Genomic DNA, 57,671 nt, shown 5'->3' on the forward strand with positions numbered 1-57,671 from the left:
CGCCGCACGGCGCCGGCGATGCTCTCGCGGTCGGGCGTGAGAATCAGCTCCGCCCCCAGGGCCTTGATGAGCTTCTTGCGCTCCTCGCTCATCCCCTCAGGCATCACGATGCGCACCCTGTAGCCCTTGAGGCGGCCCACCAGCGCCACCCCGATGCCCGTGTTGCCCGAGGTGGGCTCGACGATGATCGAGTTGCGCTTCAGCCGCCCGTCGCGCTCCGCCCCCTCGATCATCGCGCGCGCCACGCGGTCCTTGATGCTGCCCCCGGGGTTCAGATACTCCGCCTTCGCGAAGATTCGCTCCCCCTTCAGCCGCAGCAGCGGCGTGTTGCCAATCAGGTCCAGAATGTTATCCGTGAGCATGGCCCGGCCCTTCGTGCAATGCCCTGGTCATAGAGACAACGCCACGCCTATTCTCGCGCTCTCGGTCTCCCGGGTCAAGGCCCTGCTGGGCGGCGACATGCGAACCGACACCAGCCTCGGCGGCGGCGTCTGGCGAGGCATCCGGTGGGGCTTGCAGCTTCCCCCAACATGTTGACAGCTCGCACTTGCATGTTGATGGGGTGCAACGCGCCATAAGTATCTATTTATCAAATAGAAACGAACCGGCTCTGGCCATGCGAACGGCCGGACGCTGCCGGGCGTCAACATGAGCGAAGCGAGGCGACCAGGAGGCCGTCAAGTCCGAACGATCATTACTGCGTAAACCCTTGCGGAATAATAAGTAATGGCACTGCCAAATGCGGCTGACGACGGCTGGTAAAGTGGCATGCTATTTGCTTTCGTAAAGCTCGCTGTTGTAAGAACAAGGTTGCCACAGCGATGCATGTGCAGCCGGACGCCCCAGAAGGAGTAACAGCACCATGAGATCCTCTCGCCTCGTCGCTCTCGCCATTCTCTTCGCCATCGCGGTCCTCGGACCCTCCGCTCAGGCCGGACCCTACCCGGGTTGGGACCTGCGGATGATTGACGTGACGAGCAACCCGAACGCCCTGCCGGACACTGTGCCCTACGGCGACAGCGCCATTGGAGGGCCATATCCTGGCGGCCTCACCGTGACCTTTGACAACCGGGTCCATTACAGCAGCCCCGACTGGGGCACCGGCGGCAACTATGGCATCAACAGCCTCTATCCCAGCGGCACCAACTCCACCGACTCCTTCATGCTCAAGGCTTCGGCCGATGTCACAATCCCCGCAGGCACGTGGACCGTTGGCTGGGGCAGCGACGACGGCGGCATGCTCCGCATCAACGACCCCTCCGTAGTCTTCACCACCCGCTACGGCACCTACTATGACGCTGGCTGGCCGGCAGAGCCCGGCAACAACACGGTGAGCTCCAATCAGTGGCGTGGCCACACCTGGACGGGCGGTACGTTCACCCTCGCGGCCCCCCTCTCGACGACCATGGATGTTTTCATGTTCGAGGGCGGCGGCGGCGACTCCCTCGAGATCGGCATGGCTTCCGGCACCGTGACCGGTGTGCTGCCACTGCTGGTGAATGGCCTCAATGGCTGGTCCATCACGGGCAACGTCGCGCCCACCCAGCCTGTCACCTACCGAATCCAGGGCGGCTCCGCCTCGGGCAATGCCTCGGTCACCGGCTACCTGTCGAGCTCCCAGGCTGCCGCAGGCACCCAGTTCATGGGCCCGGTGGCGGGCAATCCCGCCACCGCCACCGGCGTGTTCAATATGCCCGAGAACACGCTGCAATACGTCCACATTGACGCCAGCGGCGTTCCGGGCGCCGGCAGCCCGCCGAACTCCCCGTGGCTCGAGGTCACCCTCACGGCCCCCGTGGGGTGGATCTTCACGCAAACGGGGAATCAGTACCTTACCACAAACGCCGCCACGTGGACGCCCCTGAGCGACCCGTGGGGGAACGTCCAGACCCTCACCCTCACCCCCTACAACATCGCCGCCCCCAGCCCCCCCTCCTCGGGCCACGCGCCCGGCGCTCAAGCCATCTGGGCGTGGGACGACCAGGGCAACGCCCTGACGCGCGAGTACTGGGAAGCCGCCGCCACCATCACCCAGGGGGCCTGGTCCGTCATCCAGCCGCCTGACCAAGGCGTGAATCAGCCCGCCGGCCTCTCCGCCCACATCGTGCGGGTGGACAGCAACCTCGACAATCTCAGCCAGGTGGACGCCGCCCTCAACCTGCGCAAGAACCAGCCCAACCACAGCGTCTCGCAGGCCTTCGTCGGCGCGAACGGACTCGCCCGCGCCGACTTCGACACCGAGGGCAACTTCGGCACCCCCGTGGGCTTCCTGCCCGGCGACCAGCACAGCGGCGGCGCCAATCCCGAAGACTACGCGATGCGCGTCACCGCCTACATCCAGACCACCTCCCCTAACGAGACCTGGACCTTCGCCGTCAGCGGCGACAACCGCTTCTACTTCAACGTCGGCGGCATCGAGTTCGCCCGCAGCGAATCCGTTGTCGGCGCCTCGCCCATCCTCGCCCCCATGATCTTCCCCACGCCCGGCTACTACCCCCTGTCGCTCGTCTGGGGCAACCGCGACGGCGCCGGCGGCTGGGAGATCAGCTACGCCCCAGGCATCCAGTCCACCTTCAGCACGGGCACCTTCAGCGTCCTCGGCACCGGCGCGCTGCCCGTCTTCCAAAACCCCGCCGCCCTGGGCAACATGGCCAACGTCGGCGCCAACGACCTCACCGGCGCCGTCTACACTGGCGCCATCACCCCGGCGGCCGACGGCTTCCGCGTGCAGCAGGCATTCCCTGGCGTCGCCATGGGCAATGTCAGCCAGTCCATCGCCTACTACGCCGACAAGATCATCCAGAACGGCAACACCACGCTCTACAACGTCGGCGGCGTCGCTGTGACGCCCATCACGGACTTCCACGATTCCGGCGGCACGGGCAACTTCAACTACAACAACCCCCTGCCCGCCAACACGGCCGCCGACGACGACAACTACGCCACCCGAATCAACGGCCTTGTCTACATCCCCGCCCCCGGCACCTACGGCGTGGCCGTGGGCACCGACGACAGCTTCTACCTCCGCGTGGGCAACCAGGTGCTGGGCCGCTTCGATGGCGGCCGCGGCCTGAACAGCGGCACGGCCAACTACATGTACGCCAGCTTCGCCCAGGCCGGCCTCTACCCCCTCGAATTCTACCATCACGAGGGCGGCGGCGGCTCGGGCATCGAAATCTCCTTCGGCGGCAACACCAGCCTCATCCTGCCCTCCACCCGTAACCCGGCAGGCAACGGCTACACCCCCGACTGGACAGGTTTCGCCTACGCCGTCACCCCTGTGGCCGAGCTCCAGGCGGAGGTCCTCACCATCAAAGGCAAGGCATTCGGCCTCGTCCCCGCCCTCGGCAACCTCACCGTCAACCCCGAAAAGTGGCAGCTCTTCAGGCAGCGCCAGGTGGACCAGGTGGTCCCCGGCCTCATGGGCATCAAGTACAACCGAACCAACGGCAACCCCTGGGACGACACCTGGCCCGTCATCGCCCAGGAGATGTTCTTCGTCCCGCCCTCGCCCTACACGGTCTTCAACATCCCCGACGGCGCGGGCTATGGCTTCCAGACGAACACCCAGGGCGACAACATCGGCGCCCGATGGATCGGCTACCTCAACTTCCCCAGCGCCGGCAACTGGAACTTCCGAATGGACACCGACGATATCTCGTGGATTTTCATAGATATTGACGGGGACTACGACATCCCCGGTCCTGGCTACCACATCTTCGAGCCCGGCGAGGCGGCCCCCGGGAACCAGGCCTGGACCGTGATCTGGAACGGCGTCAACATCCCCTCCCCGGGCCTCCGCCGCGTGGAGTTCCGCTCCGTCGAGGGCGGCGGCGGCGAGTGGACGCAGCTCCAGTGGCAGGGACCCACCGATCCCGGCCTGTCCTTCATCCCCGGCAGCGCCTTCTCCTGGATCTGGCCCGCCGGCACCTGGGAGCTCATCGCCAGCGGCGCGTTCGACGACATCGGCAACCTGCTGGCCTTCGAAGACATGATGACGTTTGACTTCGGCACCACCGAGACCCTGCGGCTCCAGGTGGACATTGCCGGCCTCACAGCGGTCTACGAAGGCACCTTCCTCTTCGTCCCCGAGCCGGGCACGATGCTGCTCCTGGCTGGGGGCCTGCTGGCCGCAGCCACACGCCGGCGGCGCAATCGTCGCTGAACCGCCGGCGCTGTTCCATCGAGCGGAAGGGGCGGGTGGTGTCGCCACTCGCCCCTTCGCCGTTCTGCCCCCGCGGCTGGGCGGGCTCTCCGCCACCGCTAGCGTCGCTCAGAGGCGGGCTCGGGCGGCCCGTGCACGGGCACAAACCTGTCCGTTACTGCAAACAGGAGTCAGGCAGCGCCGACAAGGCCCAGAAGGCGCAGATCCCGAAGCCGTCTAGCCATAAGCCGCACCCAGCAAAGGACTAACAGCGATTGCGTCGCACTGCGCGTGACGGCGAGGCCACCTCCGATGCTTCGGTCTGTCTGATAAAGCCGAAACCGAGCTATCCTGTATCCACGCACGGCGAACGTAAGTGCCAGATTTCCTAAGAGATAGAATTGCCCACGCCTATGGCATTAGCGGCACGGAAATTGCTAAACTAAGACTACCTGCGCGTTGCGAAGCCTGGGCTCCCCTGTTGCGAGCCGCTCCGCGGCGCTGCTAGCTGACCCCGATTGCTCTGGAAGGAGACCCCCGGATGCGCGGCCTGCGCAGCATGCTTCCAGTTCTCACCCTCCTTGCGCTTATCCTCCTGGCCACCCCTGCAAGTGCCAGCCTCGTGGCCTACTACAAGTTCGACGACTCAGGCAACCTGGGCCGCGACTATGGCCCCTGGGCCGCCTCGGGCTACTACACCGCCACCAACTCCGGCGTAGCCTACAACGCCGGCGGCTATACGGCCGGCGCGGGCGACTTCGATGGCGGCGACGACTACCTGCGCCTGCCCGTCACCGGCCGCCTCAACGCCCTCCAGGCCAACCCCTACACCATCATGGCCTGGATCAACCCCAACATGGTTCCGCCCGCAGGGGCCGCCGACGCCAACACGGCCCACTACGGCATCATCAACAAGGCGGGCTACCACTCGGGCCTCCGCTACCTGGGCGCCAACGCCGGCGCCAACGCCCAGAAGGTCCAGGGCGAAGGCTGGCTCGCCACCGGCCCCACCTCGTACGCCGCACAGTCCACCGGCACCGCCGCTCCCGCTGCCTGGACCCACACCGCCGCCGTCGTGAACCCCCAGGCGGGCACCATGACCATTTACGTGAACGGCGTGGCCGGCCCCACGGTGAACTGGACGCCTGGCGCCCCCTACAACTACGGCACGGGCACCTGGACCATCGGCAACGCGAACCCCGGCGCCGGCACCTATCGCTGGCCGATGAACGGGCGGATTGACGAGGCCGCCTTCTTCGACCACGCCCTCAGCCCCGCCGAGATCGCCAGCATCGCCGCCGGCGCATCGCCCACCACCATCGTCAGCGGGGCCATCACCCCCACCGGCCTGTGGCGCTTCGAGGGCGCCCACGGCACCCCCGTGGGCACCGTGGTCAACACCCTCAACCCCGGGTTCCTCGACGGCGTCGGCGAATCCAGCGCCAGCTACTCCAGCTACGTCCCCTCCCGCCGCATTTACGACCCCATCAGCGGCACCACCTACGTCAACACCTCCTCGCTCAACATGGCCCCCGGCGCCGTCCGTGTCCTCAGCGACCCCGCCCTCCAGGCCGGCAACTTCACCGTCGAGGCCTTCCTGCGCATCGGCGGCGACCAGGGCGGCTACCCGGCCTTCGTGAGCCACCGCAACGCCACGCCGCTGGGCTGGCAACTGGACATTGACCCGAACGAGGCCCTGCGCACGCGCTTCGACTCCGCGGCGGCGCAGAACCAGGTCGTGGGCGGCGGCGCCCTGGGCACCGGCGTGTGGAACCACACCGCCGTCACCTACGACAGCGCGACCAAGCAGATCCGCCTCTACCGCAACTACGTCAACGCCTACACCGGCACCCTCAACGGCAACTCGTCGGACGTCACGGCGATCGTGGCCGACTTCCTGATGGGCGCCGGCAGCGGCTGGCCGGCCGGCACCTACCTCGACGAGGTGCGCTTCACCCCCCAGGTGCTCGACCCGCCCCAGTTCCTCCAGCTCCTGGGCGTGCCCGTCACCTACCGCATCACCGCCGCCACGCAGACCGGCAACGCCAGCGTGGACGCCTACGTGGCCGAGCTCGACACGGTGGTCGGCAACCAGTTCGCCGGCACCGGCACCGGCAGCCCGTCCGTCACCGTCACCGGCAGCGTCACCCTGCGCGAGGGCGCGCTCGACTTCCTGCACATCAAAGCCGCCGGCACCGGCTCGGCCGCCGGCTCGGCCCCCTACATGGCCGCCACCTTCACCACCCCCATGGGCTACATCTTCCAGGAAACCGGCACCCAGTACCTCACCACCAACGCCGCCACCTGGAGCACCCTGAGCGACCCCTGGGGCAACATCCAGCAGGTCACCCTCGCCCCCTACAGCGTCGGCTCGCCGAACCCCGCCCTCACCGGCCACGCCCCCGGCACCCAGGCCATCTGGGGCCAGGACGAGAACACCGGCGACGCCTACACCCCCACCTACTTCAGCACCGGCGCCACCGTCATCCAGGGCGCCTGGTCCGTCATCGGCGGGCGGCTCGACAGCATTCAGCAGCCCCAGGGCCTCTCCGCCCACATCGTGCGCGTGAACGGCGACCTCAATAACCTCACCGACACCGACAACGCCCTCGCCCTCCTGCCCAACCAGAACAACCACAACGTCTCCCAGGTCACCGCCGTGAGCCGCGCCGACCTCGAGACCAGCAACACCACCGGCCGGGGCAACTATACCAACCCCGCCGGCTTCCTCCCCGGCGCGCACAACACCGCCGCCGACGCGCCCGGCGAGGACTACGCGGTTCGCCTCGCCGGCTACGTCTACGCGCCCAGCGACGGCTATGTCCGCACCTTCGCCGTCGGCGGCGACGACCGCTTCTACTTCAAGGTCGGCGACGTCGAGTTCGCCCGCTCCGAGGCCGTCGTCGGCGCCCCGCCCATGCTCGCCCAGATGACCTTCCCCCAGGCCGGCTACTACCCCATCGAACTCGTGTGGGCCAACCGCGGCGGCGCCGGCAACCTCGAAATCAGCTCGATGGACGGCTTCCAGACGACCTGGAGCGCCGCCACCTTCGCCATCCTGGGCACCGACCCCAACTACCCCGTCTACCAGCGGCCCAGCGGAGTGCCCAACCCCGCCTCGGCAGGGGCCAACACCGTCGGCGGCGCCGTCTACGCCGGCGGCGTCGAGGGCAGGCCCGACGGCTTCCGTGTCCACCAGGCCTACCCCGCCAGCCACGGCGGCGCCAACCCCGGCGACGCCGCGGCCGCCCTGGCCTTCTTCGCCGACAAGGCCATCGCCAACGGCGACCCCACCCAATACAACCTCGGCGGCGTCGTCGCCCTCCGCACCCGCCTCGACATGCACGACACCAACCAGGCCGCCGCCGGCAACTTCTCGCCCACCGACCCCTTCCCCATCGACAACTTCAACACCACCTACAACCCTGCCACCAACACCTACGGGTCGGCCAACGTGGCCAACAACAACTTCGTCACCCGCATCAACGGCCTCCTCTACATAGACGAGCCCGGCACCCGCGCCTTCACCGTGGGCACCGACGACGGCTTCTACCTGCGCATCGGCAACCAGGTCCTGGGGCGCATCACCGGCGGCCGCGGCATCCCCGCCGGCACCGCCAACTACGTCTACGGCTATTTCCCCGAAGCCGGCCTCTACCCCTTCGAGTTCTACCACTACCAGGGCACCGGCGGCGCCGGCCTCGAACTCGGCCAGGGCGGCACCACCAACCTGATCCTGCCCATCACACGCAACCCCGCCGATGCCTCCAACGGCTTCTCGACCGACTGGAGCGCCATCGCCTACAGCGTCGCGCCCGTCGCCAAACTTCAGGTCTACTCCACCACGCTCCAGGCCCAGGCCTTCGGCGACGTGCCCGGCCTCGGCGCGGCCGTGAACCCCGAGCAGTGGTTCCTCCTGCGCCAGACGCCCAACAGCGTGCCCGGCGCCGCCGGCCTGCCGATCCAGGGCCTCCGCGGCACCTACTACGACTTCGCGTTCAACCAGACCGTGGACAACACCTGGCCCCCCACCGACGCCCCGCCGATCCCCGTGCTGGGGTACCGCAACGACCTGAACGCCCCCGGCAGCGTCTTCAACTTCGCCGCCGGTTTCGCCAGCGCCTTCGTGGTCTCGCGGCCCGGCTCCCCCACCAACCCCGCCGGCGCCAACGACTACTTCGGCGTCCGCTGGCAGGGCTTCATCAACATCCCCCGCACCGGCAACTACAGCTTCCAGATGCAGGCCGACGACCGCGCCTGGATGTTCATAGACCTCAACGGCGACCTGGCCTTCGGCCCCGGCGAATCGCCCGCTGGCCAGCCCGTCGTCTGGTCGAACTGGATGCAATGGAACAACGTCTTCCTCACGGCGGGGCTGCACTGGGTCGAGTTCCGCTCGCGCGAGTGGAGCGGCGGCGAAACGGCCACGTTCCAGTGGATGATGCCGGAGGGCGGCGCCTTCGCCAACATCCCCGCCGAGTACTTCATCAACATCCAGGGCTGGGAAGTCCTTGCCTACGGCAGCGGCGCCGTGGGCGATCTGGCCAACTTCGCCGACCTGATGACGTTCGACTTCGGCTCGACCCAGACGCTGCGGCTGGTCACCCAGATCGCCGGCCTCACGGCCTACTACGAGGGCACGTTCACCTTTGTCCCCGAGCCGGGCACGCTGCTGCTCCTGGCCGGGGGCCTGCTGGGCGCCGCCACGCGCCGCCGGCGCAACCGCCGCTGAGCGCCAGTCCCCATCAAGCGGGCGGATGGGCCCCTCCCGTCCGCCCGCTCGCGTCCACCGTCTACATCCAGGCGATCAGGGTTTGGCGATCCCGACGCGGCAGCCGCTGGGGAGCGTGCGACGCGGGCTGCGGCGCCGGCGAAGCCTCGCCATAACCATATATGTATCAATGCCTTACGCCCACAGCCATTCCCGGCCCCATACTTGCTCATCCCGCAGATGAACAGGAATGGCCGGAACCGCGAAGATCGCCGATCCTCGCCCTTCTGTCCATACTTGCTCACTTCCCCCCTCACAGGGTTGAGCAAGTATGGGCAGTGTGCGCGCCCCAGACGCTCGGCAGTGCCCTCCCCAGGAACCCCCAGGTCAGCAACGAGAGGGCACGCCCACCCCCTGCACCGACAAGCCGAGGCAGGACCGCCAAACCACGAACAACCCACATCCGGCGCGCGTGGCTGGGGCGGGGCATCTGTGCTGTCTGATAGTTCGGACATCCGATACCCCGTTCCACCGATTCAGACGGGACGCCTGCGTTGCACCTTCCGCCCTGCATGTCCCACTGCCCCAAAGACAAGGGGCGAGCGTGCCCTGCCGGACGTATAGTTCTTGCTGTATGGGACAGCGGACTCCGAGCCTGGAGGCCGATCCGGGCAAGCTGACCGATAGAAATCGCAAGTGACCAGCAACGTGTTCGTTACGTGACGGCGAAATCTGGGTGAGTCCATCCGCTGCGGCTGGCACGCTCTTTGCTATGCAAACCTATGCCTGTTGCTCCCCATAGTGGCCGGATCGCTCTCGCCCACCCCCGGCGGGCAGAGGCACTGAACAGGGGAATCCCCAATGAGAGTCCGCCCATCAATCGCCTGTGTTGGCCTTCTCGCCATCACCGTGCTCCTGGCCTTCAGCGCCGCCCACGCCGGGCCCTATCCCGGCTGGGACCTGCGCATGATTGATACGACGGGAAACATAGACAACACCACCAACGCTCTCACACTCCTCAGCAGCCCCATCGGTGGCCCCTACGGCGCCTGGACGGCTACGCTCGATCGCACGCTCGGCTACACAACGCCCGACTGGGGCACGGGGGGGGGCTACGCCTTCAACCAGGTCTACCCCAGCAACGTGAACTCGACCGACACCTTCGCCCTGAGAGCCACCGCTGACCTTATCATCCCCGCTGGCACCTGGACCGTCGGCTTCGCGAGCGACGACGGGGGCCACCTCGTCATCCCCGGCATCACATTCACCAGCGTATACAACAACACCGGCGTCGGCGGCGTGGGCACCGACAACGTGCGGTTCGAGGCGGGCCGTGGGATCGCCTGGACGGGCGGCACCTTCACGCTCGGCGCCCCCCTGGCCACCACCATCGCCGTGTCGCAGTGGGAGAACGCCGGCGGCGACGGCCTCGAGATCGGCATGAGCCCCGGCACCGTCACCGGCACTCTCGGCCTCCTCACCGACGGCGTCTCCGGCTGGTCCGTGACCCGCTACACGGCGCCCATGCAATTCGTGAACTACAGGATCCAGGCCGGCTCGGCCTCGGGCAATGCCTCGGTGACCAGCTACCTCTCCTCCTCGCCCGGCGTGGCGGGCACCGTGTTCGCAGGCCCCACGGCCGCCAACCCGGCCACGCAGAGCGGCAGCATCCCAATGCTCGAGAACACCCTGCAATACATCCACATAGACGCCAGCGGCATCGTGGGCGCCGGAGCGCCCCCCAACTCGCCCTGGCTCGAAGCATCCTTCACGGCACCCCCCGGCTGGATCTTCTCGCAGACCGGCAACCAGTACCTCACCACCAACGCCGCCACGTGGACCATGCTCAGCGACCCCTGGGGCAACATCCAGTCGGTCAACGTCGCAGAATACAACGTCGGCGCCCCCAGCCCATCGCCCTCGGGCCACGCGCCCGGCGCCCAGGCCATCTGGGGCTGGAGCGAGGACGACGGCACGGTGCTCACCCGAGGCTACTTCCAGGGGGAGGCCACGCTGACCCAAGGTGTGTGGACAGTCTTCGGCACCCCCGTGGGCAGCATCCAGCAGCCCCAGGGCCTCTCCGCCCATATCGTGCGGGTGGACAACAACCTCGACAACCTCGGCCTGGTGGACACGGCGCTCACCCTGCGGCCCGGTCAAGCGAACCACAGCGTCTCCCAGGTCACGTCGCTTGGCACCGCTCACCTCGACACCGCGGGCAACTACGCGAACCCCGCCGGCTATCTCCCCGGCGACCAGCACAGCAACTCGAGCCCCAACCCCGAAGACTACGCCGTCCGGCTCGCCGGCTACGTCTACGCGCCGAGTGCGGGCTACCAGCGCACCTTCGCCCTGAGCGGCGACGACCGCTTCTACTTCAAGGTTGGCGACGTCGAGTTCGCCCGAACGGAGGCCGCCGTCGGCAACCCGCCTTACCTGGCCCAGATGACCTTCCCTCAGGCCGGCTACTACCCGATCGAACTGGTCTGGGCAAACCGCGGCGGCGCCGGTGGCCTCGAAATCAGCTCGGCCGCCGGGGCGCTCTACTCCTGGGATTCCACGACCTTCCAGATCCTCGGCAGCGACGTGAATTACCCCGTCTACCAGCGGCCCTCTGGTGTTCCAGCCCCCAGCGAGGCCGGGGCCAACCCGTCCGGGCTGGGCGTCTACACCGGCGCCATCCAGGGCGCGCCCGACGGTTTCCGCGTGCAGCAGGCCTACCCGACCAGCCACGGCGGAGCGAACCCGGCCAGTGCCGACAACTCGTACACCTTCTTCGCCGACAAGGTGGTCCAGAACGGCGTGGCCACGAACTTCAACGTCGGTGTGGTGGCCAACCGAACCAACATGGACATGGTGGACCCCCAAGGGGCCTTCGGCGGCAACTGGGGCACCAACACCGCATACCCGATCGACAACCGCGACGCCGCCTACAACCTCGTGGCGGCGAAGCCCGACGACAACTTCGTCACCCGCATCAACGGCCTCGTCTACATTGATGCGCCCGGCACGCGTGCGTTCACGGTGGGCAGCGACGACGGGTTCCATCTGCGCATCGGCAACCAGATCATCGTCCGCCGGCCCGGCAGCGGCGCCACCCCGGGCGGCACGGCGAACTACGGCTACGCCTACTTCCCGGCGGCCGGCCTGTACCCCTTCGAGTTCTACCAGTACGAGGGCACGGGCGGCTCGGGCGTCGAGATCGGCCGTGGCGGCACCACCAACCTCATTCTCTCGTCCACACGGAACCCGGCCGATGCGTCGAACGGCTTCACGGTGGACTGGGCGCCGGTCGCCTACAGCGTCACGCCCGTCGCGCAACTCCAGACCTACTCCACGACTCTCCAGGCCCAGGCCTTCGGCTCGGCTCCCGGGCTCGTGGGCGACCCGACCATCCAAGGAGCGGTCAACCCCGAATACTGGTTCCTCCTGCGCCAGACGGCCAACAGCGTGCCCGGCGCCGCCGGCCTGCCGATCATGGGGCTCCGCGGCACCTACTACGACTTCGCGAACACCCAGACCGTGAACAACACCTGGCCCCCGACCGACGCGCCCCCGATTCCCGAGCTTGGGCGCCGAAACGACCTGACAACCTTCGGCAGCGTCTTCAACTTCGCCGGCGGCTTCGCCAGCGCCCTCGTGCCCTCGCGGCCCGGCTCCCCCACCAACCCCGCCGGCGCCAACGACTACTTCGGCGTCCGCTGGCAGGGCTTCATCAACATCCCCCGCACCGGCAACTACAGCTTCCAGATGCAGGCCGACGACCGCGCCTGGATGTTCATAGACCTCAACGGCGACCTGGCCTTCGGCCCCGGCGAATCGCCCGCTGGCCAGCCCGTCGTCTGGTCGAACTGGATGCAATGGAACAACGTCTTCCTCACGGCGGGGCTGCACTGGGTCGAGTTCCGCTCGCGCGAGTGGAGCGGCGGCGAAACGGCCACGTTCCAGTGGATGATGCCGGAGGGCGGCGCCTTCGCCAACATCCCCGCCGAGTACTTCATCAACATCCAGGGCTGGGAAGTCCTTGCCTACGGCAGCGGCGCCGTGGGCGATCTGGCCAACTTCGCCGACCTGATGACGTTCGACTTCGGCTCGACCCAGACGCTGCGGCTGGTCACCCAGATCGCCGGCCTCACGGCCTACTACGAGGGCACGTTCACCTTTGTCCCCGAGCCGGGCACGCTGCTGCTCCTGGCCGGGGGCCTGCTGGGCGCCGCCACGCGCCGGCGGCGCAACCGCCGCTAGGCGGTACGCGCTGGGATACGATGCCTCGTCCTGTCTTGCTGACAGGCATCCGGAACCCTGTACGGAGGGGCCAAATCACCTAAGTCATTGCACGGCAAGTAGAAACGGCTCAGAACCCTCTGCATGGACGTGCATGGCGGCCCGATTCAGTCAGCCGGAGTGGAAAGTCTGCGCAACTGATCCGCACCGCACCCCCTACAGTCTGGGCGTGTAAATCAGATTATTTCTCGACTTGGGCGAAATCGGCAGCGGCCCTGTCGCCAGCGAGTGCATGGCATGTGATTTGCTTCACTGACCCATGTAGATGGGCGTGGTGCGCGCCCGGTGGCACTCAAAGCATTGCGGATGCTCAGGAAAGGGTGATGATGCGGTACCGCCATCTGAGTTGGCTTCCCCTGCTCTCCGCGCTTCTAACTTTGGGAATGGTCGCCGCGCCCGGCACGGCTCATGCCGGGCTGTGGAGATTCGAGGGAAACCCGGGCGACCCTGTAGGCGTCGTGCCCAACGCCACCCCAGCCGATGGCATGCCCAACGCCACTGGCAGCGGCACCGCCATCTACTCAGCCCTGATACCTGGCGCGCTGATCTTGGACCCCTTGACCGGCCTGATGTACGCAAACACATCCTCCCTTGCCATGGGCGCCGGGTCCGGCTTGGTCACTGCTCTGGATAATGCGGTCTTCGACGCAGCCACCAGCTTCACTATCGAGGCATTCGTTCGGCTTGGCTCCAGCCCCGGTGCCACGTACCCTGCGTACGTCGCCCGGCGGTACGATGCCGGCGGAGGCTCTTATCGCGGCTGGCAACTCGACAAGAGCAACACCCACGCCGGCCGCGCGCGGGTGGACACGTCATCGGCCCAGAACCAAGTGGTCACCGCCGGCACCATGGCGGCCGACAACTGGTATCACACGGCCCTCAGCTACGACGCTACTACCGGCCTGCTGAAGTACTACTTCAACTACACGACGATCGCCACGGCGACCCTCTCCGGCTATCCGGGGACCTCGAGCCAGCTCTCGAACATCGCCGCGGACCTGGTGATGGGCTCCGCCTCGGCCGACTGGGGCACGAACGCCGCGGTGGACGAGGTGCGCCTCACCCCCCTGGCGATTGCCAGCCAGGGCTTCCTGCGCACCACGGGTCTCTCGGGCAACTACCAGATGCAGGTCGGCTCGGCCTCGGGCAACGCCTCGCTGGCCGCTTACATCTCGCCCGACAATCTCTCGGTCGGCACGCCCCTGGTCGCCATGGGCACCGGCACCCCGACACGGCTCGCGACCGGCACCGTTGGCCTGTCGGTGGGCGTGACCAACTATCTCCAGGTTGTGGCAGGCGGCGGCTGGGATAGCCAGTACCCGCCGAACTCACAGGCCCCCTGGCTGGCGACCACCCTCACGGCCCCCCTGGGCTACGTCTTCGCCGAAACCGGCAACCAGTTCTTCAGCACCTCGACAGCCACCTGGTCGGCGCAGGACCTCCCGTGGGGCACATTCGGCGCCAGCGCCCTGGCCGTCTACGGCGTCCCCTCGCCGAACCCGGCGATGAGCGCCGGCTTTGCGCCGAACGCGCAGGCCATCTTCGCCCTCGACGAAAACCAGGGCAACGTGCTCAACCCCACCTACTTCAGCGCCCCGTTCACCCTCCAGCAGGGCGCGTGGACGGTGCTCGGCGCGCCCGAACAGAACCCGGGCACGCCGCAGGGCCTCTCCGCCCACATCGTGCGCGTGCGGGGCGACATCGTGGACCTGGCGGGCGCCGACGCCGCGCTCGCGTTGCGTCCCGGCGTGGGCATCCACGACGTCTCGCAGGTGCTCTCTATCGCCCGGGCCGACATTGACACCGGTGGCAACTACGCCAACCAGGTGGGCCTGCTGGCCGGCGCCTATCGCGGCGGCGGGTCGCCCGACGACTACGCCATGCGGGTCGCAGGCTACATCTACGCCGAGCAGGGCGAGACCCGCACGTTCGCCGTCCGCTCCGACGAGGCGTACTACTTCAAGATCGGCGGCACCGAGCTCCTGCGCTACAGCGGCGCTGCCGCCTACAACGACCCTACGGCGGTGGCCATCACCTTCCCCGCCGCCGGCTACTACCCCCTGGAGCTCGTGTGGACCAACTACAGCGGCGCCGGCTACGCCGAGATCAGTTCCAGCCCCGGCTATCGCGCCGCGTGGGACTCCACCAACTTCGTGGTGCTTGGCAACGACCCGAACTACCCTGTCTACCAGAATCCCGGCGCAATGCCGAACGACTTCACCGGCACGGTGGCCGAGAGCGCCGGCCCCGCGTTCGTGCCCGGCGCCATCCAAACGCCCACGGGCGACGGCTTTGTCTTCCGCGTCGTGCAGGACGCTGCCGCGGCGCCCCGCTACAACTGGTCGGGCCGGTACCTCATGGACAACTATGAGGGTGGCACCCCCGCGGCGCCCGTGGTGACGAAAATCGTGGACTACTACGATCCCCAGAGCGGCAGCACCGGCAACTTCAATGCCTCGCCCGTCACTGCCCCCTGGCCCCACAACACGGCGGCGGACGACAACGAGTTCGCCGCCCGCGCCTCGGGCCTCATCTACTTCGACCAGCCCGGCATCTACTCGTTCGCCACGGGCAGCGACGACAGCTTCCGCCTGCGCATCGGCAAACAGGTGATCGGCGAGCGCCTGAGCGGCACCGCCACGGGCGACGTGAACATGATGTACATCAATATCCCCCAGGCCGGCCTCTACCCCATCGAGCTCACGTACCACGAGGGCACGGGCGGCTCCAGCCTGGAGTTCTCGCACGGCGGCTTCGGCGTGGGCCGCATCCAGAGCCTGCTCGTCACCAGCCGCAACGCCAACACCGCCGGCTTCAACCGCGACTTCGGCGCCCAGGTCTACAGCGTCGAGCCGATCGCCGAACTGACCACCTACAGCACCACGCTCCAGGCCAAGGTCCTCACCAACGTGCCCGCCCTCAACGGCGGCACGCAGTTGCCCGTCGAGCGCTGGGCGCTTCAGCGCCTCGTGCGGCCCACCATTGACATCAACAACGACGGCATTCCCGACGCTCACCCCGGCCTGTGGGCCAGCTACTACATCAGCGGCAGCGACGTGGGCCGCGTGACCCTGCCCGACGGCTCCCTGAGGCCCAACAGCTTCACCGGCGCGCGGCAGGAACTCACCAGCGGCGTCTTCAACTACTCCACCGCCAGCAAGTTCGGCTACGGCCTGCCCATCAACCCCTTCGGCGACACCGTGGATTGCGAGAACTACTTCCACGGGCGCTGGACCGGCTACCTCTACATCCCCACGGCCGGCACCTGGAGCTTCCACACCAACGCCGACGACTACTCGTGGATTTACCTCGACATTGACGGCAACGGCGACTTCCTCGGCGCCAACGAGCAGCCGGTCATCAGCGGGCGCGACGCCCGCATCAACAATGTCGCTTTGGGCGTCGGCTGGTACAAGGCGGTCTTCATGTCGCGCGAGGAGGGCGGCGCCGAGGACATGAAGGCCTGGTGGTCCCTCAATGGCGCGGCGGAGAGCTACATCCCCGCCCAGTACTTCGCCTTCGTGGGCGACCTGTGGCAGACCATTGCCAGCAGCGCCTCGATGGGCCTCTACCAGATCGGCGACCTCGCCAGCTTCGGCGACGTGATGGCCTTCGACTTCGGCTCCACCGAAACCCTGCGTCTGTCGGTGGACATTGCGGGCGCCATCGCCATCTATGAGGCCACGTTCACCTTCGTGCCCGAGCCCGGCACCCTGGTGCTGCTGGCGGGCGGCCTGCTGGCCGCCGCCACGCGCCGGCGGCGCAGCCGCCGTTAGGCCACCCACGAGCGTTGATGCATCAAGCCAAGGGGGGCGAGTGGCACAGCCGCTCGTCCCTCTGCCGTTCTGATGGCACCCGCGGGTGCAAGCGGCCGTGCCAGGCGGCAGTCGGGTGAGACCTCCCCAGAGATGGCCTCGAACTCCTCGCATTCCTGCCGTCGTCTCGCGCTTGACTTCCGCTCTCCGCTGCGCCATTCTGGCCCCATTGCTTCATAACCCATTGATGAACGCTGACCAGACAGGAGCTTGGAATGAGGACATGGATTCTGCCGCTGGCCATCGTATCGCTGCCGTGGTGCGCGGGGGCGGCCGGCGAGCCGCCCGAGTCCAGGCAGGCCGCCGAGATCCTCAAGGCCACCGGCGTCCGTGGCGGCCTCATCGTTCATCTCGGTTGCGGCGACGGCAATCTCACGGCCGCATTGCGCGCGAGCGCAAGTTACCTCGTCCAGGGCCTCGACACTGACCCCGCGGCTGTCGGCAAGGCGCGCGAGCACATCCGATCCCTCGGCCTCTACGGCCCGGTCACGGCAGACCGCTGGGACGGCACGCGGCTGCCCTACGTGGACAACTCGGTGAATCTCCTCGTGGCCAGCGGCAAGGGCGAAGCGGCGGAGGATGAGCTTCTGCGGGTCCTCGCCCCCAACGGCGTAGCCTACCTCCGCGAAGGCGACGCCTGGAAGAAGATAGTCAAGCCGCGCCCGAAGGAAATGGACGACTGGACCCACTACCTCTACGATGCGAGCGGCAACGCCGTGTCGCACGACACCCTGGTGGGGCCGCCGCGTCGCCTCCAGTGGACGGGCAGCCCCCGCTGGTCGCGCCACCACGACCGCATGGCCAGCATGAGCTGCATGGTCTCCGCCAACGGCCGTTTCTTCTACATCATGGATCATGGCCCCATCGCCTCGGTGAACCTGCCGCCCGTCTGGGAGCTGGTGGCCCGCGACGCCTTCAACGGCGTGGTGCTCTGGCGGCGCCCCATCCCGCGCTGGAACACCCACCTGTGGCCGCTCAAGAGCGGGCCGGGACAAATCCCCCGGCGCCTTGTAGCTGTGGGCGAGCGCGTCTTCGTCACCCTCTCGCTTGACGCGCCTTGCTCGGCCCTCGATGCCGCAACCGGCGAGACCGTGCGCGACTACCCTGAATCGAAGAACTGCGAGGAGATCATCGCTTCCGACGGCACGCTCTTTCTCCTGGCCAGCGACAAGCCGAGCAGGTGGGCCGACTTCCGCCCCAAGGCAACCTATGTGTGGGACAACACGGGCCGCGCCAACCGCGAGTGGGCATGGGACGAGGAGCCGCGCCGCATCGTCGCCCTCGAGGCCGAGAGCGGCAAGCTCCTGTGGCAGAAAGACTCGCGCGTAGCCCCCCTCACGCTGGCGGCTGACAAGGAACACGTGGCCTTCCACGACGGCGAGAAGGTCGTCTGCCTCGACCGCCGCAGCGGCCAGCCGCTCTGGGCCTCCGACCCCGTCAGGCGCCGCCCCTCGCTCGCCGTCAGCTTCGGCCCCACCCTGGTGCTCCACCAGGATGTCGTGCTGTTCTCGGGCGGCGACCGCTCGATGACCGCGCTGGCCGCGAAGGATGGCAGGAAGCTCTGGACCGCGCCCCATCCCGCATCGGGCCATGCCTCACCCGAGGACCTGTTGGTCGTCGGCGGCCTTGTCTGGGCGGGCGCCATCGCCCAGGGCGGCGACAGCGGCGTCTTCACGGGCCGCGACCTCCACACCGGCGAAGTCAAGAGCGAGTTTCCGCCCGACCTCAAGACCTACTGGTTCCACCACCGCTGCTATCGCGCCAAGGCGACCGACAACTTCCTCATCCCCTCGCGCACCGGCATCGAATTCGTGGACTTCCGCGCGAAGCATTGGGATATCAATCACTGGGTCCGTAGCGGCTGCATCTACGGCATGCTGCCGTGCAACGGACTCGTGTACGCCTCGCCCCAGTCGTGCGGGTGCTACCTCGAGTCGAAGCTCTACGGCTTCACCGCGCTCGCTCCCGGCCCGAGAGTCAAGAGCCCAGAGTCGAAACTCGAAGAGGAGGGCCGCCTCGAGCGCGGCCCGGCGTACGAAGCCGTCGGCGGGAGGCCGTCGGCCGCCAGCCGTGAGGACGATTGGCCCACCTATCGGCACGACCCGGCCCGCAGCGGCGCAACGAAGGCCGCGGTGCCCGGCGAACTCAAGCAGGCGTGGGCGGCCGAGATCGGCGGCAAGCTCTCCTCGGTCGTCGTGGCCGAAGGCAAGCTCTTTGTCGCCTCGGTGGATGCTCACAGCATCCACGCCCTCGACGCGGCAACGGGCAAGGCCGCCTGGGCCTTCACGGCAGGCGGGCGGGTGGATTCGCCGCCCACCGTGTGGCAGGGCCGCGTGCTCTTCGGTTGCGCCGACGGATGGGTCTACTGCCTCCGCGCCGCCGACGGCGCGCTGGCTTGGCGCTTCCGCGCCGCCCCCCAGGACCTCCGCATCGGGGCCTTCGAGCAGCTCGAGTCCGTCTGGCCCGTCAGTGGCAGCGTCCTCGTCCAGAATGGCGTGGCCAGCTTCGTCGCGGGGCGTTCGATGTTCCTCGACGGCGGCCTGCGCCTCTTCCGCCTCGACGCGGCGACGGGCAGGAAGCTCTCCGAGGCCGTGCTCGACGACCGCGACCCCGAGTCGGGCGAGAACCTCCAGGTGCACGTGAAGGGCCTCGATATGCCCGTGGCCCTGCCCGACGTGCTCTCCAGCGACGGCAGGTTCCTCTACATGCGCTCGCAACGCTTCGATCTTGAGGGCAAGCGGCTCGAAATCCCACCGCGCCCCGCCACCGACCAGACGGGCGAAGGCGCCCACCTGTTCTCCTCCATCGGCTTCCTCGACGACACGTGGTTCCACCGCGGCTATTGGCTCTACGGCCGCAGCTTCACGTCGGGCTGGGGCGGCTGGTTCCGCGCCGCCCGCTACGCCCCCTATGGCCGCATCCTGGCCGTGGGCGACGAGGCGGTCTACGGCTACGGCCGCAAGCCCGAGTTCCTGGCGAACGCCGACGTGCTGGAGTACCGCCTCTTCGCCGCCAACAAGGCAGCAGACGATGCCGAGATGAAGCGCGTCTCGGCCGCGACGGGGCGCATAGACGCCACCTCGCCCCGGCGCAACGCCAGCGCGGCCGACTGGAAGTCGCGCAGCCGCTTCCCCGACGCCGAGCTGACCGCGCCGGCCACGAAATGGGCGCACAACCAGCCCTCCGTGATCGTTCGCGCGATGGTGCTGGCCGACAGCACGCTTTTCGTGGCCGGCCCGCCCGATGTGGTGGACGAGCGGCGGGCGATTCGGTTGCCCGACGAGAGGGACGTGCAAGAGGCCCTCGCCCGCCAGGCCGCCGCCCTCGAGGGCAAGCTCGGCGCGCGCCTGTGGGCCGTCTCGGCGGCGGATGGCAAGCCCATCGCGCGCTACAAGCTCGACTCGGCGCCCGTCCACGACGGCATGGCCGCGACGGGCGGCAAGCTCTTCATGGCGACGATTGACGGCAAGGTGGTGTGCCTCGCCGCCGACGGAGCGAAGGCCCTCGGCGCTGACGACGAGCCGCTCCAGACCATCGCCGACGAGCCGGCCCCGCCGCCCATCGTGACGAAGGAGAAGGACTTCGACCGCGTGGTGGGCTGCTCCGTGTTCGAATCGCCGCTCGGCTACCGTGTCCAGGGCCACGCCAAGGACGTAGCCGGCCTCGCCCTCAACAGGCTCAGGGCGCCGCTCAAGAAGAGAGCCGAGTTCAAGGCGAAGCTTAGAGCCGCGCCGGACGACGGCGGGCACCTGCTCAACGGCTTCATCGCATTCGGCGATGGCCCGCAGGACGCCAAGCTCGTCAAGTGCGGCGTCCGCATCATCGCCAAGAGCGCCCACATCGTCCAGGGGCCGATCAAGGGGTTCAAGGGCGTGGCCGAGAAGCTCGACATCAAGGGCGACGAGACCTTCGACCTGGCCGTAAGCGTGGACCTCGATGCCCAGAAGGTCGTCTTCAGGGTCCTCGACAAGACGCTGGAGGCCAAGCTCGCCCAGCCCCTGAAAGCCATCACCCACGTGGGCCTGTGCGTGGACAATGCGCTCGTGGACTTCAGCCCAGTCGCAGTGAGTGGGGAGTGACGAGGGATGAGACTGATAGGCCAGATAGGACCGATAGGACGCAGCCCAAGCAAGAGCGCCTTCGGTCCTATCCGTCCCATCTATGGCTTCGTTGTCGCAGGCTCGGCGGCCTTGAAGGCGGCGGCCACGTCGTGCGGAGGCATGGCGCGGCTGTAGACCTTGAGGCCCCGTATCTGGCCCGTGACCTGGAAGGCTGCCCCAGGCTCGGCGCTGTACTGACCGACGTGGAGGGGGCCGCTCCACTTGGCGAGGATGGCGGCGCCCGCCTTCTCGGCGATCAGGCGGCCGTCCTGGTAGAGGCGAGCCGTCTGCCCGTCGTACGTGCCGACCACGTGGAGCCACTTGCCAGGCTCGGGCCGGCCGCCATCGCAGTCAATGCCGCCCACGTGCCAGCGCCAGTGCCCGCCGATGCGCTGGAGGAACCAGCCCGCCTGGTTCCAGTGGCCGCAACTGACGGGGATGGGCATCTGCCCCGCCGCGGCCATGTTCACCCACAGCTCGACGGTGAGGCGCTGGCCGAGGTCGAACTCGGGGCGGTGGTCGAAGGTGGCGTAGCCGCCGCCCGACACATCGAGGGCGCCGTTGGCGACCTTGGCGCCGCCGTGGAGGGTCCCTTTGGCCGTGCCGCCGCCGAAGAGGGCCGCGTCCGCATTCTCCGCGAAGGCGGCGACAAAGAGCGGCTCCTTGGTCTCGGCCAGGGGCGCAGCGGTGGCGGTGGCCGAGGCGTCGCTCTCGGCGCCGCGAGCGCTCACGGCCCGGACGACATAGGCGTGCTGCACACCATCGGGGGCCGTGGTGTCGCTGTAGCGCAGTTCGGTCGTCGGTTCGGCCGTCAGCCGTTGGAACTCAGCGGCGCCGGCCTTGGCTCGATAGACGTTGTAGCGGGCGCGCCCGACCTCCTGCCAGGTGAGGTCCACGCGGCCGGGCGCGGGGGTGGCCTTGAGGCCGGCGGGCGCGGGCGGCGGGGGTGGGGCGGGCACGGTGATGGTGGTGCGAATGGCCTTGCTCTGCCGCTCAGGGTTGCTGAGGAAGAGGGCATAGTGTTGCGGGCCGGGCTCGGCGGCGGGGTCGTCGTGCTGGAAGAGGGCGGTTTCGGCGAGCAACGTGTCCTTGGTCGCCTCGAAGTCGGGGGTCTTGCCGCGGTGGAGTTCCGCGGTGAGGCCGATGGTGCGGGCGGAACGTTCCCAGGACAGATGAACGATGCAATCGGCGTCCACCGTCGCCTTCAGTTCGGGCAGCGGGTCGGGGAGAGGGGGGTAGAGGAACTGGCGGTGCATGCCGGGCAAGAGCTTGGCCCCCGGCATGTCGGCCCTTGGGGCGGCCAGGGCGGCGCGGCGGCCGTTCTGGATGATGGCCAGCATCGCCTGATAGTGCTTGTCCTCGGTCGAGGCGAACGAGATGACGGGCTTGCCGTCGTCCTCGGGCACCGGCGCGGGCGGCGGGGCTTTGAAGTTCTCGACGGGCGTCACGCCGTGGGCGTAGCCGGTGCGCAGCACGAAGATGCGCTGGCGCGTGGGGTCCACCTTCCAGTTGCGGCACATGGCCGTGCCGTAGCCCTCCTTGCCGGCGGCGAGCGGGGCGCGGAGGATGCGGCTGAACTCGGGGCGCTCGAGGTTGAACCAGTCTCCGTCGAAGTACGTGTGGCACTTGTTGCAGCCGGCCGCGCTCATCTCGGCCTGGAGCGCCTTCTGAACGCCGTTCCACGCCTTCACCGAGCAGCCGTGGGTCGTGTAGTCCCACGTGCCGTGGAAGAGGCCGTTGGTGTCAATCCAGGCCATGATCAGGTCGCGCTCGGTGCGGGTGAGGTTGGGGATGCGGCCCTGCTCCTTGTGGCGGCCGACAAGTTCCTGGGCAAGCGGCGCGGCGCCCGAGCCGTGGAAGCGCGGCGGGCGGATCGGCACGGAGAAGAGGGCGGTGCCGTTCATGCAGTCAATGCCTGCGATCAGGTGGGCCATCACCTGGGTTTCGCGGCGGCTGATGAGGTTCTCGTAGCTGTTGGTGAAGTACTCGGTCCAGCCGCCCGTGAGGTCGAGCCGACCCTCGAAGCCCTTCTCGCCGCCGTGGCAGCTTACGCAGTGCCGGTTGAAGATGGGCTGCACCATGCTCGGGTAGTCCACGTAGCCCGTGCCCCACGACTCGGGCTGGAGCTTGCTGGGTTCGCGTTTGAGGGCGAGGATCTCGCTGGAAATGATGGGCGTGGAGTACTTGTGCTCGTGGCAGCCGATGCAGGAGCGGGTGACGCCCGGGACGGCCTGGACGAAGGTGCGCATGGATTGGACGAGACGGCCGTCGGCGTCGAGGGCCTGGAGGTAGAGGGCGCGGCCCGAGGGGGCCTCGAAGCAGGCCGAGCCGTCGGGCTCGACCGGGACGACCCCGTGGAAGATCTTGGAGCTCCACGCGAGGACGCCGCTCATGAGGAACACCTGGTTCATGGCGCCGCCGGGCGTGGGGCTGACGCGCGAGGTTTCCTCGATGACGCGGAGTTGCTTCACCTCGCCGCGCCGCACGCCGTGCTCGGCGAGGCCCTGGTAGACGTCGAGGACGAGGAAGCGGCCGGCCGCCTTCTCACGCTCCTTGCTGCTGGCAAGGACGGGTGGGACGGGCCGCGGCTTGACCAGCATGGGCGTGAAGCAGCAGATGTCGGGGTCGGAGTAGATCACCTCGCGATTGCCTTCGCGGTCGATCATCATCAGAGCGTTGCGCTTGGCCCCCGGCGGCCGGCCGCTGTAGAGCAGCACATCCCGCGAGATCGGCCACGGCTCGCACGACAGGCCGCGGTCGTTCGTGGGGTCGTTTGGGGTCTCGAAGTTGTAGATGGCGTCGGGGCTGTTCTTGCTCACGTGGGTGTTGATGATGGCCACCGTGCCGGTGGGAGTCGAGTTGTGGGGAGCGAAGGTGGAGGCGATCAGGTGCGGCGCATCGGGGACGGGCCGCGCGTCGAGCGTGGCCTCGGGGTGCACCATGTTGTTGGCGAAGAGGGCCGTCTCGTTCGTGCCGTCGGGGAAGATGGTCCACAGGCTCTGCTGCGTGAGGGCATTCTTGTCCACGTACTCCCAGCGGCCATGGAGGATGCGGCCGTCGGGCATCACGCAGGGGTCGAACTCGTTGACGTTGTTGACGGAGATGGGATGGATGTCGGAGCCGTCGGCGTTCATCACGTGCAGAATGTTGACGCCGGAGTTGAAGCAGGGCACGAGTCCGGCGGGCCGCGTGGAGGTGAAGAGGATGCGGCCGTCGGGCAGGTAGCAGGGTGCGATGTCGTGCATGCCGCCCATGCTGCCCTTGTAGCTGGCGCACGTCGAACTCGGGTCGGTCACCCGTCGCAGGCCGGTGCCGTCCACGCCGATCTCGTAGATGCTTGTCGAGCCGTTCGGCTCGCCTTTGAAGCAGAAGAGCAGCCTTTTCGCGTCCCAGGAGAGCTCCGGGTGGGTGTAGACGCCAACGCCGAGGGTGCCCGGCGTGGTCGGGTCAATGACCGGGCGGATCCTCCACTCGGCGGCGGGAGCCGAGGGGTTCTCGCAAATGTAGATGCCACCGCCGCCTGGGGGCCACTTGTAGTAGGTGTCGTAGATGTGAATGCCTGTGTACGAGTGGCGCTTGGTGAAGAGCAGCGGCGCATCGAGCAGGCCGCGGAGCGATTTCTTGGCTGGCGCGGACGGCGCGTCGGCTCCCCACGACGGGTTCGCCGCGACGAGAAGGGCCAGAGAAGCTGCGAGAAGGCAGCGGAGAGGGATTCGCTGGCTCATGCTCACGTCTCCATGCACATCGAGTCCGAAACAGCGGCCCCAACGTCGCCATTCTACCGCGCGAGCGTGCGCGCTGCAAGGCGAATGCGTTTGCCTCAGGCCGCGCCACAGCGTATGATGGCGGCGGAAAGGAGGCTCCCATGTCTACCTGCCACCTGTGTGAGAGGCCGGGCTGTGTGGCGCGGCACAGCCGCCGCCGCTTCCTCGCCGCCGCAGGCGCGACCACGATGGCGGCCAGGCTGGGGCTGCTGGACTTCGCGTCGTCGCTCTTCGCCCAGGAGGCCGCAAAGCCCGCGGGCAAGCCGCTGGTCAAGGTGGTCTTCGTGCGCCCCGACCAGGAGCCGATCGTGAGCTGGCCGGGCGGCAACTGCGACGTGCCCGCGCAGCAGGCCCTCTTCACGAAGACGCTCGAGGATGCGGCGAGGAAACTCGACGTTCAACTCGACATCCGCCACGCGCCGCTGAACAAGGCCGACGACATCGCGGCCCTGCTCGGCGTCCTTCAGAAGACACCGCCCGATGGCCTCCTCGTGGTGGCGATGAGCCTGTTCTTCTGGCAACCCGTCAACGACATCGTCGAGAAGCGTGGCGACGTGCCCACCATCGTCTACAGCCACGTCAGCGGCTTCACGCAGAACCTTCAGGTCGGGCGCAAGACGCCCAAGACCTTTGTCGGCGCAACCCACGAGGTCGCGTGGCTGGCCACCGCCCTCCGCATGTTCGCCGCCACCTGGCGCATGAAGAACACCCGCATCCTCATGCTCCGAAAGGCCGGCGACGACCTCACGCTCAAGCCCTGGGGCACCGTGGTGCATCCCATTGACCGCCCGCGTTTCGTCGAAGAACTCAAGAAGGTCGAGGAGACTGACGAGGTGCGCGCCATGGCCGACCTCTATGCCAGGAACGCCGCGAAGATCGTCGAGCCGTCGAAGGACGAGATCCTCACCGCCGCGAAGAACTACTTCACCATCCGCCGGCTCATGCAGTCCGAGGGCTGCCAGGGCGTGACCATTGACTGCCTCGGCTGGAAGGACCCCGTGTGCATGGCCTTCTCGCGCCTGCTCGACGAAGGGGTGGTCGCAGGCTGCGAGTGCGACCTCAACGCCGTCGTGGGCGAGCTGCTGAGCATCCACCTGCTCGGTCGTCCGGGCTTCATCCAGGACCCCTCCCCGAATACGGTGAACAACACCTTGATCGGCGCGCACTGCACCTCGCCCACGAGGCTCGAGGGCATGGACGCTCCGTACCGCGCGCCCTACTGGCTGCGCAGCTACCACACGCGCACGGGCGCCTCCGTGCAGGTCCTGTGGCCCGAAGGCAAGGACGCCACGGTGCTCCAGGCCAACGTCAACGGCGGCATCTGGGTGGGCACGGGGCGCGTGCGCTCGAACATCCCGCAGCCGCCGACCGGCTGCTGCCGCACCGCCGTGGAACTGGAGATGAACGGCGTGGCCGACACGCGCGACGTCAAGGGCTTCCACCAGCTCTTCCTGCTCGGCAACCTCGAGCGCGAACTGCGCGCCTACGGCCAGCTCGCCGGTATTCCCGTTGCCGCCATCGCCTGAAAAGCGGGGGGGAGGGGCCTGTTGTGAGGAGGCCCTTCGGCGCACCCCGCCGCCCATGGGGCTTCGTGTACAAGCCCCTAAGCCAGCCCCCTCATGCGATGGATGGCTTCGCCGGCGGGGACCATGGGGAAGACGTTCTCTTCGGGGTTGATGCGGAAGTCGAGGACCACGGGGCCGTCGGTGGCGAGGGCGTCTTCGAGGGCGGGGCGGACCTGGTCGGTATGCTCGACCCTAATGCCTTTGGCGCCATAGGCTTGCGCGACGGCGACGAAGTCGGGATTGCCATCGGAGAGAACCGTGGCGGAGTAGCGCTTCTTGAAGAACATCTCCTGCCACTGGCGGACCATGCCGAGGTAGCCATTGTTGAGGATGGCAACCTTGACGGGGAGCTTCCGGCGGACCACGGTGGCGAGCTCCTGGATATTCATCTGGAAGGAACCGTCGCCAGCGATGTCGAAGACGATCTGGCCTGGGCAGGCCACCTGGGCGCCCATGGCGGCTGGGAAGCCGTAGCCCATAGTGCCAAGCCCGCCCGAGGAGATGAAGTGGCGGGGCCGGCGATGGGTGAACCATTGGGCTGCCCACATCTGGTTCTGGCCCACTTCAGTGCAAATTATCGCCTCGCCTCTAGTTACATCGCAGATCTGCTGGATAACGTACTGGGGCTTGAGGGTGCCGTCGGCGTTGTTGTAGGAGAGGGGATGCTTGGCTTTCCACTCGGCGATGAGGGTAAGCCAGGGGGTGCGATCAACGGGTTGCACGAGTTTGACAAGCTGCCGGAGGATGTTGCGGGCGTCGCCGACGACGGGGATGTCTACCTGGATGCTCTTGGAGATGGAGGCGGGGTCAATGTCAATGTGAATGATGCATTCGCGCTGGGGAGCGAACTCGTCGAGCTTACCGGTGATGCGGTCGTCGAAGCGGGCGCCGATGGCGATGATGGTGTCGGCGTGCTGCATGGCGAAGTTGGCGTAGGCGGTGCCGTGCATGCCCAGCATCTTGAGCGAGAGAGGGTGGTCCTCTGGGAAGGCGCCGAGGCCCATAAGGGTCGTCGTGACGGGGATTTGCGAAGTCTCGGCGAGTTCGCGCACGAGGTCGGCGCAGCCGGCGATGATGGCGCCGCCGCCCACATAGATGAGGGGGCGCTGGGCCTTGTTGATGGCGTCGGCGGCGAGGCGGATCTGGCGGACGTTGCCCTTGGTGTGCGGCCTGTAGCCAGGGAGGCTGATCTCCTTGGGTGTGGGCACGTCGGTCTGGGCGGTGGAGACGTCCACGGGGATGTCAATGAGCACGGGGCCAGGGCGGCCCGTCTGAGCGATATGGAAGGCTGCACGGACGGTGTAGCCGAGTTTGGCGACATCGCGGACGAGGAAATTATGCTTCGTGATGGGCCGGGTGATGCCTACGATGTCGGCCTCCTGGAAGGCATCGTTGCCGATCAGGATGGTGCGCACCTGCCCCGTGAGGGCGACGAGGGGCACGGAGTCGAAATTGGCAGTGGCAATCGCGGTCACCAGATTGCATGCCCCGGGCCCGCTCGTTGCTATGCAGACCCCCACCTTGCCGCTGGCACGGGCATAGCCATCGGCGGCATGGCCCGCGCCTTGCTCGTGACGGGTCAGGATCACGTCAATGGGCGAGTCGTACAGCACATCGAAGATGGGGATCACAACCCCGCCGGGGATGCCGAAGATGTGCTTGACCCCCTCATCCACGAGGGTGTCCACCAGAATCTGAGCGCCGCTTCTACTCAAGGGAAAATGCCTTCTCCAAGCCAGGGATCGAGGTGTCAGTCGCCCTACGCAAAGCCTCTCGCCTCATCGGGTCACACGGGCGATTCAGAGCCGAAACCAACGCCGGAGACCAGGCTGCGAACCGCATGCACACGGCCCACTCCCAGCCTGGCGGCGGCCTCGCGCGCCAGGCTCCAGGCCCCGGCCTCGCACAGCCCGAAGAGCCCGGAGCCGCTCCCCGTCATGCACGTGCCCGCGAACAGGCCGATGTCGGCGAGACGCGCCTTCAGGCCCCGCAACTCGGGCTGAAGCTCGGACGCCGCGTGCTCGAGGCGATTGAAAAGCCCTTTGCCCACCCTTGCCACGTTGCCCTGGGCCAGGCTTTCCAGGAGCATGCTAGCGCGCGCCCGCTCCGAAGTCAAGCGCACCCGCCCGTACGCCGCCGCCGTCGAGACCCCGAACGGCGGGCACACGAGCACGTAATGGAACGTTGCGGCAGCCGGCGCCGGCTCCACCACCTCCCCGCGGCCCGTACAGTGCGCCGTGCCGCCATAGAGGAAGAATGCCACATCCGACCCCACGTCCGCCGCCACCTCGCGCAGTTCCTCGCGCGACAGCCCGAGGCCCCAGGCTTGGTTCAGGCCCACCAGCGTGCCCGCCGCGTCGCTGCTCCCGCCGCCCAGGCCCGCCTGTTGTGGGATGCGTTTCGTCAGCGCAAAGTGTGCGCCCCCCCGATAGCCCGTCCGCTCGCGCAGCGCCGCGGCCGCGCGCAGCACCAAGTTCCGCCCATTGGTCGGCAGCGACGGGTCCGAGCACTCCAGCGACAGCATCGGCTCGTCGCAGGGCGTGATCGCCAGGTCATCGAACAGGTCGATCGCCTGCATCACCGTGTCGAGGTCGTGGAACCCGTCCGGCCGCCGCCGCACGACCTCGAGGAACAGATTCAGCTTGGCGGGACAACGCACGAGGTTCATGCAGTGCGCCTATTGCTGCCCGTGTTCGAGGCGGGTGGGCTTCTCGCGCGCGCCCTCGGCCTCGACGATGGGCCACGAGGCACGCAAGGGCGATTTGTAGGGGCCGATCTTCCCGACGGGGATCGGCTGAAACCCCAGCTTGAACGCGGGCGATTCGGGCCGCAGGCGATAGTCGTCCTTCTCGGGCGCGACGAAGAGCGGGTCGGCGACGAGGGAATGGGTATCCTTGCCCAGGGCCTGCCAGGCAGCCCATTCGTCGGCGCCGGGCTTGTCCTTCGCGGGCTGGCCGACGAAGATCGGCAGGCCGTAGTGCCATATGAGGTTGTAGTCGAACTCGTTGCGGTCGAGCGGCACGTTGGCGTTCAGGCGGTAGAGGCGCGACTTCTCGCCGCGATAGGCCACGATGTTCCGGCGGAAGACGTTGCCCGTCATGATCTTGCCGTCGGGCAGCACGGCGTCCTTGGGGTGAAGCCCCATGTTCCGCATCGCTTTCCAGGCGGGCTGGTTGGCGACCGACTCGTAGCCCTTGACCATCGAGGGCAGGTGGCTCGTCCAGTACGAATGCTTGTCGGTCCAGCCGTTGTACTCCACCTGCTGGAGGGTGGCGTCAACCAGGATATTGTTCTCGATGAGGTTGTCGCGGCCGTTGTGCAGGTGCACGAGCCCGCGAATGCAGCGCGCGACGATGTTGCCGACCACGTCTACGCCGCCCGCATTGTCGTCGAGGTACACGCCCCAGCAGTAGTGAGGCGAGACCCACTTGCCGTTCTCCATGCCGAAGCCGATGAGGTCGTGGAAGAAGTTGTAGCGGATGACCGTGCCGCGGGACGAGATCCAGTCGCGTCCGCCGGTGTAGACGGCGCCGGTGTCGGCGGTTTCGAGGTTCACGTGGCGGATGTGGTTGAACTCGATGACGAGGTTGTTGCCGCTGAAGCCGATGCCCCAGCGGGGGCCGTCGTGGATGAGGTTGTGCGACGCGCGGTTGCCGCAGCCGTGGAGCGACACGCCGACGCCCTGTTTGTAGTAGACGCCCACGTGGTGGATGTAGTTGTTGTCGGCGTAGTTCTCGGCGGGGGTGAGCGTGATGCAGTCGCCGCCGCCGATCGAGATGGCGTCGCGGCCGATCTCGTAGAGGTCATTACCGACGACGCCGTTGCGCGCCCCGCCGCTCACGCTCACGCCGCTGCCGCCATAGTCGCCCACGTTGCGGATCGTGTTGCCTGCGATCAGGCAATCGGAGGCGTCCTTGAGCACGACGGCGGTGCCCTCGCAGCACTCGATGGTGAAGCCCTGGAATGCAATGTGCGCGGCGCCCTTGCCGATCTCAATGATGGTGCGCAGCGTGGGCGCGTAGACGGGCCGGCCCGCCAGGGGCTCGGGCGGCCAGAAGTAGAGCATGCCCGCCTTGGCGTCGAGATACCACTCGCCCGACGCATCGAGTTCCTCGAGAAGGCCCTGCACGTAATAGCGGTCGCCGGGGCGGATGGGATACGAGCAGTCGCCCGCGAGGGTGATGAGACGTTTCTCGCGGTCAATCGAGGCGATGCGGACGATGTTGTTCCACCAGTTGTAGCGGGGGAAGACGAAGACTTCGCCCTCCTGGGGGTTCGCCCACGCGCGGGCGTCGGCCTCCTTGTAGTGGAGCGTGCGGCGGCTCTCGCCGGGCACGTCCTTGTACATGGGGATGAACGTGCCGTCGGCGTAGGCCCAGCCGCCGCCGTACGGGTTGTCGGGGTCGTAATTGGGGTAGCGGGCGAGGGGCTGGCGTTTGCCATTGAAGAAGAGCTGGCGGAAGGCGATGCCCTTGAAGCCCTGGGCATTCACATCGGCTTTCAGAATGCTGCCCCGGTGCGGGGTGAAGCCCGTGATGGGCTTGCCGCCGATGAGGGCGGGCCGCTCGCTGGGGTACGCGCGGTACACGATGGGCGCCTCGGCCGTGCCGGAGTCCTCGAGGCCGAGCGTGAAGGTCCGCGACAGGAAGTGCATGCCGCCGCGCACGAACACCGTGGCGCCGGCAGGCAGGCGCTGATCGGCCTTCCGCTTGCGCAACTCGTCGCGGGCGCGCTCCAGCGAGGCGAAGGGCCTGGCCTGGGAGCCGTCCCACGCATCGTTGCCATCGGTGGCCACGAACAGCACGCATTCGCCGGGCCGCGTCGGTTTGGGCATGGTCTTGCCTCCGAAACAGCCGAGGAGAAGCAGCACGCCGCCGCCGAGACACAGAGCTGTCCATTGCCGGTTCATGGCCGCCTCCTCTTGCAGGTTGTGCTACGGGGGGCCGCGCAGTCAAACGGGGCGGGGAGGGGGCTCACTCCCCGCCGGAGTACTCCGCGAGCTTGAGGCAGATGGCGTCCTGCGCATCGCGCACGTCGGCCAGGCTCGAGCGGAACTCGTTGACAAGAATCGAGAAGGCCAACAGCCGCCCCCCGCGCGTATCCAGGTAGCCCGAAAGGGCTGAGACGCCGGCGATGTAACCGGTCTTGGCGAACAAGTGGCCCTTCAGACTGTCGAGTCGCCGCGAGAGCGTGCCCTCGCCGGGCTCGGCGAGCGAGTGCAGGTAGAGGGCGCCCCATCGGCGGCCGTTTGCGTAGCAGAGGAGTTGGACCAGTTGCCGCGCGCTGAAGCGGTTGGTGCGCGCGAGGCCCGAGCCGTCGAAATAGCTGATCGCGCCGGTCACGCCCGCGTCGCGCAGGAACTTCTCGACGACGCCTGCGCCGGCCACCCACGTGCCCTGGCCGGCCTTCTCGCGGCCGAGGGTCTTCAGGATCAGCTCGGCGTAGAGGTTCTGGCTGTTGCGGTTGGCCACGGTCACCGCGTCCCTGAGGAGCGATGTGGTCGTGATCAACTCGCTCGTCTTGGCCGGTTCGATGCGCTCGGGCGGGGTGAGGAGGCGGACGGGGCCTCCGACGCGGATGCCCTTGGCCTCGAGCACCTCGGCGAAGACGGTGCCGGTGTAGAGGGCGGGCTCGTGGATGGTGATCCACATCTGGAGGGGCGCGCCCTGGGCTCGGATCTCGCCGGAAATGGTGAGGCGGTTCTCGCCCTTGCGGCGGCTCACGAGCACCTGATTGCCGCCGAGCCGTGCCTTGGTCGTGCGGCACGTGGTCACGAGGTCCACATACGAGGTGGGGGGGTCGGTCGAGGCAATGGCCGTGTCGCCCGGCTTGGTACCGGGCCGCACCGTGACGAAAACGCAGTTGTCGTTGAAGGTCAGCGCGCTCACGGGCGCGCAGTACCAGGCCTGGAACTGGTTAGGCGGCCAGCCGGGGTGGAGGTGCTGGCGGTCGAAGTAGCTCTCGTCGGCCACGATGCCGCCGCGCACGCTCTTGATGCCGGCCTTGGCCACGGCGTCGGCCCACTCGGCGAGCACGGCCGTGGTCTTGCCCTGGTGGAAGCGGCCCGAGAGGCTCGGGTCGCCGCGGCCCACCAGCAGCAGGTCGCCTTCGAGCACACCGTTGGCGAGCACCTTGCCGCACGCGGATACGGTGGTGCGGAACTCGAAGTCGGGCCCCAGCAGCTCGAGGGCGGCGGCCGTGGTCGCCAACTTGTTGTTCGACGCGACGATGAGCGGCTGGCCCCCGTTGCTGTCGAAAAGCCAGTCGCCGTTCGAAAGGTCCATCACGGCCACGCTAACCCGCGCGCGCCGCAGAGCGGGCGCGTCGGCGAGCTTGGTCAATTCATCGGCGAGCTGCTTGCGGTTGAGGCCCTGGGGCTTCGGGGGGGACGCGACGGCCTTCGTGGCCGCAGGGGCAGCAGCACAGGTCGCGGCGAGGAACAGCAGGGAGGCCGGGATGAGCACGCGGAGCGGAAAGAGCGGCAATCGGCGACCCCATCATTCGGGCTTCAGGCGGCGGAGGTCGTCCTGCGCCAGCCACTCCCACTCGGTGTGGGGGTACTTGGCGACAACGTGCTGGAAGGTCTCGCGGGCCTTGTCGAGCTGGGCGCCGTACTCGTAGCAGCGGGCGGCATAGTACCAGGCGGCCGGGGCAAGCGCGCTGTCGGGGTGGCGTTCGGCGAGGGAGCGGAACCCTGCCAGCGCCCTATCGAAGTCACGGGCCGCGAAATGCTCGCGCGCCACGTTGAACTCGCGCACGGCTGGCGGATTGGGGCGGAACCAGTCCCACGGGTGCCACCAGTGCTCGCGGAGCTGGTCCTCGGGCGGGCCGGCCTTCAGCGCCACCAGGTCCTGGCGGGCGAACACGGCCCAGTCGGTCTGCGGGTAGTCCTTCATGATGCGCCGGCAGGCGGCCATGGCCTCGGCGCGATTGCCCGCGTAGTACTGCGAGCTGGCGAGGTAGTAGAGCGCGGCAGGCTCGAGCGGATTCCTCGGGTAGGTGGCGAGGAAGCGCTGGAAGAGGAACGCGGCCTCGGCGTATTGGCGCTTCTTGTAGAGGGCGCGGCCTGCATCGTAGCGCCCCACGGGCGTGGGGCTGGCCTGCGACCAGAGGGTCTCGAGGCGCGCGCGGGCCTTCGCATCAGCTCCCGCGCCCGGCCCGCAGCCGGCCAGGGCCGCGAGCAGGCCGGCAAGGGCCACAGACGTCCGCCGGGAACTCCGCATGCCAGCATTCTCCTCCAGCACGCTCGCAATGAGCTTGCGCGACACAAGGTGTACCCTAGCAAAACCGCGCCGGCGAGTCAAGGCGCACAAACACGGAACGCCAAGGCCAGGAGGCATTGCCCCCCCTGGCCTTGGGTGCGCTGAACGGTCAGATGCCGCGGGCCGCTCACACCTCGTTGGGCACGACGAAAGGCTTGCGATAGTCGCGCGTGAGCAGCTTGTTCGCCTCGTCGGCCCGCTCGCCGACGAACTTCTCTTCCTTCTGGTCGAACGTGAGCACGGGGCCGACGGTGTAGGTGAGCGAGTCGTCTATCTTGATGTCGCGGTACTTCATCCGCCACTCCATCTTCTCGAGGGCGGCCTGGGCGGCGGGGCTGGCGGCGAAGACCTTACGGCTCTCGGCGAACGGCACGGGCTTGCCGAGGCGGTAGGCGATGTTGCCCAGGTGGCACAGCACGCACGAGAGATGGCCCTGGAGCACATCGGCCACGAGGTCCTCGTGCTTGCGGCTGCGCATGGCGCGGAGGAAGTTCTCGAAGCTGTCGCCGCCGGCGCCCATGTTCACCTCGATGGGTGGCAGCGGCTCCTTCTTGCCGCCCTTGGGCGTGAAGCCGCCGGGGGTGATCTCGCCCTGCTCGGTCACGAAGGCGTTGTCCACCACGGCGGTCCGGGGAATCCCCTTCTTCTCGTCGCCGTTGCCGGTGAGGTTGCAGGCCTCGTAGATGAGCTGGTAGTCGCCATAGTCGAACACCGTGAGGTGCGCGTTAGGCGTCTCGCACGGGTCGTTCCAGCCGAAGCGGCCGCCCATGGTGAGCACCTTGATCGGCTTGGTGAGGGCCTCGTCGGGCAGCGCCCAGCGAGCCAGGTCCATCTGGTGCACGCCCTGGTTGCCGATCTCGCCGTTCCCGAAGTCCCAGAACCAGTGCCAGTTGTAGTGCACGAAGGTGCGCGAGAAGGGCCGCTCGGGCGCGGGGCCGAGCCACAGGTTGTAGTCGAGATTCGGGGGCACGGGCTCGGGGTCCACCTTCTTCACGGCGCCGCGGGGCTTGGAGGCCCAGCCGTACGAGATGAGCAGCTTGCCGAGCTTGCCCGAGCGGGCCAGGGCGGTGGCCTTGGCCCAGCCCGTGTTGCCGCGACTCTGCGAGCCGTGCTGCACGATGCGCTGGTACTTGCGCGCGGCCTCGACCAGCTTGCGGCCCTCGAAGACGTTGTGGCTCAGCGGCTTCTCGACGTAGACGTCCTTGCCCGCCTGCACCGCCCAGATGCTCATCAGCGAATGCCAATGGTTGGGCGTGGCGATCGAGAGGGCGTCCAGGTTCTTGTCCTCGAGCGCCTTGCGCACGTCCTGCACGCACGTGGGCAGCTTGGCGGGGTCAAGGAGCTTGCGCACCTCGTCGAGCTGCTTGGCGCGTTCGGCCTCGAGCTTCTTCTTCTCGTCGCCCGCGGCCTCCTTGGGCACCTCGACCTCCTTCATGCCTTTTTCCTTCATGATCTCTTTGATCAGAGGGGCCTCGAAGGAGCGCAGGTGGTTACCGAAGGTGTTCTTGTCCACGTCAATCAGATAGGTGACCACGGCATCCTTAGAGCCGCGGAAGGCGCCGATGTGCGAGCCGCCCCGCCCGTTGATGCCGGCCACGCCGACGTTGATCCGCTCGTTGGCCCCCAGCACGGGCCGCGCCCGGGTGCCAATGATCAACCCCGCGCCCGCGAAGGCCAGCGAGCCTTTCAGGAAAGCTCGACGCGACACGTTGCTCATGCTTGCTCCTTTCGCCATTCCGGTATGCCTCTTATATAGCCAATCGGCCCGAGGATTGCAAGGCCGGGTGGCAGCCAAGTTGAAATGCAGGCCGCCGCCCGGTACACTGCCTGCGTCCTTGAGGCTGCGACCGAAATCCATAGGAGGAGATGCCGCTCGTGACCTCCACGCGGATCATGTTCGGCGCCCTGGCGGCGCTCGTTCTCGCGTCACCCACTCGGGCCGCCGCGCCCAGGCCAGACGAGTGGACCCGCTTCCGCGGCCCCAACGGCACTGGCATCAGCCCTGCCACGGGCATCCCCGTCAAGTGGGCCGACACGGACTACAAGTGGAAAATCACCCTGCCGGGCACCGGCCACTCGTCGCCGGTGCTCTGGGGCGACAAGCTGTTCATCACCTGCGGCGACAAAGAGACCGCCCAGCGCATCATCCTGTGCCTCAAGGCCGGCGACGGCTCGACCCTGTGGGAGAAGCGCTACGAGTCGGCTGCCACAGTCGTCAACAAGGATAACAGCTTCGCCTCCTCCACGCCCGCGGTGGACGCCGACCACGTCTACGTCACCTGGACGACGCGCGAGGAGATCAACCTCCTGGCCCTCGACCACTCGGGCAAGGAGGTCTGGCGCCGCAACTTCGGCGAGTTCATCAGCGAGCACGGCAGCGGCGTTTCCCCCGTCGTCGTCGGCGAGCTCGTCATCCTGCCCAACGACCAGGAGGGCAACAGCAGCCTCATCGCCGTAGACCGCAAGACGGGCGCCGACCGCTGGACCGTGCTCCGCACGACCACCAAGGCCGCCTACGGCACCCCTTGCCTCTACCAGCCCGAGGGCGGGCCGCCCGAGCTCATCTTCATGTGCCAGAGCCACGGCGTCACCAGCGTGGACCCCGCCACGGGCAAGGTCAACTGGGAACTCAAGGATGCCTTCCCCCTTCGCGTAGTCACCTCGACCGTTCTGGCCGACGGCCTCGTGGTCGGCAGTTGCGGCGTCGGCGGCATCGCGCGGCGGTTCGTCGCCGTCCGGCCCGGCTCGACGAAGGACGGCACGCCGCCCAAGCTCGTGTGGGAGGAGAAGAAGGGCATCCCCTACGTGCCCACCCCCATCGCCAAGGACGGCAAGCTGTTCCTGTGGACCGACAACGGCGTAGTGCGGTGCCTGCGTGCCGCCACCGGCGAGATGCTTGGCGAGACGCGGTTGCAGGACCTCTTCTACGGCTCGCCGGTTTGGGTCGAGGGGCGGCTGTACTGCATTTCGCGCAAGGGCGTGGTCCACATCGTCAGTGCCGACGAGAAGCTCGAGCCACTGGCCGCCAACCCTCTGGGCGAGGGCAGCCACGCCACCCCCGCCATCGCCGGCGGCGTGCTCTACCTGCGCACGTTCAGCCATCTGTTCGCCATTGAGGGGAAGAAGTAACGTGCCCCTCTGCAAGGCCGAGGCGATTGCGATTCGCCTCCAGGACTTCAGCGAGACGAGCCAGATCGCGTGGTTCTACACCCGCGAGTTCGGGCGCATTTCGGCCCTGGCCAAAGGCTCGAAACGCGAGCGCAACAACTTCGAGGGCCGCCTCGACCTGCTGTGCCACAACGAGATCGTCTTCGCCCGCAAGAGCCGCACCACGCTGCACATCCTCACCGAATGCAAACTGCTCGACCGCTTCATGGGCCTGCGAGCGGGGGTTGACCGCCTCTACGCGGCGCTGTATGCTGCCGAGCTGGTGCGCGAGATGACGCCGCCCGAGGAGAGCCAGCCGCCCCTTTTCGACCTGCTGCTGGACACGCTGCGGGCGCTGAGCGGCGGCGAGCTCGTGGACGCCGTGTTGCTGCGCTTCGAGGTGCATCTGCTCGCGCTCGCGGGCTACGCGCCGATGCTGCGCGCCTGCGTGGCGTGCCAGGCGACCGACTTGCCGAGGGGTTCGGCAGCCTACAGCTCTGCCCTCGGCGGCGTGCTGTGCCGGGCCTGCAAGGCGCGCGACCCGAAGAGCGTGGGCGTGCCCCGAAGCGCGCTCGACACCCTCGAGCGCCTGGCCGGCGGCGAGGCCACGGCCGCGGCGGCCGCCCAGCTCTCGCAGGGGATTCTCGTCGTGCTGCGCAAGTTGATGAAGGCCACGATCACCCACCACCTGGGCGAGGAACCGAGGTTGATGCGATATGTGTGAGAGCTCCAAAGTCGCTGGGCGGAGACGCCCCGCCTACAGGCTGCCCGTGCTGGCCGCATGCGCGGTGCTTCTCGCCGGCTGCGGCGCCGAGAAGAGCGCCGGGCCAGTGAAGATCACCTACTGGGAGAAGTGGACGAAGTTCGAGGGCCAGGCCTGCGCCGACATGGTGGCCGCCTTCAACCGCAAGTATCAGGGACGCATCGAGGTCGAGCGCATCACCATCAGCCAGATCGAGCGCAAACTGCTCGTGGCCATCGCCGGCGGCACACCGCCCGATGTGGCGGGCTCCTACGCCTTCTGCGTGGCGCCCTATGCCGACCGCAACGCTCTCGAGCCGCTCAGCGACCGCCTCCAGGCCGCCGGCATGTCGCGCGACGATTACGTGCCCGTCTACTGGGACCTCTGCGAGCACCGCGGCCGCATGTGGGCGCTGCCCACCACCCCCGCCACCGTGGCGCTGCACTGGAACAAGCGCCTCTTCCGCGACGCCGGCCTCGACCCCGAGAAGCCCCCGAAGACCATCGCCGAGTTGGACGCGTTGGCCGAGAAACTCACGAAGCGCGACGCCGACGGCAATCTCACCCAGGTGGGCTTCCTGCCTCAGGAGCCCGGGTGGTGGAACTGGTCCTGGCCCTTCTGGTTCGGCGGCAAGCTGTGGAACGGCCGCGACACGATCACCGCCAACGACCCCGCGAACGTGAAGGCGTTCGAGTGGATCCAGAGCTACTCGAAGAAGTACGGCGTGGACGACATCCGCCGCTTCGCCAGCGGCTTCGGCAACTTCTCGTCGCCCCAGAACGCCTTCCTCTCGGGCAAGGTGGCGATGGAGATTCAGGGCGTGTGGATGCACAACTTTATCGACATGTACGCCCCGGGGATGGAATGGGGCGCCGCCGCCTTCCCCAGCGCGGTCGAGGGCCTCGACAACGTGAGCACGGCCGATGCCGACGTCATCGTTATCCCCAAAGGCTCGCGCCACCCCGAAGAGGCCTGGGAGTTCATCAAGTTCGTCAACTCCCAGGAGGGCATGGAGATCCTGTGCATGGGCCAGCGCAAGTTCTCGCCGCTCAAGAGGGTCAGCCCCGAGTTCTGGCAGAAGCACCCGCATCCCTATATCAAACTCTTCCGCGACCTGGCCGAGAGCCCCAATGTCGTCTCGCTCGGCAAGACCGGCGTCTGGCGCGAATACCACCGCGAGCTGAACAACGCGTTCGACAAGGTGCGCTTCCTCAGCGCCGAGCCGAAGGATGCCCTTGCCGAAGTGCGCGAACGCATCCAGAAGAGCCTCGACCGCGAACGCCGCCGTCTCCTGGCACGCGGAGTGATCCAGGAGTAAGCGAAGGGGGGAGGAAGCCCTTTCTGCCAGAAAGGGCTTCCTCCCCCAATCCGCCCTCCTTCCCAAAGACTCTCGAGTTGGGCTTCAGATTTCGGCTGCCGAAATCCGAAGCCTAGTCTGAGAGTTCTTGGAGGGGGGCTTGGGGGCACCTTGTTGCAAGAAGGTGCCCCCCAAATTGCTCACTTGGTCTCGGGCGTGAGGAGTTTGAGTTTGATGTCTTTGAATTCGACGACCATGGGGCCGCCGGAGTGGATTTGGAGGGCGAAAATGCCGCTGAGGGCGCCCTTCCTCTCGTCGCGGCCTTTCACCACATCAACCGGGTTGAGCTGGTTGTCCACCAGGTCAATCGTCTGCACGCCGTTGAGGAAGTGCTGGATATGGTTGCCGCGGCACACGATGCGGTAGTGATTCCAGTCCTTCGCCTTGTAGTCTTTCGTCAGCTCCATCTTGTCGCCGAGCGAGGCCACGACTTCTTTCTTGCCATCCTCGTGGATGACCATCTTCTCGCCGACGTTCACGAGCCAGCCGCGGCCGCCCTCGTGGTAGAGGAAGCCGACCTTGCCCTTGGCGTTCTCCACCTCGGCCTGGTAGCCGGTGACGACCCAGTTGCCACGGTCCTGGCTGCGGTACTGGATGCCCGAGTTGCCGTTCTGGATGCGGAACGACACCTTCATCTCGAAGTCCCTCAGGATGCCGTCTTTCACCGCGTCGTTGCCGCGCCAGATGCAGAAGGTGTTGCGTTTGCACGGCTTCTCGGGCGTGGATTCGCCGCGGATGCAGCCGTCCCTGGCCGACCAGAAGGTCGGGTCGCCGTCCCAGCCCGTCAAGTCTTTGCCGTTGAAGATGGGCACGAAGCCCTCGTCGTCGGGCGCGTCGCCGGCCGCGGCCACCAGGCCGAAGCCGAGAACGAAAGCCAATATCGCCATCCAACACAGCTTCTCGCGCATCATAGGGTCTCCGGGAATGGGGAAGCGTCCAAAGTGGGAGGTCTTCACGGCTGGCTGCCTCCTGCCGCCTGGTCACTTCTCTTCCTTCTTCAGGACCTTGAGCTTGATGTCCTTGAACTCGACCCACATGGGCGGGCCGGCGTGAATCTGGAGGGCGAGGATGCCCTTGAGGCGGCCCTTCGTGAGGTCGGGCTTCTCGGCCTTCGGGTCGTCGAGCTGGTTGTCCACCAGGTCAATGGTCTGGATGCCGTTGAGGAAGTGCTGGATGTGGTTCCCCTGGGCCACGATGCGGTATGTGTTCCAATCCTGCGGCTTATAGCTCTTGTAGTGGTCTTTGGCCTCGGGGATCTGGCCGACGACCTCCTTCTTGCCGTCCTCGGCGATGACGACTTTCTGGCCGACGTTGACGAGGCCGCCGCGGCCGCGTTCGCCATAGAGGAAGCCGACGGCCGGGCTGTTGCACACCTCGGCCTGGTAGCCGCTCACGACCCAGTTGCCGCAGTCCACGCTGCGGTGCTGGATGCCCGAGTTGCCGCTGTGGATGCGGAAGGTGATCTTCAGCTCATAGTCCTCCAGCACGCCGCCCCTCCAGATGCAGAAGGTGTTGCCCTTGGCCGGCTTCTCCTGGGTCGTCTCGCCGTGGATGGCACCTTCCTTCACCGACCAGAGGTCAGGATTGCCGTCCCAGCCCATGAGGTCCTTGCCGTTGAAGATGGGTACGAAGCCCTCGTCGTCGGTCGCATCGCCTGCGGCGAGGGGCAGGACCAGGCCCGCCACGAACGCCAGCGCCAATGCTGCTTGCCACCTCATGCTGCGTCTCCTGAAAAGGGTGAGCCGATGGGCAACGGCCCTATCATACGCAGGGCTGCGCCTGCATTCAAGTGGCGCAGGTTTCGCGATAGACTCTGAGCGTCTCGGCTGCGGTGCGGCTCCAGGGGAAGAGCCTGGCGCGCGCGAGGCCCTTGGTTCGCAGGCTGTCGTGGAGCGCCCCGTCGTCGAGCAGACGCAGCGTGGCGTTGGCGATGGCCTCGACGTCGAGGGGGTCCACCAGCAGGGCCGCGTCGCCGGCCACCTCGGGCAGACTCGAGCAGTTCGAGGTTACGGTGGGCGTGCCGCAGGCCATGGCCTCGAGCACGGGGATGCCGAAGCCCTCGTAGAGCGAGGGGAAGAGCACGGCCCGCGCCGCCGAGTAGAGGGCGGGCAGGTCGCCATCCGCCACGTGGCCGATGCGGCGCACCTTGTCCTGAAGCCCCAGTTCCTCGATGGGCGCCAGCTCGCTCTCCCAGCCATAGCCGGGGCGGCCAACGAGCGCGAGCAGCACGTCGCACCGCCGGGCCACCTGGCCGAAGGCCTGGATGACGCGGCCGGTGTTCTTGCGGCGCGCGATGGCGCCCAGGCAGAGCAAGAAGGGCCTGTCGAGCCCGTGGGCGCGACACACGGCCGCCTGTGCCTCGGCGGGCTGGGGTGCGAAGTCGTCGGACACGCCAAGCGGCACGACGGTGATCTTGCCCGCCGCGACGCCCAGGTGCCTCACGATGTCGCTGCGCGTGCTCTCGGAGATGGCGATGATACGGTCGGCCCGCTCGACGACGTGCTGGTAGCGGCGGATCTTCATTCGGCGAAAGCGCTCGTCCGCATAGGCGTCGCTCACGAGCGCCGCCACGTCGTGGCAGGTGACGACCTTGCGGGCCGACGTCCAGCGCGGCAGCCGCGTGTCGGGGCCGTGGAAGACGTCGAGGCGGCGCATGAAGAGGGGGTTGAACGGCTCGTGAATGATCTTCGTGCGGAAGTTGGGCTTCTCGATGCGCGGGAAGTTATGGCGATAGCGGAGCCTGGAGAGGCGGTAGCAGATGGCGTACTGGTTCTCGGCGTCGAGGTCGGCCAGGCCGCGCAGCAGCCAGCGGATGTAGTTGCCGATGCCCGTTGCGCGCGTCTCAGCGGCACCCGAAGCGTCAATGGCGATCCTCATTGCGGGACGGGTCCTTCTGTCGCAGTGCCGGTGAGCGCGAGGCGCTCGAAGCGGTCGAGGAAGCTCTCCAGGCTGAACTGCTCGCGCACGCGGCGGACTCCGGCGGTGCCCATCTCCCGGCGTCGGGCCTCATCATGATACAGGGACGCCACGGCTTCTGCAATCGCGCGCGGGTCGAAGGGGTTGACGTGCAGCCCGGTCTCGCCATGCACCACGCTCTCGAGCGGCCCACCGTGGTCGGAGGCGACGACCGGCGTGCCGGAGGCCATCGCCTCGAGCGGCACCAGGCCGAACGGCTCGTCCACGGGGACATAGACCAGCAGGCGCGCCTCGCGGTAAACGCGCCGCAGCTCCGCGTCGGGCACGAAGCCGAGGAACTCGACGCGGCCGGTAAGGCCCAGCTCGGCCACTCGCCGCTCAAGGAGCGGGCGCTCGGCCCCATCGCCGACGATCCTCAATCGCGCCTGGCCGAGCCGCTCTTCGCCCGCCAGGAGGCCGAACGCCTCGATCACATTGTGCACGTTCTTCTTTCGCGTGAGCGGCGACACGGCGCAAAAGCCGACGCCGCGCTCGCAGGCCGGCTCGCGCTCGTCCGGCAGGGGAATGCCCAGGGCGCAGATCGCGGCCGCACGGCGGTACACGCGCTCGAAGGCGGCCTGTGAGAAGCGGCTGTTGACGAGCGCCTGGTCCACGGCCTGGAGGGCCGCCTGGTCCCAGGCGATGTCGCGCGCGCGCTTGCGCGCCCGGAGCGCGGCGCTGGCGCGCTCGCGCTCCACGTCGCGCCGCAGGTGCTCGTTATAACGCAGGTCCCCGCCGGCGGCGGCGAAACGGACCAGGTTCCTGTCCGTCTCCTCCCAATAGATTCTGCGGTTGGGCTCCTGGCAGTACCATACTACGCGCGGGAACCGGCGGCTCGCGCGGCGGGCGCGAGCCACCCACAGGTTCGACGGCCAGTTGTGGCAGTTCAGCACGTCGCAGTCGGCCACACGGCGCGCGAGCGAACGGCCGAACGAGTGGAGCGTGAGGCGCTTCGACCTCAGAAAAGCCAGCGGCGCGCGGAGGATTTCGACCTGAAGGCCGCGCACCTGCTCTTCGGGCCACAGTTCGGGCCGGTAGCTCGCCGTGAGCACGATGACGCGGTGCCCCCGCCGCGCGAGGCTCTGGGCCAGCCAGACCACGACATTCTCTGCCCCGCCCCGCACCGCCAGGTTCGGGTGGACCAATGCGATCTTCATGCGCCCTCGATGCGTCGAAGACAGACCGGCCGCCGGCGTCGCCAATAGGGGCTGATTCTACGCAAGGCACGCGATCTGTCAAGGCGCCGAGAGCTTGCGCCAGGCGGCCATCGAGCGGGCCAGGTGCTCGCGCGCATCGCCCCCGATGCCGTAGCACATCAGCCCGATGGGGCCGGTATAGCCCACGGCCCTCAGCTTGCTCAGAAGAGCGACGAGGTCGAACTGCCCGCGGTCAAGCGGCTGGATCAGCTTGTCCCAGCCCGCCTTGCGGTCGGCGTGGTCGGCGCCATTGAGCGTCACCACGAGCAGGTAGGGCGCCGCCTGTTTGAGGAGCGCGTCGAGGCCCGACTCGTCGCCCATCTTGAGCCAGTGGCACAGGTTGAAGTGGATGCCCACGTTCTTGCGATCGGCCTTCTTCGCCACGCGGATGGCATCCTCGACGCGTTCCAGCCAGTCGCCGGTGTGATGATAGAGGGCCACGCGCAGGCCGGAGGCGGCAGCCAGGTCGGCGATCTCCCGAACCACTTCGACCGCGTGCGGATCATTGGCCTCGGTGGACGGCGGGCAGCCCTGGAGGAGGAGGCCCAGGATGGTGTCGCGCCCCTTGAGCAGCCCGACGACTTCCTTGAGCTTCGGGTCGTAGGGGGGCTTGCCGGGCGCGACGTTGACCTGGATGTAGACCTCGAAGAGCTTCAGCCCTGCGGCGTCGAGGGTCTTCAGGCGTTCGGCCACGCCGCCGAGCCACAGGTGCGCGCAGCCGTCGAAGCCCAGCTCCTTCAGCATCGCCGCCTGCTCTTCGAGCGAGCGCTTCTTCGCGTCGTGCGTGTCCATGCACAGGACGAAGAAGGGAGAGGCCGTGCTCTTCGCAGGCGGCTCGGCGGCTCCTGCGGTGGTCAGGCAGCACACACCAGCCCACACTGCCATGAAGACTCGCATGACTGTGCCTCCAGGAGAGCCTCATGTCCTGCCAACCAGGGCCATCGTAGGCCGATGGTTGCAGGGAGTCAAACGATCTGGGCCGAGGGGCGACAGGGGGCGTTCCTCAGCGCTCGACGCCGAGGAGGCGCTGGAGGCGCTCGGGGCGCCAGTCGGGCGGCACGGCGTCGGGGTAGTGGAGGAACTGGTCGTGGGTGATCGGGGCGCCCTGGGCCGCGGCGCTCTGGTAGATGGCCTCGACCTCGCCCAGCCAGTCGAGGGCGTGGGCGGCGTCGTATGGGTACGCCTCGCGCTGGACGAGGCAGCGGATGAAGCGCTCCAGCTCCACCGCAAAGGCATTGCGCGGCTGGAGGTCGGGGTATTGCCAGTGGCTTCGCCAGTCCACCTGCCGGCCTTCGAGAATGTCGCGCCAGCGAAGGGCGGGGGCGGTCTCCTTCCATTGCACCTTGAGGCCGTTGAGGCCGAACACGATGGTGCCCTGCTCGCCCTCGACCGTGATTTCGAGCGGGCCGAACTCTGAATTGATGCGCCGGCACCAGGTCCACACCGAGTTGTTCACCACCCCGCACGTGTGCTCGCGGCGGATGGCCGCGTAGTCCTCAACGTCGCAGCGGATGAGTTCGCCCGTGTCGGCCGAGACTCGCTCGGGCACGAGCAGGCGCGCCACGGCCGAGAGCCGCTCGGTGGCGCCGAACAGCGCGGCGGAAATGTAGGCCTCGTGGCACATGTCGAGGATGATGCCGCCGCCCGCGTCGGCGAGGCGCCAGTTGAAGTCGGGGCGTTGGCCGCGGAAGGCCGGGTTGTCGCTCTTGCCGTCGCCCACCTCGTAGCCGAAGAGCATCTGGCACGAGATGGGGCGGATGAGGGGCAGCGTGGCCAGGGCCTTGCGGAAGCCGGGCGTCTGGAGCATGTCGTGCACCACGCCGCTGGCGAAATGCCGCCGCTCCAGCGCGGCCACCAGGTCGCGGCCCTCGCGGTAGTCGGCCGCGATGGGCTTCTCGCTGAAGACGCCCGCCGTCGCGGGGTCCAGCTCGTCGAGTGCGGCGAGCAGGGTGCCGTGCCGCGCGCCGGTGGCCACCGCGTTGTGATACACCTGGATGCACGGGTTGAGCCTCCTGGCCTGCTCGAATGCCTCGGGCAGCGAGGTGTGCCAGGCCTCGAGGCCGGTGGCGCGGGCGTACTCGGCCAGACGGGGCTCGTCGCGCCCCAGGCCGATGGGCACGGGCATCACCGTGTCGTCGGCCACCTGCACCCCGCCGCGCACGATGATGTCCTTGAGCGCCCGGTGAGCCACGTCGCCCATCCGCCCCGTCACGCCGTGCAGGATCACGCCCACCTTCATCTCGGCCATCGGCTTCAGTTCCTCCGTCTCCCCCTCACAGCATCGCGCGAGGCACGGGCGGAGTCAAGCATCTTGTGTCCGACGCAGCCCGGCGCTATACTGCCGCCTCACCCCGCGAAGGAAAGGAGCCTCGACGCATGGTCAAGCTCACCCGCTACGCCGGCAACCCGATCCTGAAGGCCAACCCCGCCAACCCGTGGGAGGCCCACTCCGTCTTCAATGCCGCCGCCGTGCTCAAGGACGGCAAGGTTTACCTCTTCTACCGCGCATGCGACGCCGCGTTCGGCGCGGCCTACGTTTCCAGCATCGGGCTGGCCACGAGCGACGACGGCTTCCGCTTCACGCGCGTGCCGGGGTGGGTGTACCAGGGCCAGGACCCCAGCGAGTCCCGCGGCGTGGAGGACCCGCGCATCACGCTCGTGGAGGGCAAGTACCGCATGCTCTACACCGCCTACGACGGGCGGCACCCGCGCGTGGCGATGGCCGAATCCGATGATCTGCTCCACTGGAGGCGCTACGGCATCATCCTGCCGCACCTGGACAACAAGGACTCGGCGATCTTCCCCAGCAAGATCGGTGGGCGCTACTGCATGATCCACCGCGAGCCGCCGTGCATGTGGCTCGCCTGGAGCGACGATTGCTACCGCTGGGGCGAGTTCGAGATCCTCGCCCGCCCGCGCCCCGGCACCTGGGAGCACGCCAAGATCGGCCTCTCGGGCCCCCCGATGCGCATCCCGGAAGGCTGGCTCGTCGTCTACCACGGTGTGGACGCCCAGAGCGTCTACCGCCAGAGCCTGATGCTGCTCGACGCCGAGAACCCGCGGAGGATTCTGCGGCAGCACCAGGACCCGATCATCCAGCCCGAAGCGGACTATGAGCTCTACGGCGACGTGAAGAACGTCGTCTTCTCCTGCGGCCAGGTGGTCAAGGACGACACGTTCTTCCTCTACTATGGGGGCGCCGACACGGTCATGGCCGTGGCCACCTGTCCGATGGCCGCTATTCGCGCGTGGGCGCAGGGGAACGGCTGACCGCCTGACCCAGCCCCGAAGGGACGAAAGGATCTAGCCGGCGGCGTAAGCCGCCGGAAAGCCAGGGGCCAACGGAATCTCCAGCCCCGACGGGGCGGCAGCGTCCTCATCCCCACACGAACCGCTCGTCATATGGGATGCCGTGCTTCTTCAGCAGGGCGATGAACTCCTGCCTGAAGTCGGCCTTCTGGTGATGTTGCTGCTGCCCCTGAATGTAGGCCAGCACCTTGGGCATCACGGAGGCTGAGACGCTGAAGGCCGCATAGCCCTCCTGCCAGGCGAAGGGGGCGAGAGTGGGAAACGTCTCGTGAATCCACTTCGAGGAGTTGGCCTTGATCACCCGCACCAGGTCGGCCACCGCCAGGGTAGGCGACCCCTGAAGCGCGATGTGGATGTGGTCGGGGGCGCCATTCGCGGCCAGCATCTGCCCGCCGACCTCACGGATGATGCCGCCAATGTAGGGCGCGACTCGAGCGAGGTGGTCAGGCTTGAGGTAGGACACGCGCTCCTTGGTTGCGAAGTCAAGGTGGTACAGCAGATTGGTGTAGGACATTCGGCGCTCCTTTCGCCCCGTCGGGGCTCTGTCTCCTCCTGGTCCCTTTCCGGCGGCTCACGCCGCCGGCAAGACCCTGTCGTCCCTTCGGGACTGGGCCGGCGCCTTCCCCCGACGCGTCTTCACTTACCCCTGCGAATCCTGTAGAGGGAGTAGCCCACCTCGCGCAGCGCGTCCCTCGTCTCAGGGTACGGCGTGTCGCAGCCGTCGAGGAGGCCGATCTGGTAGTTCTCCTCGTCGAGCGCGCGGCCGGTGGTCGGCTCGTCGGTGTACTTGAACCAGTGGGTGCCGACGAATTGCGGATGGCGCAGGGCGCCCTCGACGTATTCCCTGTAAGCCTTCGCCCGCTCGGCCTGGTCCTTCACGGGCACGAGGCCGGTGTGGAACATGCCGCGGTCGAGCGCGCCGAAGTGGAACTCGCCGACGATGAGCGGCACGTCGGCCCCGCCGGGGATGCGCACGTTGGCGATCGAGCGGCGATAGAAGTTGTAGCTCACCACGTCGCAAAACTTCACGGCGGCCGACACGGCCCGGTCGTTCACCCAGGCGAAGCGGCAGCCGAGGTAGAGCTGGTTGGGGGCCACCTCCTTGACGGCCTCGCGGATCACCCTGAAATAGGTCTCGGCCGTCTTCGTGTAGAAGGCGGCCAGGTCGTCACGGGCCCTGGCCTTGTCGGGCGCGCCGCGGTGGGCGAGCAGGGCGTCCCACGAGGCGTGGCTCGTGCCCCAGGCGGCGTTGAGTTTCGCGATGTCGCCGTGTTTGCCCCTCAGGTCGGCGAGGAAGACCTTCTTGGCCGCCTGGTCAGGGGGCGACTGGAGTGCGGCGATGGCGAGCGAGGTGTCGTCGCCCCAGGCGATCTCGTTGTCCACGAAGAAGCCGATGCACCAGGGGTCGCCTGCGGCCTTGCCCACCTGGGCGGCCATGGCCTTTCGGACCTCGTCGCGGAAGCTGGGGTCGAAGACATCGCGGAACTTGCCCCAGTAGCCCTGGCTGCCCTCGAGCAGCTTGCCGCCGAAATGCACCGTCGCCGTGTACGGCGTTCGCCGCATCAGGTACACGGCCGGGTCCGACCAGTTGGCGATGGTGTTCATGCCCCAACTGCGCAGGCGGCGATGGGCCATGTCGGCGATCTTCTGCTGCCAGCCGTCGCCGTACTTCCGCTTGCAGTTGGCCAGCAGGAAGCTGAAGCAGTCCACGGTCCGCCCTGCATAGTGGCCGTGAAGGGCGCGGCCTTGCGAGAAGAACTCCTTGAACTCCGGCCTGTCGCCGGGGAAGTCCTGGAACCAGGTCTGCCGTTCGTTGATGGGCGTGGAGTCGTTCTCGCGCACGCAGTCGGTGCCGTGCGACCAGAAGAGCCGGCCCTCGGGGTCCACGAGCCACCACTTGCCGTCGTGCTTCTCGACGCGGAAGAAGCCCGTGGCCTTGAGGGCGGGGCCGTCCTTCCAGCCGCCGTACTGATCCCAATCGGCGGGGCCGGGCTTCTCGGCAAGGTCCTTCAGTTCCGCGTCGAGGTGCGCCTTCAGGTCGTCGAGCGAATGGGTCTTGCCCGGCCAATCCTTGTGGATGTACTGGCCGAAGGTGTCAATGAAGGGGAAGAAGGCTTTCACTTTGTCGGGGTCCACGGGAGGCGGGACGTAGCTGCCGCCGACGCGGATGTTGTCAATCTCGAAGGCGTGGTCCTCCTTCGGGCGGGGCACGAAGACGAGGAGCTGGGTGACGTTTGCCGGGTCAATCGCGCGTTCGGGGTCGTTCGAGCCGTCGGGATAGCCGCGCATGCCGAAGAGCTTGCTGCGCATGGCGCTCACGGGCTTGCGCGCGAAGGGCACCTGGAGCGTGCCGCTTTCGCCGGGCTTGAGGTCGAGACGCCCCGTGAGGCAGTTGCGCACGCCGTCGGCGCCGGGGTTGTCCACGCGGCAGCAGACCGTGACGTCGTTCGCGCCGACGTTCTTCACATCGAGCGCGAGCCACTCGAAGGGCGAGAGGTCCCACTTGCCCTTCGGCGCCTTGAGGGTGATGCCGGGCCACTCGATGCGGCGGCCGCTGGCGATGCGAAGCGCCGAGCCCGTTTCCCTGCGGATCAACTCCACCTTCACATCGCTTGCCAGGATCGCCGTAGGGTCGAAGCCCCCACCAAAGTCGAAGAGCACCTGCTCGCCGGCGTCCGCCGCCGAGGAGGCGAGCAATGCGACGAGTGCCGCGCCACACAGCCACCAGGGGATTCCTGCCGCCATGCGAATGTCCTCCTGCGGGTTGCCCTCCCGACGTCGGTTATACACGAGCGGCGGGGCGAAGCCAAGTCGCCTTGACTTCCGGCCTGCCGGCGAGTAGAATCTGGCTCAAACGAGTCGGACGATTAAGGAGTGCGGGCCATGCCGTGTGGCGTCCAGGGCTATATCAAGGAGAACCAGGCTCTGGGCCTACGCCGACTTACACAAGTCGTTGGCGTACGCGCGCCGCGCGGGTCCTAGGGTCATCGCAACACCGAGTGCCGTCTATCACGCCCCAAGGCCCCAGCGGCCCTGGGGCGTTTTCATTATCCCCCTCCCGAGAGCTCCAGCACCTTTCGGGAGGGCAACTCGAAGGAAGAAGAACCCATGACCGACCGCGTGATCATCTTCGATACCACCCTCCGCGACGGCGAGCAATCGCCGGGCGCGAGCATGAACACGGCCGAGAAGATTGAGATCGCCCGCGCCCTGGCGGCGATGAAGGTGGACGTGATCGAGGCGGGCTTCCCGATCGCGTCGCCGGGCGATTTCGAGGCGGTGAGCCGTGTGGCGGCCGAGGTGAAGGGCGTGACCGTGGCCGGCCTGGCCCGGGCGCTCGAGAAGGACATCGTACGCGCTCACGAGGCCGTCAAGGGCGCCGAGCGGCCGCGCATCCACGTTTTCCTCGCCACCTCCAAGATTCACATGGAGCACAAGCTCAAGAAGGCCAAGGAGGAGATCGTCCGCCTCGCCGTCGAGGGGGTGAAGCTCGCGCGCAACCTCGTGGGCGACGTGGAGTTCTCGCCCGAGGACGCCTCGCGGACCGAGCCCGACTTCCTCTGCCAGGTGGTGGAGGCCGTGATCGCCGCGGGCGCGACCACCGTGAACATCCCCGACACCGTGGGCTACGCCGAGCCCGAGCAGTTCGGCGCCCTCATCGCCACGCTCCGCAACCGCGTGCCGAACATTGACCAGGCGGTCATCAGCGTCCACTGCCACAACGACCTCGGCCTCGCGGTGGCCAATTCGCTGGCCGCAGTGAAGGCGGGGGCGCGGCAGGTCGAGTGCACCATCAACGGCCTCGGCGAGCGCGCCGGCAACGCGGCCCTCGAAGAGATCGTGATGAACCTCAAGACCCGCCGCGACTACTTCGGCGTGGACACGGGGATCGTGACCCAGCGCCTCGTGCCCGCGAGCAAGCTCGTGGCCAGCCTCACCGGCATCTTCGTCCAGCGCAACAAGGCCATCGTCGGCCTCAACGCCTTCGCCCACGAGGCCGGCATCCACCAGCACGGCGTCCTCGCCGAGCGCTCGACCTATGAGATCATGCGCCCCGAGGATGTGGGGCTCCAGAAGAGCGACCTCGTGATCGGCAAACACTCGGGCCACCACGCCATCGGCGACCGCGCGCGCGACCTCGGCTACGAGCTCACCGACGAGCAGCTCGCCCAGGTGGTCGCCGAGGTCAAGGCCCTCGCCGACAAGAAGAAGCAGATCTTCGACGACGACCTCCGCACGATCATCGAAGGCATCGCCGCCGAGGCCAAGGGGCTCTTCAAGCTGGTGCGTTTCCAGATCACCAGCGGCACCGGCAGCATCGCCACGGCCGCCGTGGAACTCCAGCGTGACGACGAGGAGCCGAGCCAGGACGCCGCGACCGGCGACGGCCCTGTGGATGCCGTCTACAAGACCATTGACCGTATCACCGGAATCACCGGCCGGTTGCTCGACTACCAGATCCGCGCCGTCACCAGCGGCAAGGACGCGCTGGGCGAGGCCTCGCTCCTCTTCGAGTCGAACGGGCTGCGCGTATCGGGCCGCGCGGCCTCGACCGATATCCTCGAGGCCAGCGCCCTGGCCTACATTGTGGCCGTGAACAAAGTGGCCGCGCTCCTCCACCAGCGGAAGAGAGCCAACGGCGTCCCTGCGGCGGATGAGCACCCGTGAGCAAGACCCTGCTGTGCGTTTCGCTGACCGCGGAGACCACCGAGGAGACTCTCGCGTCGCTCCACGCGCCCACCCGCGCGTTCGACGTCGCCGAACTCCGGCTCGACTACACCCGCGAGCCGGACGTTCGGCGGCTCCTCGACGGCCGCCCCTGCCCGGTCATCGTCACCAACCGCCCCGTCCGCGAGGGCGGACGGTGGGCGGGCGATGAGGGGCGGCGGATCGCTCTCCTCGAGGAGGCCGATCGCCTGGGCGCCGACTTCGTGGACGTGGAGCTGGACGCCCTGCCCCGCTTCCGCCGGCAGGGCAAGGCGCGCCTCATCGTCTCCTACCACAACTTCGAGGAGACGCCGGCCGATATCGCAGCCATCGCCAGCCGCATCGAGCACACTGAGGCCGACATCGTGAAGATCGCCACGCAAGCGAAATCGCTGCGCGACAACCTGGCGATCTTCCGCCTGCTGCGCGCCGCTCGCAAGCCCACCATCGCCGTCACGATGGGCGAGCACGGCCATGTGAGCCGCGTGCTCGGCCCCAAGTTCGGCGCCTTCCTCGTCTTCGCTTCCCTCGAGGCCGGCCGCGAGGCCGCGCCCGGCCAGGTGCCCGTGGCCGACCTCCTCGGCCTCTACGGCTTCCGCCGCATCGGGCCGGCCACGCGCGTCTACGGCGTCATCGCCAACCCCGTCGCCCACTCGATGAGCCCGGCCATCCACAACGCCGCCTTCCAGCACGCCGGCCTCGACGCCGTCTACCTGCCGTTCCGCGTCGACTCTCCCGCCGACTTCATCCCCGCCTTCCGGGAGCTGCCCGTAGAGGGCTACAGCGTCACCATCCCGCACAAGGAGACCGTCATCCCCCTCCTCGACGAGGTGGAGCCCCTCGCCCGCCGCATCGGCGCCGTGAACACCATCGTCAGGCGCGACGGGCGCCTCTGCGGCTCGAACACCGACTGGTCGGCTGCCGTCGGGGCCGTTACGGGTGGCCTGCCCGAAGGGGATTCGCTGGCGGGGAAGTCCGTGCTGCTCCTGGGCGCGGGCGGCGCGGCGCGCGCCATGGCCTTCGGCCTCGCCGAGCGCGGCGCCCGCGTCGTCATCGCCAACCGCACCCACGAGCGCGCCGTCCGCCTCGCCGCCGAAGTGGGCTGCGCGGCGGTGCCGCTCGATGCCGCCGGCTCCGTCGCCTATGACATCCTCGTCAACGGCACCTCGCTCGGCATGCACCCGAGGGTGGACGAGACGCCTCTCGACGCCGCACGGTTGCGGCCGGGCGCGCTCGTCTTCGACAGCGTCTACAACCCGCCCGAGACCCGCCTCCTGCGCGAGGCCCGCGCCGCCGGCTGCCGCACCGTCAACGGCCTGGAGATGTTCGTCAATCAGGCCGTCGAGCAGTTCGAGCTGTGGACAGGCCTCCCCGCCCCGCGAGCCTTCATGCGCTCCGTCGTCGAATCCCGCCTCCGCCGCTGAGGGAGAACCCTAGCTTGACATCTCCGCCTCAAAGGGCTATTGATCGAGCGTGCCACTGGAATTGGCACACACGGCAGGAGTGAACAGGGATCGGGGAACAGTGATGCTCAGACGCTTCAGTGCCCGGGGCTTCAAGTCGCTCGACGATGTGACCATTGAGGTCCCCAGGCTGCTAGTGCTCTTCGGCCCCAATGCAGCGGGCAAGAGCAACTTCCTCGAGGCCCTCCAGTGCCTCTCCCGGCTGGTGACCGAGCGTACAGTCAAGGATGCTCTAACGGAGCCGATCCGCGGGTATCCAGTCGAAGCGTTCCGCATGCCTCCGGGTGGACTCCGAGACCTGATGAACCTTCAGCGGGTGTCATTCTGCCTGGGGGCTGATGTGCTGCCGAAGTCCGAACCTCGCGCGCTGAGATACAGGGTAGAGATCTCCGGTGACCCGAGAACTGGCTCCTTCGGTGTTGCCGATGAGTACCTTGCTGGCCTGCAAAGCAAGAAGGACAAGACGCTCGGAAAGCCCGTGATCGAGAGACAGGGGGACCGGTTCGTGGTGAGAGTCAGGGGAAAGCCAGCGCACCCGAAGTACGAGAGCATAGGTACCAATCACACGACTGCGTCCGTCCCGTCCTACACGGGAAGCAACTACCCACACATTGACCAGCTCCGGAGGGAGTTGGGCGCTTGGCGAACCTACTACCTAGACCCGCGAGTGGCCATGCGTGAGGCTAGGCCGCCATCAGAGGTCAACGATGTTGGGCCGTTGGGGGAGACGGTTGCGCCGTATCTCTATCGACTCAAGGTTGAGCACCCCAAGTGCTTCGAGGGCGTCCGGCGGACTCTGCGTACGCTCATTCCCTCCGTCGAAGGTGTGGATGTTGGCCTTGACAGGGACCGAGGGCATCTGGAGATCGTGGTACAGCAGAACGGCGTGCAGTACTCCACCCGCGTGATCTCCGAAGGCACGCTGCGGGTTCTCGCTCTATGCTCGCTTTGTGTGAACCCGTGGCGTCCGGCGCTGGTAGCCTTCGAAGAACCGGAGAATGGTGTGCACCCCCGTCGGCTGGACCTGATCGCGGAGATGCTTGTGTCGCTGGCCACGGAGGGTGCCACGCAGGTCGTAGTGACAACTCACTCGCCGCGGTTCTGCGACGCGGTATGGAAGCGGCGCGAACCCGGCGGGGAGGTCGCCCTTTACGCTGTCCGCAGGGAACGAGCCAGGACTGTCCTAGAACCCTTCGACCCCGCCGGCCCCCTGTTCAAGGACGTAGATGTCATGCGGGCTCTGACATCCCCAGCAGAGGACGGGGTGTTCGAGTCCCTCATCCAGAGGGGGCTGGTGGATGAGTAGGTCCGTTCAGATAGATCTCTTCTGCGAGGACCGCGCGCATGAGGAGCTGCTCAAGCATCTGATCCGTGTCATGTGCCGCCGAGAAAAAACAGATGGCAGGATCGAGGTGAGATCGGCGCGGGGCGGACACGGCAAGGCACTCGATGAACTCAGAAGCTACCAGGTTCTTGTTGAGAGAAGGGGCCTCCGACGTCCAGACCTTCTTGTGGTGGCCATTGATGCCAATTGCAGTTCCTATGCTCCCAAGGTTAGGGAGATAAGGGAGGCGATCAAACCTGACGTTTTCCCATACTGCGCAATCGCGTGTCCCGACCCCCATATCGAGCGCTGGTACACGGCGGACTCAGACGCGTTCCGCCAAGCTGTGGGCGCAACGCCCCCAGCGGCGGAACCGAGGTGCGACAAGCAGTCCCGGAACGTCCTGAAGAAGGCTCTCGCCCACGCTGTCAGGGCCGCGGGTCACCCTGCAATCCTCGGCGGCATCGAGTTCGCGGCTGAACTGGCCGAGGCGATGGACCTGTTCCGCGCCGGGAAGGCCGATGCGGCCCTGAAGCACTTCGTCGAGGAAGTGATGAGCGCGCTGCGCCAACTGAAGGGTGATTGACTCCTGGGGGGAACCGCGAGGCCGCTGAGCAGTTCGAGCTGTGGACAGGCCTCCCCGCCCCGCGCGAGATCATGCGCGAAGTGGTGGCGAGACGCCTCAGTCACTGATCGGCCCTCGCTGCTCCACCCGACCTCACTTGTTGTGGCAGGTGAGGCACAGGGCGCTGCCGTCGGACGTGATGCGCAGGAGATTACCCCCAGTGTTCTGGGAGTTGTGCACGTCGTGGCACGAGGCGCACTCGAGGTTGCCGGTATTGAACAGCAGATCCCTGGTAATCGAGCCGCCGAGAGCCGTCGTCTTGCTGCTGGGGTCGAAAAGACCCTTGTCCGCGGCGGCGAGCGCACTGTCATAGACGATGCCGATCGGGTGCGTGCCGCGCAGGTCGGTGCCGATGTGAGCGTTGCCAGTGATGAACGTCGAGCCCGTGGCGCCGCCGAAGCTGTCGAGGGCCACCGTTCCGTCATGGCAGCTCAAGCATAGCTTCGAGCCGTAATGATCGGGCTGCGTGGGCGTTGCGTCGAGGGTGGAACTGGAGTACAGAATGTAGGTCGCCGTGGTTGTCTGGTGGTTCCACAGCGGCGCAGCGGTCACCGTCGTGTCGGCGTTGTGCGGGGTGTGGCACACCTCGCAGATCTTGCCGCCCGACCAGCCCTTGCTGCTGAAATCGTGCTCCGATCCCACGATGCCGGCATGCGTCACCAGACAGAGACCGAGCATCGCAACAAACACCACCCCACGAACCCTCTGTGCCACCATGCGGCCACTCCTTTGCTGCCAACGCAGCGTGGTCCCCGCCAAGGGAATCCCAGGCCCCGGGAAGCTCAGGGAGAGAAGCCAACACGGGCGAGACAAGCGCAGCATCGGGCCATCGAGGCTGGCGCCGCGATGGCTATCACAGCGTGATACCTGATTTTACCCCCACAGCGCACCGTTGTCAAGGCGCCCGAAGAGCTACCCCGGTTCATCAGGGTTCAGCGATCCTGACGTGGTAGCCGCTGGGGAGTGTGGGACGACGACGGAGGCCCCAGCGTAAGCCACACCATAACCGTATACGTTGCAATTCCTTACGCTCTCATGCCATCCCATCTCATACTTGCTCATCCCGCAGATGAGCGAGCATGGCCGGAACCACGAGAATCGCCAATCCTCGCCCATCTACCCATGCTGTATCACTCTCCCCCTCTCAGGATTGATACAGCATGGGCAGGCTACGCCCGCCAGGCGCTCGGCACAGCCCTTCCCAGGAACCGCCAAGTCCACAACGATCAGGAATGCCCACACCCTGCACGCCCAGTCGAGTCGAACTCGCCAAACGGCGAAAGCCCGCTACTCCCATATTCGCAGTGGGGGATTGGGCGCCGGGCGCACCGCTGCGGGGTAATGGGGGCGATGGGCCGGCCCCCTGCACCACGTGCGCCGCGTCTCTCAGAGCAGGCCCGATTTCTGCGCCGGGGCAGTCACGCGAATCGTCACAATGAACTCCCTGACCAGCGCAGTGGCTCCACGGATCGTGGGTCCGGGGCCGCCGGGCAGGACGTAGACGACGCGCAACCTCGCCTGGCCGGGCTTGACGGCCCTGTAGCGGAAGACGTAGGTGCCAAGAGCCTTGTCGGCCGCGCCCGGCTTGGGCGTGAAGATGAGCCGGGGCGATACCCCGACCTCGCCCGGCTGCGCTCCCTCGCGCTGCACGGCGTCGCCCTCGGGCGCGTTCGCCTCCCAACCCGTCCCCGGGCGGTCGCCCACGAGCCGCACCTCGATAGGCTGGCCAACCGAGGCGTCCAGGGTCTTTCCGTTGTCGCGCTCCCGGATGACGAGGAGCTGTTCGCCCATCTTTTCGGCGATCTGGCGCAGGGCGGCGAACTGGGCGGGGGCGACCTCCTTGCCGAGGGCGTGCTTGCAGCCGGTAAAGAGCTCGACCACGCGTGCCGGCTTCGCATCGGCCGCGGCAGCGTAGAGTTCCAGCTCGGCATCGCGATCGCAGGCGCCGTTGCGCGCGTGCTCGGAATCCGGCCCCTTCTCGACCTGCGCGACCCAGGCGAGCACCGCCCGGAGACCCTCGGGCGAGCGAATGAGGAACTCCTCGCCGCCCACATAGTAGCGCAGGCGCGCGAGCGCGTAGACCGGGGCCTCTTCGTCCTTCGCCCACAGGCTGCCCGCCAGTGCAAGAGCCAGCAGGATACGTGCCGTTCGCATGAGCGTAACCCTCTCGCAACAGGGATGGCCGGCTGCTACCGCCTCGGCCGCGAACCGGTCTGCATTCTTCCGTGCAGCGACAAGCCTCTCGCTTGTCGAAAACCACCGCAAGCGGGATGCTTGCGGCTACGCTTGAAGCCCTGGCCCATGCCGCTGGTTCCGGCCACGGCAGACGGATTCGCGGCCGGAGCAGTATCTTTCTCTTAGACGCCGGCAGCGGACCGCGGGTTCCCCGCAGCTTGCGCAACGGCCCGACGCAGGATAAGATGTGCGGCAGGAGAGAAAAGCCCGCATGCTCACGTCCTCGGTGGTCCTCGCTTGCGCATTCGCCTTCATGCTGGGGGCTGTGACGGGCAGCTTCCTGAACGTGTGCATCCATCGGCTGCCGCGGGGCTTCCTGCTGCACAAGCCGCCCAGCCACTGCCCCTTCTGCAACGTGCCGATCCGCTGGCACGACAACATCCCGATCCTCAGCTACCTGCTGCTCGGGCGGCGCTGCCGCTTCTGCGGCATCCGCATCTCGCCGCGCTACGCGCTGGTGGAGGCGCTCACGGGGGGGCTCTTCGCCTACGTGACGTGGCGGCTGGCAGGGGGCGCGCAGGCGGACTATGCTCGACTGGGCGTCTACGCGGCTCTGACGGCGGCGCTGGTGGCGGCGAGCTTCATTGACATCGAGTTCCGCATCATCCCCGACGAGATCAGCCTGCCCGGCGCCCTGCTGGCGCCGCTGGCGAGCGTGGTGTGGCCCTCGCTGCACGAGATTGGCGAGCCGATTCTCGTCCGGCCCCTGGCCGGCCTGGCCGGGCTGACGCCGCTGGCGGCCCCGCGGGGATGCGCGCTCGTGGCCTCGCTGCTCGGCCTGGCCGTAGGGGCGGGCGTCATCTGGGTGCTGGGCGTGGTGGGCCGGGCGGCCTTCCGCAAGGAGGCGATGGGCTTTGGCGACGTGAAGCTGATGGCCATGGCCGGCGGTGTGCTGGGCTGGAAGCTGGCGCTGCTGGGCATCGTGCTGGGCGCGTTCGTGGGGGCGGCCGGCGGCCTGCTGATGCT

General features: G+C 67.6%; 33 protein-coding genes (2 of these 33 cut by a window edge). 15 read left to right on the forward strand and 18 right to left on the reverse strand.

The annotated features are described in order from the left end of the window. On the reverse strand, positions 1-362 hold the 5' end (the start) of the coding sequence (gene cysK / locus PLE19_00200; protein HPD13336.1) for a cysteine synthase A. It extends 526 nt beyond the left edge of the window; only the first 362 of its 888 coding nucleotides appear in the window; it begins with the start codon at positions 360-362; the stop codon falls past the left edge of the window. Between the two features lie 500 nt (positions 363-862). Between cysK and PLE19_00205 the strand changes: the two genes are divergently transcribed. From PLE19_00205 to PLE19_00225, 5 genes are all read left to right on the forward strand, one after another. Further along, complete coding sequence (locus PLE19_00205) at positions 863-4,165, forward strand: PEP-CTERM sorting domain-containing protein (GenBank protein ID HPD13337.1); 3,303 nt, start codon at positions 863-865, stop codon at positions 4,163-4,165. Positions 4,166-4,685: 520 nt separating this feature from the next. After that, positions 4,686-8,876, forward strand: coding sequence for a PA14 domain-containing protein (locus tag PLE19_00210; protein HPD13338.1), 4,191 nt, complete (start codon positions 4,686-4,688; stop codon positions 8,874-8,876). 840 nt (positions 8,877-9,716) lie between these two features. Then, positions 9,717-13,100: a PA14 domain-containing protein gene (locus tag PLE19_00215; GenBank protein HPD13339.1), complete on the forward strand. Its 3,384-nt coding sequence runs from the start codon at positions 9,717-9,719 to the stop codon at positions 13,098-13,100. A 362-nt stretch (positions 13,101-13,462) separates the two neighbouring features. Then, the gene (locus PLE19_00220; protein HPD13340.1) at positions 13,463-16,915 is read left to right on the forward strand and encodes a PEP-CTERM sorting domain-containing protein; all 3,453 of its coding nucleotides are present in this window, start codon (positions 13,463-13,465) and stop codon (positions 16,913-16,915) included. A 254-nt stretch (positions 16,916-17,169) separates the two neighbouring features. Further along, positions 17,170-21,033, forward strand: a complete 3,864-nt coding sequence (locus PLE19_00225) for a PQQ-binding-like beta-propeller repeat protein (protein ID HPD13341.1) — start codon at positions 17,170-17,172, stop codon at positions 21,031-21,033. A gap of 80 nt (positions 21,034-21,113) precedes the next feature. On the opposite strand, the gene PLE19_00230 is transcribed toward PLE19_00225, so the two are convergent. Further along, positions 21,114-24,779: a hypothetical protein gene (locus tag PLE19_00230; protein ID HPD13342.1), complete on the reverse strand. Its 3,666-nt coding sequence runs from the start codon at positions 24,777-24,779 to the stop codon at positions 21,114-21,116. 140 nt (positions 24,780-24,919) lie between these two features. Between PLE19_00230 and PLE19_00235 the strand changes: the two genes are divergently transcribed. Next, positions 24,920-26,344, forward strand: a complete 1,425-nt coding sequence (locus PLE19_00235) for a hypothetical protein (GenBank protein ID HPD13343.1) — start codon at positions 24,920-24,922, stop codon at positions 26,342-26,344. A gap of 77 nt (positions 26,345-26,421) precedes the next feature. Here the strand turns inward: PLE19_00235 and ilvB are convergent, their stop codons facing one another. The 6 genes from ilvB to PLE19_00265 all read right to left on the reverse strand — a co-directional run bounded on the left by ilvB (position 26,422) and on the right by PLE19_00265 (position 35,362). Then, complete coding sequence (gene ilvB, locus PLE19_00240) at positions 26,422-28,098, reverse strand: biosynthetic-type acetolactate synthase large subunit (protein ID HPD13344.1); 1,677 nt, start codon at positions 28,096-28,098, stop codon at positions 26,422-26,424. A 71-nt stretch (positions 28,099-28,169) separates the two neighbouring features. Beyond that, on the reverse strand, positions 28,170-29,051 hold the full coding sequence (ispE, locus tag PLE19_00245) for a 4-(cytidine 5'-diphospho)-2-C-methyl-D-erythritol kinase (GenBank protein ID HPD13345.1): 882 nt from the start codon (positions 29,049-29,051) through the stop codon (positions 28,170-28,172). Positions 29,052-29,060: 9 nt separating this feature from the next. Further along, positions 29,061-31,292: a right-handed parallel beta-helix repeat-containing protein gene (locus tag PLE19_00250; protein HPD13346.1), complete on the reverse strand. Its 2,232-nt coding sequence runs from the start codon at positions 31,290-31,292 to the stop codon at positions 29,061-29,063. 64 nt (positions 31,293-31,356) lie between these two features. Continuing rightward, positions 31,357-32,868, reverse strand: a complete 1,512-nt coding sequence (dacB, locus tag PLE19_00255) for a D-alanyl-D-alanine carboxypeptidase/D-alanyl-D-alanine-endopeptidase (protein HPD13347.1) — start codon at positions 32,866-32,868, stop codon at positions 31,357-31,359. Positions 32,869-32,880: 12 nt separating this feature from the next. Then, entirely contained in the window at positions 32,881-33,606 is a 726-nt protein-coding gene (locus PLE19_00260) for a tetratricopeptide repeat protein (protein HPD13348.1), read from the reverse strand. Between the two features lie 166 nt (positions 33,607-33,772). Further along, entirely contained in the window at positions 33,773-35,362 is a 1,590-nt protein-coding gene (locus PLE19_00265) for a Gfo/Idh/MocA family oxidoreductase (GenBank protein HPD13349.1), read from the reverse strand. A 158-nt stretch (positions 35,363-35,520) separates the two neighbouring features. Here PLE19_00265 and PLE19_00270 point away from each other — a divergent pair, with 158 nt between their 5' ends. Genes PLE19_00270 through PLE19_00280 form a run of 3 tightly spaced genes read left to right on the forward strand, consistent with a single transcriptional unit; the run spans position 35,521 to position 38,852 of the window. Continuing rightward, positions 35,521-36,774 carry a PQQ-binding-like beta-propeller repeat protein gene (locus PLE19_00270; protein HPD13350.1) on the forward strand — a complete coding sequence of 418 codons (1,254 nt, stop codon included), beginning with the start codon at positions 35,521-35,523 and terminating at the stop codon, positions 36,772-36,774. Position 36,775: 1 nt separating this feature from the next. Continuing rightward, positions 36,776-37,516 carry a DNA repair protein RecO gene (gene recO / locus PLE19_00275; protein ID HPD13351.1) on the forward strand — a complete coding sequence of 247 codons (741 nt, stop codon included), beginning with the start codon at positions 36,776-36,778 and terminating at the stop codon, positions 37,514-37,516. Positions 37,517-37,562: 46 nt separating this feature from the next. Next, positions 37,563-38,852, forward strand: a complete 1,290-nt coding sequence (locus PLE19_00280; protein ID HPD13352.1) for an ABC transporter substrate-binding protein — start codon at positions 37,563-37,565, stop codon at positions 38,850-38,852. Positions 38,853-39,031: 179 nt separating this feature from the next. Here the strand turns inward: PLE19_00280 and PLE19_00285 are convergent, their stop codons facing one another. The 6 genes from PLE19_00285 to PLE19_00310 form a co-directional block, all read right to left on the reverse strand. Continuing rightward, a complete protein-coding gene (locus PLE19_00285) occupies positions 39,032-39,799 on the reverse strand; it encodes a DUF1080 domain-containing protein (GenBank protein ID HPD13353.1) in 768 nt (255 codons plus the stop codon). Between the two features lie 72 nt (positions 39,800-39,871). After that, positions 39,872-40,609: a DUF1080 domain-containing protein gene (locus PLE19_00290; protein ID HPD13354.1), complete on the reverse strand. Its 738-nt coding sequence runs from the start codon at positions 40,607-40,609 to the stop codon at positions 39,872-39,874. Between the two features lie 67 nt (positions 40,610-40,676). Next, a complete protein-coding gene (locus PLE19_00295) occupies positions 40,677-41,768 on the reverse strand; it encodes a glycosyltransferase family 1 protein (protein ID HPD13355.1) in 1,092 nt (363 codons plus the stop codon). Beyond that, on the reverse strand, positions 41,765-43,003 hold the full coding sequence (locus PLE19_00300) for a glycosyltransferase family 4 protein (GenBank protein HPD13356.1): 1,239 nt from the start codon (positions 43,001-43,003) through the stop codon (positions 41,765-41,767). The genes PLE19_00295 and PLE19_00300 overlap by 4 nt, the downstream gene beginning before the upstream one ends. Before the next feature lie 78 nt (positions 43,004-43,081). Next, on the reverse strand, positions 43,082-43,939 hold the full coding sequence (locus PLE19_00305; GenBank protein HPD13357.1) for a TIM barrel protein: 858 nt from the start codon (positions 43,937-43,939) through the stop codon (positions 43,082-43,084). Positions 43,940-44,045: 106 nt separating this feature from the next. Further along, a complete protein-coding gene (locus PLE19_00310) occupies positions 44,046-45,290 on the reverse strand; it encodes a Gfo/Idh/MocA family oxidoreductase (GenBank protein HPD13358.1) in 1,245 nt (414 codons plus the stop codon). A gap of 128 nt (positions 45,291-45,418) precedes the next feature. Between PLE19_00310 and PLE19_00315 the strand changes: the two genes are divergently transcribed. Next, complete coding sequence (locus PLE19_00315; protein ID HPD13359.1) at positions 45,419-46,312, forward strand: glycosidase; 894 nt, start codon at positions 45,419-45,421, stop codon at positions 46,310-46,312. Positions 46,313-46,418: 106 nt separating this feature from the next. Here PLE19_00315 and tnpA read toward each other — a convergent pair whose 3' ends face one another. Next, on the reverse strand, positions 46,419-46,865 hold the full coding sequence (gene tnpA, locus PLE19_00320) for an IS200/IS605 family transposase (GenBank protein ID HPD13360.1): 447 nt from the start codon (positions 46,863-46,865) through the stop codon (positions 46,419-46,421). Between the two features lie 122 nt (positions 46,866-46,987). Further along, positions 46,988-49,096: a beta-agarase gene (locus tag PLE19_00325; GenBank protein ID HPD13361.1), complete on the reverse strand. Its 2,109-nt coding sequence runs from the start codon at positions 49,094-49,096 to the stop codon at positions 46,988-46,990. Positions 49,097-49,459: 363 nt separating this feature from the next. On the opposite strand from PLE19_00325, the gene PLE19_00330 reads away from it, so the two are divergent. From PLE19_00330 to PLE19_00345, 4 genes are all read left to right on the forward strand, one after another. Then, entirely contained in the window at positions 49,460-51,019 is a 1,560-nt protein-coding gene (locus tag PLE19_00330) for a 2-isopropylmalate synthase (protein HPD13362.1), read from the forward strand. Next, a complete protein-coding gene (locus tag PLE19_00335; protein HPD13363.1) occupies positions 51,016-52,482 on the forward strand; it encodes a shikimate dehydrogenase in 1,467 nt (488 codons plus the stop codon). Before PLE19_00330 ends, PLE19_00335 begins: the two co-directional genes overlap by 4 nt. 103 nt (positions 52,483-52,585) lie before the next feature. Next, entirely contained in the window at positions 52,586-53,827 is a 1,242-nt protein-coding gene (locus tag PLE19_00340; GenBank protein HPD13364.1) for an AAA family ATPase, read from the forward strand. Beyond that, the gene (locus PLE19_00345; GenBank protein ID HPD13365.1) at positions 53,820-54,431 is read left to right on the forward strand and encodes a hypothetical protein; all 612 of its coding nucleotides are present in this window, start codon (positions 53,820-53,822) and stop codon (positions 54,429-54,431) included. Before PLE19_00340 ends, PLE19_00345 begins: the two co-directional genes overlap by 8 nt. Before the next feature lie 132 nt (positions 54,432-54,563). Here the strand turns inward: PLE19_00345 and PLE19_00350 are convergent, their stop codons facing one another. Both PLE19_00350 and PLE19_00355 read right to left on the reverse strand, forming a co-directional pair. Beyond that, on the reverse strand, positions 54,564-55,187 hold the full coding sequence (locus tag PLE19_00350; GenBank protein ID HPD13366.1) for a cytochrome c3 family protein: 624 nt from the start codon (positions 55,185-55,187) through the stop codon (positions 54,564-54,566). A gap of 669 nt (positions 55,188-55,856) precedes the next feature. Then, a complete protein-coding gene (locus tag PLE19_00355; protein HPD13367.1) occupies positions 55,857-56,624 on the reverse strand; it encodes a hypothetical protein in 768 nt (255 codons plus the stop codon). Positions 56,625-56,916: 292 nt separating this feature from the next. On the opposite strand from PLE19_00355, the gene PLE19_00360 reads away from it, so the two are divergent. Then, positions 56,917-57,671 carry the 5' portion of a prepilin peptidase gene (locus PLE19_00360; protein HPD13368.1) on the forward strand. It continues 136 nt past the right edge of the window, so 755 of the gene's 891 nt are visible here — the first part of the coding sequence; its start codon is at positions 56,917-56,919; its stop codon lies off the right edge, out of view.

The sequence above is a fragment of the Planctomycetota bacterium genome, from assembly GCA_035384565.1.
In the GTDB taxonomy this organism is placed as follows: Bacteria; Planctomycetota; PUPC01; order DSUN01; family DSUN01; genus DAOOIT01.

Bases quoted from the DNA above. Each gene is read 5' to 3' on its own strand.
- PLE19_00205 (HPD13337.1), top strand. From the start codon at position 863: ATGAGATCCTCTCGCCTCGTCGCTCTCGCCATTCTCTTCGCCATCGCG.
- PLE19_00210 (HPD13338.1), top strand. From the start codon at position 4,686: ATGCGCGGCCTGCGCAGCATGCTTCCAGTTCTCACCCTCCTTGCGCTT.
- PLE19_00215 (HPD13339.1), top strand. From the start codon at position 9,717: ATGAGAGTCCGCCCATCAATCGCCTGTGTTGGCCTTCTCGCCATCACC.
- PLE19_00220 (HPD13340.1), top strand. From the start codon at position 13,463: ATGATGCGGTACCGCCATCTGAGTTGGCTTCCCCTGCTCTCCGCGCTT.
- PLE19_00225 (HPD13341.1), top strand. From the start codon at position 17,170: ATGAGGACATGGATTCTGCCGCTGGCCATCGTATCGCTGCCGTGGTGC.
- PLE19_00230 (HPD13342.1), bottom strand. From the start codon at position 24,779: ATGAGCCAGCGAATCCCTCTCCGCTGCCTTCTCGCAGCTTCTCTGGCC.
- PLE19_00235 (HPD13343.1), top strand. From the start codon at position 24,920: ATGTCTACCTGCCACCTGTGTGAGAGGCCGGGCTGTGTGGCGCGGCAC.
- ispE (HPD13345.1), bottom strand. From the start codon at position 29,051: ATGAACCTCGTGCGTTGTCCCGCCAAGCTGAATCTGTTCCTCGAGGTC.
- PLE19_00250 (HPD13346.1), bottom strand. From the start codon at position 31,292: ATGAACCGGCAATGGACAGCTCTGTGTCTCGGCGGCGGCGTGCTGCTT.
- PLE19_00260 (HPD13348.1), bottom strand. From the start codon at position 33,606: ATGCGGAGTTCCCGGCGGACGTCTGTGGCCCTTGCCGGCCTGCTCGCG.
- PLE19_00265 (HPD13349.1), bottom strand. From the start codon at position 35,362: ATGAGCAACGTGTCGCGTCGAGCTTTCCTGAAAGGCTCGCTGGCCTTC.
- PLE19_00285 (HPD13353.1), bottom strand. From the start codon at position 39,799: ATGCGCGAGAAGCTGTGTTGGATGGCGATATTGGCTTTCGTTCTCGGC.
- PLE19_00290 (HPD13354.1), bottom strand. From the start codon at position 40,609: ATGAGGTGGCAAGCAGCATTGGCGCTGGCGTTCGTGGCGGGCCTGGTC.
- PLE19_00295 (HPD13355.1), bottom strand. From the start codon at position 41,768: ATGAGGATCGCCATTGACGCTTCGGGTGCCGCTGAGACGCGCGCAACG.
- PLE19_00300 (HPD13356.1), bottom strand. From the start codon at position 43,003: ATGAAGATCGCATTGGTCCACCCGAACCTGGCGGTGCGGGGCGGGGCA.
- PLE19_00305 (HPD13357.1), bottom strand. From the start codon at position 43,939: ATGCGAGTCTTCATGGCAGTGTGGGCTGGTGTGTGCTGCCTGACCACC.
- PLE19_00310 (HPD13358.1), bottom strand. From the start codon at position 45,290: ATGGCCGAGATGAAGGTGGGCGTGATCCTGCACGGCGTGACGGGGCGG.
- PLE19_00315 (HPD13359.1), top strand. From the start codon at position 45,419: ATGGTCAAGCTCACCCGCTACGCCGGCAACCCGATCCTGAAGGCCAAC.
- tnpA (HPD13360.1), bottom strand. From the start codon at position 46,865: ATGTCCTACACCAATCTGCTGTACCACCTTGACTTCGCAACCAAGGAG.
- PLE19_00325 (HPD13361.1), bottom strand. From the start codon at position 49,096: ATGGCGGCAGGAATCCCCTGGTGGCTGTGTGGCGCGGCACTCGTCGCA.
- PLE19_00330 (HPD13362.1), top strand. From the start codon at position 49,460: ATGACCGACCGCGTGATCATCTTCGATACCACCCTCCGCGACGGCGAG.
- PLE19_00340 (HPD13364.1), top strand. From the start codon at position 52,586: ATGCTCAGACGCTTCAGTGCCCGGGGCTTCAAGTCGCTCGACGATGTG.
- PLE19_00345 (HPD13365.1), top strand. From the start codon at position 53,820: ATGAGTAGGTCCGTTCAGATAGATCTCTTCTGCGAGGACCGCGCGCAT.
- PLE19_00350 (HPD13366.1), bottom strand. From the start codon at position 55,187: ATGGTGGCACAGAGGGTTCGTGGGGTGGTGTTTGTTGCGATGCTCGGT.
- PLE19_00355 (HPD13367.1), bottom strand. From the start codon at position 56,624: ATGCGAACGGCACGTATCCTGCTGGCTCTTGCACTGGCGGGCAGCCTG.